Annotated in this window: 51 protein-coding genes, 1 tRNA gene and 1 pseudogene (2 of these 53 running past the window's edge); 27 read left to right on the top strand and 26 right to left on the bottom strand. The window is 66.7% G+C overall.

The features are described 5' to 3' along the window. The 3 genes from AC1DGW_RS09300 to murU all read left to right on the top strand — a co-directional run. Positions 1-241: the 3' portion of a GlsB/YeaQ/YmgE family stress response membrane protein gene (locus AC1DGW_RS09300; RefSeq protein WP_478022039.1), read on the top strand. 29 nt of this gene lie to the left of the window's left edge; only the last 241 of its 270 coding nucleotides appear in the window; its start codon lies off the left edge, out of view; the stop codon is at positions 239-241. 91 nt (positions 242-332) lie between these two features. After that, positions 333-1,346 carry an aminoglycoside phosphotransferase family protein gene (locus AC1DGW_RS09295; protein ID WP_478022037.1) on the top strand — a complete coding sequence of 338 codons (1,014 nt, stop codon included), beginning with the start codon at positions 333-335 and terminating at the stop codon, positions 1,344-1,346. Beyond that, the gene (murU, locus tag AC1DGW_RS09290) at positions 1,343-2,053 is read left to right on the top strand and encodes an N-acetylmuramate alpha-1-phosphate uridylyltransferase MurU (protein WP_478022035.1); all 711 of its coding nucleotides are present in this window, start codon (positions 1,343-1,345) and stop codon (positions 2,051-2,053) included. The genes AC1DGW_RS09295 and murU overlap by 4 nt, the downstream gene beginning before the upstream one ends. A 114-nt stretch (positions 2,054-2,167) precedes the next feature. On the opposite strand, the gene hda is transcribed toward murU, so the two are convergent. From hda to AC1DGW_RS09275, 3 genes are read right to left on the bottom strand one after another with little or no spacing between them, the layout of a single operon-like run. Beyond that, positions 2,168-2,863 carry a DnaA regulatory inactivator Hda gene (gene hda / locus AC1DGW_RS09285; protein ID WP_478022033.1) on the bottom strand — a complete coding sequence of 232 codons (696 nt, stop codon included), beginning with the start codon at positions 2,861-2,863 and terminating at the stop codon, positions 2,168-2,170. Next, a complete protein-coding gene (locus tag AC1DGW_RS09280; protein WP_478022031.1) occupies positions 2,860-4,029 on the bottom strand; it encodes an AI-2E family transporter in 1,170 nt (389 codons plus the stop codon). Before AC1DGW_RS09280 ends, hda begins: the two co-directional genes overlap by 4 nt. Next, positions 4,026-5,135, bottom strand: a complete 1,110-nt coding sequence (locus tag AC1DGW_RS09275) for a DUF2066 domain-containing protein (RefSeq protein WP_478022028.1) — start codon at positions 5,133-5,135, stop codon at positions 4,026-4,028. The genes AC1DGW_RS09280 and AC1DGW_RS09275 overlap by 4 nt, the downstream gene beginning before the upstream one ends. Before the next feature lie 130 nt (positions 5,136-5,265). Here AC1DGW_RS09275 and purM point away from each other — a divergent pair, with 130 nt between their 5' ends. The 5 genes from purM to AC1DGW_RS09250 all read left to right on the top strand — a co-directional run bounded on the left by purM (position 5,266) and on the right by AC1DGW_RS09250 (position 9,086). Continuing rightward, on the top strand, positions 5,266-6,291 hold the full coding sequence (purM, locus tag AC1DGW_RS09270) for a phosphoribosylformylglycinamidine cyclo-ligase (RefSeq protein ID WP_478022220.1): 1,026 nt from the start codon (positions 5,266-5,268) through the stop codon (positions 6,289-6,291). 11 nt (positions 6,292-6,302) lie between these two features. Next, positions 6,303-6,911 (top strand): DUF2238 domain-containing protein, encoded by a 609-nt coding sequence (locus AC1DGW_RS09265; protein WP_478022024.1) that lies wholly within the window; start codon positions 6,303-6,305, stop codon positions 6,909-6,911. After that, positions 6,908-7,567, top strand: a complete 660-nt coding sequence (gene purN, locus AC1DGW_RS09260) for a phosphoribosylglycinamide formyltransferase (RefSeq protein ID WP_478022021.1) — start codon at positions 6,908-6,910, stop codon at positions 7,565-7,567. Before AC1DGW_RS09265 ends, purN begins: the two co-directional genes overlap by 4 nt. Positions 7,568-7,653: 86 nt before the next feature. Next, positions 7,654-8,400 (top strand): DUF3108 domain-containing protein, encoded by a 747-nt coding sequence (locus tag AC1DGW_RS09255; protein ID WP_478022218.1) that lies wholly within the window; start codon positions 7,654-7,656, stop codon positions 8,398-8,400. Positions 8,401-8,402: 2 nt separating this feature from the next. Next, on the top strand, positions 8,403-9,086 hold the full coding sequence (locus tag AC1DGW_RS09250) for a DUF3108 domain-containing protein (protein ID WP_478022019.1): 684 nt from the start codon (positions 8,403-8,405) through the stop codon (positions 9,084-9,086). 142 nt (positions 9,087-9,228) lie between these two features. Here the strand turns inward: AC1DGW_RS09250 and sucD are convergent, their stop codons facing one another. Both sucD and sucC read right to left on the bottom strand, forming a co-directional pair. Beyond that, on the bottom strand, positions 9,229-10,104 hold the full coding sequence (gene sucD / locus AC1DGW_RS09245; protein WP_478022016.1) for a succinate--CoA ligase subunit alpha: 876 nt from the start codon (positions 10,102-10,104) through the stop codon (positions 9,229-9,231). A gap of 181 nt (positions 10,105-10,285) precedes the next feature. Next, the gene (sucC, locus tag AC1DGW_RS09240; RefSeq protein WP_054667218.1) at positions 10,286-11,458 is read right to left on the bottom strand and encodes an ADP-forming succinate--CoA ligase subunit beta; all 1,173 of its coding nucleotides are present in this window, start codon (positions 11,456-11,458) and stop codon (positions 10,286-10,288) included. A gap of 335 nt (positions 11,459-11,793) precedes the next feature. Here sucC and AC1DGW_RS09235 point away from each other — a divergent pair, with 335 nt between their 5' ends. Both AC1DGW_RS09235 and AC1DGW_RS09230 read left to right on the top strand, forming a co-directional pair. Further along, complete coding sequence (locus AC1DGW_RS09235; protein ID WP_478022010.1) at positions 11,794-13,407, top strand: sensor histidine kinase; 1,614 nt, start codon at positions 11,794-11,796, stop codon at positions 13,405-13,407. A 64-nt stretch (positions 13,408-13,471) separates the two neighbouring features. Continuing rightward, positions 13,472-14,839, top strand: a complete 1,368-nt coding sequence (locus tag AC1DGW_RS09230) for a sigma-54-dependent transcriptional regulator (RefSeq protein ID WP_478022006.1) — start codon at positions 13,472-13,474, stop codon at positions 14,837-14,839. Between the two features lie 295 nt (positions 14,840-15,134). Here AC1DGW_RS09230 and AC1DGW_RS09225 read toward each other — a convergent pair whose 3' ends face one another. From AC1DGW_RS09225 to pilB, 3 genes are all read right to left on the bottom strand, one after another. Then, positions 15,135-17,057, bottom strand: coding sequence for a sensor histidine kinase (locus tag AC1DGW_RS09225; RefSeq protein ID WP_478022004.1), 1,923 nt, complete (start codon positions 17,055-17,057; stop codon positions 15,135-15,137). A 2-nt stretch (positions 17,058-17,059) separates the two neighbouring features. Further along, on the bottom strand, positions 17,060-19,285 hold the full coding sequence (locus AC1DGW_RS09220) for a two-component system response regulator (protein ID WP_478022001.1): 2,226 nt from the start codon (positions 19,283-19,285) through the stop codon (positions 17,060-17,062). A gap of 253 nt (positions 19,286-19,538) precedes the next feature. Beyond that, complete coding sequence (gene pilB, locus AC1DGW_RS09215; RefSeq protein WP_478021999.1) at positions 19,539-21,269, bottom strand: type IV-A pilus assembly ATPase PilB; 1,731 nt, start codon at positions 21,267-21,269, stop codon at positions 19,539-19,541. Between the two features lie 153 nt (positions 21,270-21,422). Between pilB and AC1DGW_RS09210 the strand changes: the two genes are divergently transcribed. Continuing rightward, positions 21,423-22,121 (top strand): hypothetical protein, encoded by a 699-nt coding sequence (locus tag AC1DGW_RS09210; protein WP_478021995.1) that lies wholly within the window; start codon positions 21,423-21,425, stop codon positions 22,119-22,121. 21 nt (positions 22,122-22,142) lie between these two features. On the opposite strand, the gene galE is transcribed toward AC1DGW_RS09210, so the two are convergent. Then, positions 22,143-23,117: a UDP-glucose 4-epimerase GalE gene (gene galE / locus AC1DGW_RS09205; protein WP_478021991.1), complete on the bottom strand. Its 975-nt coding sequence runs from the start codon at positions 23,115-23,117 to the stop codon at positions 22,143-22,145. Between the two features lie 139 nt (positions 23,118-23,256). On the opposite strand from galE, the gene AC1DGW_RS09200 reads away from it, so the two are divergent. The 4 genes from AC1DGW_RS09200 to AC1DGW_RS09185 all read left to right on the top strand — a co-directional run bounded on the left by AC1DGW_RS09200 (position 23,257) and on the right by AC1DGW_RS09185 (position 27,199). After that, the gene (locus tag AC1DGW_RS09200; RefSeq protein ID WP_478021989.1) at positions 23,257-24,114 is read left to right on the top strand and encodes a glycosyltransferase family 2 protein; all 858 of its coding nucleotides are present in this window, start codon (positions 23,257-23,259) and stop codon (positions 24,112-24,114) included. Between the two features lie 178 nt (positions 24,115-24,292). Further along, complete coding sequence (locus tag AC1DGW_RS09195) at positions 24,293-25,261, top strand: glycosyltransferase (RefSeq protein WP_478021986.1); 969 nt, start codon at positions 24,293-24,295, stop codon at positions 25,259-25,261. Next, positions 25,254-26,180, top strand: coding sequence for an NAD-dependent epimerase/dehydratase family protein (locus AC1DGW_RS09190; RefSeq protein WP_478021984.1), 927 nt, complete (start codon positions 25,254-25,256; stop codon positions 26,178-26,180). The genes AC1DGW_RS09195 and AC1DGW_RS09190 overlap by 8 nt, the downstream gene beginning before the upstream one ends. Continuing rightward, complete coding sequence (locus AC1DGW_RS09185; RefSeq protein WP_478021980.1) at positions 26,150-27,199, top strand: glycosyltransferase family 2 protein; 1,050 nt, start codon at positions 26,150-26,152, stop codon at positions 27,197-27,199. Before AC1DGW_RS09190 ends, AC1DGW_RS09185 begins: the two co-directional genes overlap by 31 nt. Here the strand turns inward: AC1DGW_RS09185 and AC1DGW_RS09180 are convergent. From AC1DGW_RS09180 to AC1DGW_RS09155, 6 genes and pseudogenes are all read right to left on the bottom strand, one after another. Beyond that, positions 27,196-27,966, bottom strand: a complete 771-nt coding sequence (locus AC1DGW_RS09180) for a class I SAM-dependent methyltransferase (RefSeq protein ID WP_478021978.1) — start codon at positions 27,964-27,966, stop codon at positions 27,196-27,198. The genes AC1DGW_RS09185 and AC1DGW_RS09180 overlap by 4 nt on opposite strands. Positions 27,967-27,973: 7 nt before the next feature. Then, on the bottom strand, positions 27,974-28,909 hold the full coding sequence (locus AC1DGW_RS09175) for a hypothetical protein (RefSeq protein WP_478021976.1): 936 nt from the start codon (positions 28,907-28,909) through the stop codon (positions 27,974-27,976). After that, the gene (locus tag AC1DGW_RS09170; protein ID WP_478021973.1) at positions 28,906-29,376 is read right to left on the bottom strand and encodes a hypothetical protein; all 471 of its coding nucleotides are present in this window, start codon (positions 29,374-29,376) and stop codon (positions 28,906-28,908) included. Before AC1DGW_RS09170 ends, AC1DGW_RS09175 begins: the two co-directional genes overlap by 4 nt. A 110-nt stretch (positions 29,377-29,486) precedes the next feature. After that, positions 29,487-31,364 carry a hypothetical protein gene (locus AC1DGW_RS09165; RefSeq protein WP_478021969.1) on the bottom strand — a complete coding sequence of 626 codons (1,878 nt, stop codon included), beginning with the start codon at positions 31,362-31,364 and terminating at the stop codon, positions 29,487-29,489. Between the two features lie 109 nt (positions 31,365-31,473). Then, entirely contained in the window at positions 31,474-31,800 is a 327-nt protein-coding gene (locus tag AC1DGW_RS09160; protein ID WP_478021965.1) for a prepilin-type N-terminal cleavage/methylation domain-containing protein, read from the bottom strand. Between the two features lie 395 nt (positions 31,801-32,195). Continuing rightward, positions 32,196-32,297: pseudogene (locus AC1DGW_RS09155) on the bottom strand (prepilin-type N-terminal cleavage/methylation domain-containing protein); the annotation flags it as partial. Between the two features lie 401 nt (positions 32,298-32,698). Here AC1DGW_RS09155 and AC1DGW_RS09150 point away from each other — a divergent pair. Genes AC1DGW_RS09150 through coaE form a run of 3 tightly spaced genes read left to right on the top strand, consistent with a single transcriptional unit; the run spans position 32,699 to position 35,499 of the window. After that, positions 32,699-33,958, top strand: coding sequence for a type II secretion system F family protein (locus AC1DGW_RS09150; RefSeq protein ID WP_478021960.1), 1,260 nt, complete (start codon positions 32,699-32,701; stop codon positions 33,956-33,958). A 7-nt stretch (positions 33,959-33,965) separates the two neighbouring features. Further along, positions 33,966-34,829 (top strand): prepilin peptidase, encoded by an 864-nt coding sequence (locus AC1DGW_RS09145; protein ID WP_478021955.1) that lies wholly within the window; start codon positions 33,966-33,968, stop codon positions 34,827-34,829. A gap of 46 nt (positions 34,830-34,875) precedes the next feature. Next, the gene (coaE, locus tag AC1DGW_RS09140; RefSeq protein ID WP_478021950.1) at positions 34,876-35,499 is read left to right on the top strand and encodes a dephospho-CoA kinase; all 624 of its coding nucleotides are present in this window, start codon (positions 34,876-34,878) and stop codon (positions 35,497-35,499) included. Between the two features lie 39 nt (positions 35,500-35,538). Here coaE and AC1DGW_RS09135 read toward each other — a convergent pair whose 3' ends face one another. The 6 genes from AC1DGW_RS09135 to AC1DGW_RS09110 all read right to left on the bottom strand — a co-directional run bounded on the left by AC1DGW_RS09135 (position 35,539) and on the right by AC1DGW_RS09110 (position 41,409). Beyond that, the gene (locus tag AC1DGW_RS09135) at positions 35,539-36,876 is read right to left on the bottom strand and encodes a sensor histidine kinase (protein WP_478021946.1); all 1,338 of its coding nucleotides are present in this window, start codon (positions 36,874-36,876) and stop codon (positions 35,539-35,541) included. Continuing rightward, entirely contained in the window at positions 36,869-37,546 is a 678-nt protein-coding gene (locus AC1DGW_RS09130) for a response regulator transcription factor (RefSeq protein ID WP_054667261.1), read from the bottom strand. Before AC1DGW_RS09130 ends, AC1DGW_RS09135 begins: the two co-directional genes overlap by 8 nt. 188 nt (positions 37,547-37,734) lie before the next feature. Continuing rightward, positions 37,735-38,199, bottom strand: a complete 465-nt coding sequence (locus AC1DGW_RS09125; RefSeq protein WP_478021939.1) for a hypothetical protein — start codon at positions 38,197-38,199, stop codon at positions 37,735-37,737. Between the two features lie 210 nt (positions 38,200-38,409). Then, positions 38,410-39,285 (bottom strand): 30S ribosomal protein S6--L-glutamate ligase, encoded by an 876-nt coding sequence (gene rimK, locus AC1DGW_RS09120; RefSeq protein ID WP_478022216.1) that lies wholly within the window; start codon positions 39,283-39,285, stop codon positions 38,410-38,412. A 51-nt stretch (positions 39,286-39,336) separates the two neighbouring features. Continuing rightward, positions 39,337-39,410, bottom strand: a tRNA-Gly gene (locus tag AC1DGW_RS09115). A 160-nt stretch (positions 39,411-39,570) separates the two neighbouring features. Beyond that, complete coding sequence (locus tag AC1DGW_RS09110) at positions 39,571-41,409, bottom strand: autotransporter domain-containing protein (RefSeq protein WP_478021936.1); 1,839 nt, start codon at positions 41,407-41,409, stop codon at positions 39,571-39,573. A 137-nt stretch (positions 41,410-41,546) separates the two neighbouring features. Between AC1DGW_RS09110 and thiS the strand changes: the two genes are divergently transcribed. From thiS to AC1DGW_RS09090, 4 genes are all read left to right on the top strand, one after another. Further along, the gene (gene thiS, locus AC1DGW_RS09105; RefSeq protein WP_478021933.1) at positions 41,547-41,747 is read left to right on the top strand and encodes a sulfur carrier protein ThiS; all 201 of its coding nucleotides are present in this window, start codon (positions 41,547-41,549) and stop codon (positions 41,745-41,747) included. A gap of 131 nt (positions 41,748-41,878) precedes the next feature. Beyond that, positions 41,879-42,673, top strand: coding sequence for a thiazole synthase (locus AC1DGW_RS09100; RefSeq protein WP_478021930.1), 795 nt, complete (start codon positions 41,879-41,881; stop codon positions 42,671-42,673). Beyond that, positions 42,673-43,407 carry a tRNA (guanosine(46)-N7)-methyltransferase TrmB gene (trmB, locus tag AC1DGW_RS09095; protein ID WP_478021926.1) on the top strand — a complete coding sequence of 245 codons (735 nt, stop codon included), beginning with the start codon at positions 42,673-42,675 and terminating at the stop codon, positions 43,405-43,407. The genes AC1DGW_RS09100 and trmB overlap by 1 nt, the downstream gene beginning before the upstream one ends. A gap of 24 nt (positions 43,408-43,431) precedes the next feature. Next, entirely contained in the window at positions 43,432-45,279 is a 1,848-nt protein-coding gene (locus tag AC1DGW_RS09090) for an SLC13 family permease (RefSeq protein ID WP_478021922.1), read from the top strand. Between the two features lie 84 nt (positions 45,280-45,363). Here AC1DGW_RS09090 and AC1DGW_RS09085 read toward each other — a convergent pair whose 3' ends face one another. After that, entirely contained in the window at positions 45,364-45,714 is a 351-nt protein-coding gene (locus AC1DGW_RS09085; protein WP_478021918.1) for a Rieske (2Fe-2S) protein, read from the bottom strand. Positions 45,715-45,877: 163 nt separating this feature from the next. On the opposite strand from AC1DGW_RS09085, the gene AC1DGW_RS09080 reads away from it, so the two are divergent. The 5 genes from AC1DGW_RS09080 (at position 45,878) to AC1DGW_RS09060 (ending at position 50,971) form a co-directional block, all read left to right on the top strand. Next, positions 45,878-46,159 (top strand): hypothetical protein, encoded by a 282-nt coding sequence (locus AC1DGW_RS09080; RefSeq protein WP_478021914.1) that lies wholly within the window; start codon positions 45,878-45,880, stop codon positions 46,157-46,159. 254 nt (positions 46,160-46,413) lie between these two features. Then, positions 46,414-47,121 carry a fumarylacetoacetate hydrolase family protein gene (locus AC1DGW_RS09075; protein ID WP_478021910.1) on the top strand — a complete coding sequence of 236 codons (708 nt, stop codon included), beginning with the start codon at positions 46,414-46,416 and terminating at the stop codon, positions 47,119-47,121. A 54-nt stretch (positions 47,122-47,175) separates the two neighbouring features. Beyond that, complete coding sequence (gene mscL / locus AC1DGW_RS09070) at positions 47,176-47,589, top strand: large-conductance mechanosensitive channel protein MscL (RefSeq protein ID WP_478021905.1); 414 nt, start codon at positions 47,176-47,178, stop codon at positions 47,587-47,589. 140 nt (positions 47,590-47,729) lie between these two features. Further along, a complete protein-coding gene (locus AC1DGW_RS09065) occupies positions 47,730-49,145 on the top strand; it encodes a M28 family peptidase (protein WP_478021901.1) in 1,416 nt (471 codons plus the stop codon). 188 nt (positions 49,146-49,333) lie between these two features. Then, positions 49,334-50,971: an NAD+ synthase gene (locus AC1DGW_RS09060; protein WP_478021897.1), complete on the top strand. Its 1,638-nt coding sequence runs from the start codon at positions 49,334-49,336 to the stop codon at positions 50,969-50,971. Positions 50,972-51,065: 94 nt separating this feature from the next. Here the strand turns inward: AC1DGW_RS09060 and AC1DGW_RS09055 are convergent, their stop codons facing one another. The 4 genes from AC1DGW_RS09055 to AC1DGW_RS09040 form a co-directional block, all read right to left on the bottom strand. Further along, positions 51,066-51,896, bottom strand: coding sequence for a TrmH family RNA methyltransferase (locus AC1DGW_RS09055; RefSeq protein ID WP_478021894.1), 831 nt, complete (start codon positions 51,894-51,896; stop codon positions 51,066-51,068). Positions 51,897-51,911: 15 nt separating this feature from the next. Next, positions 51,912-53,414 carry an alanine/glycine:cation symporter family protein gene (locus tag AC1DGW_RS09050; RefSeq protein WP_478021889.1) on the bottom strand — a complete coding sequence of 501 codons (1,503 nt, stop codon included), beginning with the start codon at positions 53,412-53,414 and terminating at the stop codon, positions 51,912-51,914. A gap of 237 nt (positions 53,415-53,651) precedes the next feature. Beyond that, positions 53,652-54,188, bottom strand: coding sequence for a GNAT family N-acetyltransferase (locus AC1DGW_RS09045; RefSeq protein ID WP_478021885.1), 537 nt, complete (start codon positions 54,186-54,188; stop codon positions 53,652-53,654). Then, positions 54,181-56,834, bottom strand: the 3' portion of a protein-coding gene (locus AC1DGW_RS09040; protein ID WP_478021881.1) for an efflux RND transporter permease subunit. Its footprint extends 472 nt past the window's final position; only the last 2,654 of its 3,126 coding nucleotides appear in the window; its start codon lies beyond the right edge, outside the window; its stop codon occupies positions 54,181-54,183. Before AC1DGW_RS09040 ends, AC1DGW_RS09045 begins: the two co-directional genes overlap by 8 nt.

The raw sequence follows: 56,834 nt of genomic DNA, 5'->3' as shown, positions 1-56,834 counted from the left end.
GCTGTACATCATCCTGGTCGGCTTCGTGGTCGGCCTGCTCGGGCGCTTCTTCATGCCCGGCAACAACCGCATGGGCTGCCTGCTGACCATCGTGCTGGGCATCGCCGGCGCGGTGTTCGCCGGCTGGTTCGGGCGCGAGATGGGCTGGTATGCCGCCGGACAGCCGGCCGGCTTCGTCGGCGCCATCGTCGGCGCCATCGCCCTGCTGGCGCTGCTGCGGCTGGTCAGCGGCAAGCGCTGAACGTTCCACCCTTTTCCCCCGAACACGGGAACGCCACAGGGCGCCGACGCCTCGTGGCCGGCCCAACGGCACCTGCGAGTACGCCCCACCGATGACCCTGGACATTTCCCTCGACCCGCAGCGTGCGCGGCAGCGCCTGGCATGGGCCCGCACCCGGCTCGGCGACGACACCGCCAGCATCGAGCGCGCCTCGGTGGACGCCGGTTTCCGCAGCTACTGGCGCGTCACCGGCCATGGCGGCAGCCACATCGTCATGGATGCCCCGCCCGGCCTGGAGGATCCGCGGCCGTGGCTGCACATGCGCGAACTGCTGCTGGCGCATGGGCTGCGGGTGCCGGCCCTGCTCGCGCAGGACCTGGAAGCCGGCTTCCTGCTGCTGGAAGACCTCGGTGCGCCCACCCTGGCGCGGCTGCTGGACGACGGCAATGCCGACGCGTGGTTCGATCGCGCCATGGAGCAACTGATCCGGCTGCAGTCGATCCCGGTGCCGGACGGCTTCGGCCATTTCGGCGAAGCGCTGCTGCAGCGCGATGCAGGCCTATTCGACGAATGGTTCCTGCAGCGCCATCTCGGCCTGGCGCTGGACTGCGGCGAGATCGAAGGCCTGCAGCTGGCGCAGCGGCGGTTGATGGACAACGCGCTGGGCCAGGCGCAGTTGATGACCCACCGCGATTTCATGCCACGCAACCTGATGCCGGTGGAAGATGGCCCGGCGGTACTGGACTTCCAGGACCTGGTACGCGGCCCCATCGCCTACGACCCGGTGAGCCTGTTCAAGGACGCCTTCCTGAGCTGGCCGCTGGAACGCGTGGACGGCTGGCTGGTGCGCTACCACGAACGCGCAGGCGCCGCCGGCCTGCCGGTACCCGACCGCGCCACCTTCCTGCGCGATGCCGACTGGATGGGCGTGCAGCGGCACCTGAAGATCCTCGGGATTTTCTCCCGCCTGCACTACCGCGACGGCAAGAGCCATTACCTGGAAGACGTGCCGCGCTTCATCGCCTATCTCGACGAGGTGCTGCCGCGCCATCCGCAGCTGTCCGGCCTGCACTCGCTGCTGGAACAGCGGATCAAGCCGGCGCTGGCCGACCGGGCCACGCAATGAAGGCGCTGGTTTTCGCTGCGGGATTGGGCGAGCGCATGCGCCCGCTCACCGACCACACGCCCAAGCCGCTGCTGCAGGCCGGTGGCAAGCCGCTGATCGCGTGGCACCTGGAAAAGCTGGCCGCGCTGGGCGTGCGCGAGGTGGTGGTCAACACCTCGTGGCTGGCCACGCAGTTCCCCGAGGTACTGGGCGACGGCAGCCGCTGGAACCTGCGCCTGCACTACGCCTGCGAAGGCCCCACGCCGCTGGAAACCGGCGGCGGCATGCTCAACGCGCTGCCGCTGCTGGGCCAGGCGCCGTTCCTGGTGGTCAACGGCGACATCTGGACCGACTTCGATTTTTCCCTGCTGCCGCGCGAACCGGCCGGCGAAGCCCATCTGGTGCTGGTGGACAACCCGCCGCAGCACCCGCAGGGCGATTACCGCCTCGACACGCAGGGCGTGCTGCACCACGACCGCGACGCGCCCTGCCTGACCTATGCCGGCATCGGCATGTACCGCCCCTCGATCCTGGACGGCTGGCGTGCGGTGATCGGCGATGCGCCAGGCAGCGAACGCACGCCGCCGCGTTTCAGCGTGGTGCCGCTGCAGAAGCACTTCATGGCGCAGGGCCGCATCACCGGCCAACACCACCGCGGTCGGTGGACCGACGTCGGCACGCCGCAGCGGCTGCAGGCGCTGGAAGACGCGCTGCGCGGACGCCCGTAACGCACGCGCTGCCATACCGGTCGGGAAACCGACGCCGCAGGTACGGGGCTTGCCCCGTACAGCACACCCGGCGAAGCCCGTGCGGGGGTCAGTTCCGCACCTGCGCCACGCCGCTCAGGACGCGTCCAGCACCTTGCGCAGGAACGGCACGGTGATGCGCCGCTTGGCGGCCAGCGACTCGCGGTCGAGCCGATCCAGCAGCAACACCAGCCCGCCCAGGTCGCGGCCTGTGCGGGTGAGCAGCCAGTCGATGGCCGCCTCGTCCAGCGCCAGTCCGCGCCGGATCGCGCGCTCGCGCAGTACGGCGCCGCGCCCGTCGTCGTCCAGCGCGTCCAGCACGATCCGCCCGCACTGCGAGAGCCGCGAGCGCAGGTCGGGCAGCACCAGCCCCAGCGCGTCGGGTGCGGCCGTGGCGGTATAGAGCAGGGTCACACCGGCGGTGCGCGCGCGGTTGTGGAAATCGAACAGCGCTACTTCATCGTCGCGCTGGCCGGCGATGGCATCCAGCCCATCAAGCGCGACCACGTCGCGCCCTTCCAGTGCTTCCAGCGCGTCGCGCAGGCGCCCGGCGGCGGCCTGCAGCGGCAGATAGGCCGAGCCGCGCCCGGCCTGCTCGGCGGCAGCGCAGACGGCCAGCGCCAGATGCGTCTTGCCACTCCCCGCGGGGCCGACCAGGTAGATCCAGTCGCGGCTGCCGCCGGTGGCGGCGGCGCGCAACTGCGCCAACGCCCCGTCCGGGGCGCCGATGAAACTCTCCAATCGCTGGTCCGGCGGATAGCGCAGGGCCAGCGGCAACTGCGGCACGCTCACTTCGGTTCAACGTCCTTCGGCACGATGCCCATGCCCGGCGCGGGCTCACCGCTGGACTGCAGCACGATGGTCGTGCCATGCCCGGCATACAGCTCGCTCTGCCGGTAACGCTCGTGCGCATAGCGCAGCAGCACGTTGATCACCGCCGCCGCCGGCAGCGCCAGCAGCATGCCGAGGAAGCCGAACAGCTGGCCGCCGGCCATCACCGCGAAGATCACCGCCACCGGGTGCAGGCCGATCTTGTCGCCGACGATACGCGGAGTGAGCACGTAGCTCTCCAGCAACTGGCCGACGACGAACACCACGCCGACCAGCGCCAGCAGCTTCACGTCGAAGCCCTGAGCCTGCACCAGCGCCGCCAGCACCGCCAGCACCACGCCGGTGGTGGCGCCCAGGTAGGGGATGAAGCTGATCAGCCCGGCGACCAGGCCGATCAACAGGCCGAGGTTGAGCCCCACCACGGAGAGGCCGACCGCATACACCACGCCCAGCGCGATCATCACCGCGATCTGCCCGCGGATGAAGGCGCCGAGCACGTCGTTGGATTCGCGCGCCAGCCGCGACACGATCTCGATGTGGTTGCGCGGGATCATCGAAGCAACGCGCTCGACCAGACGGTCCCAGTCGCGCAGGAAGTAGTAGGCCAGGATCGGCAGCAGCGCCAGGTTCACCACCCAGGCCACCATCGCGAAACCCGAGCGCGACAGATAGCCGAACAGCGTGGTCGCCGCGCCGCCGGCCTGCTGCCAGTGCGCGCGCACCCACTCGAACAGGCGCTCGGGCTCCAGCCAGCCGAGGATCTCCACGCCGGTGCGCTGCTCGATCCACGGCAGCGCCGTGCCCATCAGCCACTCCTGCGCCTGCGGCAGCGCGGCCACGAGGGTGACGATCTGGCGCTGGATCATCGGCACCAGGATCAGCAGCGCCAGTGCCAGCAGCAGGATCATCAGCGCGAACACCAGGATCACCGCCGTATTGCGCGAGCGGCCCCGCGCTTCCAGCCGGTCCACCAGCGGATCGCCCAGCCAGGCCAGCATCAGCGCGACCACGAACGGCGTCAGGATCGGCGCCAGCAGCCACACCACCCACAGCGCGAAAGCGCCCAGCACCGTCCATTTCAGGCGGCGCAGGAACAGCGCGATCTCGGCATCGGCGGTACCGCTCATCGGACGCGGTACTCGGCCGGGGAGGACGCAGGCGCGCCCTCGGTGGACGGCGCCACCGGCTGCAGCGCGGCGTCGGCGCCGAGCATGCGGTTCAGGCCCTGCAGGCCGCTCATCAGCTCCAGGTCCAGCTCCAGGCGGTCGCCAGAGGCCTGCACCGGCACGATCGAACGCACCACCGCCACCGACTGCAGGGTCGCGGCCACGCGCAGGTAGTCGGCCGCAGTGCGGATGCCGCTGACGCGGATGCGATAGGTGCCGGCCGCGCCGGCCACCGGCGCCTTGGCATAGCGCTTGACCAGCGCATCGGCCGCGCCGTCGGCGCCGCCGGCCATCGCGCGGCGGGCATCGCCGTCGCGGGTGCTCCACTTGGCCAGTTCGCGGCCATCGTCGACGAACACCCAGTCGGCCATCCAGCCGCCGCCACTGGCGCGGTACAGCTTGCCGACCAGCTGCATGGGTGGCGCATAGCGCGCCGACGCGCGGGCGATGGCGGCGGTGTCCTGGCGCCAGATCGCGCCGACCAGCGCCTGTTCGGCCGCGCCGCCGCCGGGGAGGCCGAGGCGGAAGCCACGTTCGATGGCGCGGTCCAGCAACGGACGGGCCGCGTTCGACTGCTGCACGCCGACCAGGCGCGGACCGCTGCCGTCGTCGATCGCCATCCACACCACCGGCTTGGGCCGCGGCTGCGGCCATATCGGCAGGCCCAGCGCCGCGACCAGCCCATCCACGTCGTCCTGGCGGAACCGCGCCACCAGCATGGTGCGGAAACTCGGCGCGCCGGCGGCCGACGTGCTCTGGTCCTGGCGATAGTCATAGCTTTCGACCATGTCCCTGGCGCTGCGCAGCGCCTGCGCCACGCCCGGGCGGGTCATCGCGCTGCGGTCGCCGGACAGCTTGGCCAGCACCGCGCCCAGCGCGCGCGCCAGGGCGCCGTTGCGGTCGGCGTCGCTCTGGCTGTTGACCGGCACTTCGGCCTCGTAGGGGTTCTGCGCGCTGGCCACGTCACCCTCGGTGCGCACGCCAGACTGCGCAAACGCCGCCGTGACGGACAGGCAGAGCGACAGAAACAGGAAAAAAGCCAGGCTGCGACGCATTGAGGGTTCCATTGCTCGACGGTTCCGGTGGGAATTGTTGCCCGAATGCGGCCTTGGCGCCAACGTGGCCTGTTAAAATCGCCCGTTCACCCCGCCAGTGCAGCCGCCCGTGACCACTTCCCCGACCTCCGCCAACTCTCCCCTGACCTACCGTGACGCCGGCGTGGACATCGACGCGGGCAACGAACTGGTCGAGCGCATCAAGCCGCTGGTCAAGCGCAGCTTCCGTCCCGAGGTGATGGGCGGGCTGGGCGGCTTCGGCGCGCTGTTCGACCTGTCGGGCAAGTACCGCGAGCCGGTGCTGGTCTCGGGCACCGACGGCGTGGGCACCAAGCTCAAGCTGGCCCAGCAGCTCGGCCGCCACGACACCATCGGCATCGATCTGGTCGCCATGTGCGTGAACGACGTGCTGGTACAGGGCGCCGAGCCGCTGTTCTTCCTGGATTACTTCGCCACCGGCAAGCTGGACATCGATACCGCCGCGGCGGTGGTCGGCGGCATCGCCAACGGCTGCACCGAGGCTGGCTGCGCGCTGATCGGCGGCGAGACCGCCGAGATGCCGGACATGTACGCACCGGGCGAATACGACCTGGCTGGCTTCACCGTGGCCGCGGTGGAGAAGAGCGAGCTGAAGGATGGTTCCAGCGTGCGCGAAGGCGACGTGCTGATCGGCATCGCCTCCTCCGGCCCGCATTCCAATGGCTACTCGCTGGTGCGCCGCATCTACGACCGCGCCGGCCAGCCGGCAGACCTGGTGCTGGAAGACGGCGTGAAGCTGGTGGACGCGCTGATGGCGCCGACCCGTCTGTACGTCAAGCCGATCCTGTCGCTGCTGAAGGAACACGGCGCCGCCATCCACGGCATGGCCCACATCACCGGCGGCGGCCTGACCGAGAACATCATCCGCGTCGTGCCCGACGGCCTGGGCCTGGACATCGATGCCGCCAGCTGGACCCTGCCGCCGGTGTTCCAGTGGCTGCAGCGCGAGGGCAACGTCGCCGACAACGAAATGTGGCGCACCTTCAACTGCGGCATCGGCTTCGTGCTGCTGGTGCCGGCCGACCAGGTCGCCGCCATCGACGCCTCGCTCGATGCGCTGCAGCTGGCGCATTGGCAGATCGGCAAGGTCGTTGCGGCCGACGGCGGCGAGCGCGTCCGCATCGGCTGATCCTCCGCCCCATGTCCCCCGCCAAGAAGGCCGCGTTCATCGGCGTGCTCGCCGTGTTCCTGCTCACGTGGATCAAACCGCTGTGGCCGCTGGAACAGGCCCTGCACAGTTCGCTGACCGTCGCCGGACTTGCGGCACTGTGGTGGGTGGACCGGCGCTGGCCGCTGGGCGACGGCGCCTTCGCCGCGGCCTGCGGATTCATCGCCCTGCACTGCATCGGTGCGCGCTGGCTGTATTCCAACGTGCCGTACGAGGCGTGGCTGCAGGGGCTGACCGGCTGGTCGCCCGGCGCGGCCTTCGGCTGGCAGCGCAACCATTTCGACCGGCTGATCCACTTCCTCTATGGCGCCTGTTTCGCCCCGGCGCTGGCCCAGCTGGCGCGCCATGCCTGGCCGGCGCTGCGCGGCGGGCAGGCGTTCGCCCTGGCGGTGATGGCGGTCATGTGCTCCAGCCTGGTCTACGAATGGCTGGAATGGGGCATCGCCCTGGCGCTGTCGCCTGAAGCCGCCGAGGCCTACAACGGCCAGCAGGGCGATATCTGGGACGCGCATGCCGACATGCTGCTGGCCACGATCGGCAGCCTGCTGGCGTGGCCGCTGGCCAGGCGGGCCTCCCGATGAGCGCACCGGCCCGCATCGCCGTGCTCGCCTCCGGGCGTGGCAGCAACCTGCAATGCCTGCTGGACGGCATCGCCGATGGGCAACTGCATGCGCGCATCGCCGGCGTGTTCTCCGACAAGCCCGGTGCCGCGGCACTGGACAAGGTCGCCCCGGCGCAGCGCTGGGCGCGCGCCCCCCGGGACTTCGCCGACCGCGAGGCCTTCGACACCGCGCTCGGCGACGCGGTGACCGCCTGCGCGCCGGACTGGATCGTCTGCGCCGGTTACATGCGCATCCTCGGCGCCGGCTTCGTGCAGCGCTTCGCCGGCCGCCTGGTCAACATCCATCCGTCGCTGCTGCCGCTGCACAAGGGCCTGCACACCCATGCCCGCGCCCTCGAGGCCGGCGACGCGGAACATGGCGCCAGCGTCCATTTCGTCGTGCCGGAGCTGGACGCCGGTACGGTGATCGCCCAGGCGCGGGTGCCGGTGCTGGCCGGCGACAGCGCCGACACCCTGGCCGCGCGGGTACTGGCGGTCGAGCACCCGCTCCTGCTGGCGACGGTCCGCCTGCTCATCGAAGGCCGCGTAGCTGAACGGGACGGCACGGTCCTGCTCGATGGTCAGTCCCTGTTTAGTCCGCTGCGCCTAGATTCCGCCGGAACGCTGCACCCCTGATCCGCACATGCCGCTGATGCGCAGGCTGGCATGATCCACATTCCACCGGCCTTTATCCGAGCATGACGACCGCCTTCCTCAAACCGATGCTGCTGGCAGGCCTGCTGACCGCCCTGCCGGTCCTGGCCCAGGAAGCGGCGCCCGCCGGCGCAGCGGCCTTGCCGCCGGCAGAGTGGGATCCGCCGGCACTGGAGCCGTTCGTCGCCACCTACCAGGCCTTCTACAAGGGCAAGGAAGCCGGCGACGCGACCATGCGCGTGGTCCACAACGACGGCGCCCGCTGGCGCGTGGACATGGCCGTGCGTGGCCGCCGCGGCTTCGCCGGCGTGCTCGGACTGAACCTGGAGCAGAGCACGGTCTTCGACAACGAAGGCGCGGTGTATGTGCCCTTGAGCCAGAGCACGGTGAAAAAGGCGCTGTTCCTCGGCAGGAAGGTCACCGGCGTCTACAACTGGGGCGAAGGCACCGCACAGTGGCAGGGCGACCTGAAGAAGGAGCGGCAGCAGCCCATCCCGCTGCAGCGCGGTGACCAGAGCGCGCTGCTGCTCAACCTGTCGCTGATGCGCGACGCCCGCCCCGGCCAGCCGCTGCGCTACCGCTACGTGGATGTGGGCCGGGTGCGCCAGTACGAGTACCAGGCCGCCACCGCCACCGAGACCGTGCAGGTCGGCGACCTCAGCTACGACGCGCTGCGCGTCTACCGCACCAATGGCGGCAACGACGAAACCATCCTGTGGATCGCCAACGGCGTGCCCACCCCCGTGCGCATCCTGCAGCGCGAGGATGGCGAGGACGCCATCGACCTGCGCCTGACCGAATACCAAGGAGCCTGAGCATGAAATCCTTCCTGCGCCCCCTTCCGCTGGCTGCAGCGGCCTTCGCGGCCCTGGCCAGCCTGCCCGCCTTCGCCGTACAGCCCTTCACCGCCAACTACCAGGCCAGCTACATGGGCCTGCAGGCCAACGGCGTGATGACCCTGGCCGCGGAGAACGGCGGCAAGTGGCGCTATACGCTGCAGGTCAAGAACCAGTTGGCCGAATTGAGCCAGAGCACGTTGTTCGACGAGCAGAACGGCCAGCTGCGCCCGCTGAGCAGCCACGACGCCTCGGTGATTCCGTTCAAGCGCCGCGCGGTTGATGCGCGCTACGACTGGGGCAGCAACCAGGCTACCTGGAGCGGCGACGCGAAACCGGAACGGCGCGGACCGGTCGCACTGCAGAGCGGCGACATGGACGGCCTGCTGATCAACCTCGCCATCGCCCGCGACGTCGCCGCCGGCAGGCCGCTCAACTACAGGATGGTGGATGACGGCCGGGCCAAGACGCTCTCCTACCGCGTCGTCGGCAAGGAAACCATGACCGTCGACGGCAAGACCGTGGAAACGACCAAGGTCTCGCGCGTGGACGGCAACAAGGAACAGATCGCCTGGATCGCGCCCGGCATGCCGGTGCCGGTACGCCTGCTGCAGCGCGAGGGCGGCAAGGACGCGCTGGACCTGACGATCAAGTCGCTGCGCTGACCTGTAGATACGGGGCTTGCCCCGTACGGACCTTCCCCGGCAATCCCACGCGGGGCAAGCCCCGCATCAATGGTTCCTGCGAAAGCAGAAAAACGAAAAGGCCGCCCGGAGGCGGCCTTTTCGTTGCGCATCGCGGCAGGTCTTACTTGACCAGCTTGGCGATGGCGGCGCCCAGATCGCCCGGCGAACGGACGGTGACGACGCCAGCGGCCTCCATCGCGGCGAACTTGCCTTCCGCGGTGCCCTTGCCGCCCGAAGCGATCGCACCGGCGTGGCCCATGCGCTTGCCGGCCGGAGCCGAGGCGCCCGCGATGAAGCCGACGACCGGCTTCTTCACGTGGGCCTTGATGTATTCCGCACCGGCTTCCTCGGCGTCGCCGCCGATTTCGCCGACCATGATGATGCCTTCGGTCTGCGGGTCTTCGTTGAACAGCTTCAGGCAGTCGACGAAGTTCAGGCCGTTGATCGGGTCGCCGCCGATGCCGATGCAGGTGGACTGGCCCAGGCCGACTTCGGTGGTCTGCTTGACCGCTTCATAGGTCAGGGTGCCCGAACGCGACACGATGCCGATCTTGCCCGGCTTGTGGATGTGGCCCGGCATGATGCCGATCTTGCACTCGCCCGGGGTGATCACGCCGGGGCAGTTCGGCCCGATCAGCACGGTATCCGGGTGCGAGCTCTTCAGCACGTTGTCCACGCGCAGCATGTCCAGCACCGGGATGCCTTCGGTGATGCACACGATGACCTTGATGCCGGCAGCTGCGGCTTCCAGGATCGCGTCGGCCGCGAACGGCGGCGGCACGTAGATGACCGACGCGTTGGCGCCGGTGGACTGCACGGCGTCGGCCACGGTGTTGAACACCGGCAGGTCGATGTGGGTGGTGCCGCCCTTGCCCGGGGTGACACCGCCGACAACCTGGGTGCCGTACTCGATCATCTGGGTGGCGTGGAAGGTGCCCTGCTGGCCGGTGAAGCCCTGCACGATCACCTTCGTATTCTTGTTAATCAAAACGGACATTCGTTTGAGTCCTCTGAATCTCTTGCTGTTTATCGGCTTCGGAACCACGTGATGTTCCGCCAGGCGAAACATCACTCAGGCATGCCTCCATATCCCCCACATCGCCGCTTCGCGGCGATGTCGCCCCCTTGACTCAAGGGGGCTGGAGAAGCGCAGCCCGGTGCCCCGAAACAGGGAATGATCAGGCGGCGGCGTTCTTGACCGCTTCAACGACCTTCTTGGCGCCGTCGTTGATGTTGTCGGCCGGGATGATGGCCATGCCGCTGTCGCGCAGCAGCTGCTTGCCTTCTTCCACGTTGGTGCCTTCCAGGCGCACCACGACCGGAACCTTGACGCCCACTTCCTTGACCGCGGCGATGATGCCCTCGGCGATCATGTCGCAGCGGACGATGCCGCCGAAGATGTTGACGAAGATGCCTTCGACCTTGTCCGAGGACAGGATCAGCTTGAACGCCTCGATCACGCGCTGCTTGTTCGCGCCGCCGCCCACGTCCAGGAAGTTCGCCGGCTCGCCGCCGTTGAGCTTGATGACGTCCATGGTGGCCATGGCCAGGCCGGCGCCGTTCACCATGCAGCCGATGTTGCCGTCCATGGTGACGTAGTTGATGTCCAGCTCCGAAGCGGTGACTTCGGTCTCGTCTTCCTGCGACTTGTCGCGCATGGCGACCAGTTCCTTGTGGCGGAAGCTGGCGTTGTCGTCGCTGTTGAACTTGCCGTCCAGCGCGTACAGGTTGCCGTCGTCCAGGATCGCCAGCGGGTTGATTTCAACCAGCGCCAGGTCCTTTTCGTTGAAGATGCGGTACAGGTTCACCATGATGTTGGCGAACTGGCCGGCCTGCTTGGCGGTCAGGCCCATCTTGAAGCCGATGTCGCGGCCGTGGTAACCCTGCACGCCCTCGACGAAATCCACGTTCAGGGTGTGGATCTTGTCCGGGGTCTCGGCGGCGACCTGCTCGATCTCCATGCCGCCTTCCGAGGAAGCGATGAAGCTGATGGTGCGGGTGCCACGATCGACCAGCACCGACAGGTACAGTTCCTTGACGATCTCACCGGCGGTGGTCACCAGCACCAGATTGATCGGCAGCTCGACGCCGGCGGTCTGGTAGGTCGCCATCTTGGTGCCAAGCATCTTGGCCGCGGCAGCCTTCACGTCTTCGACGGTCTTGCAGAACTTGACGCCGCCGGCCTTGCCGCGGCCGCCTGCGTGGATCTGCGCCTTGACCATCCAGGGGCCCTGGCCCAGCGACTGGGCAACGGCGACCGCCTCGTCCGGGGTAGCCGCGACCTTGCCGGCCGGGACGGGGATGCCGTACTCGGCAAGCAGTTGTTTTGCCTGGTATTCGTGGAAATTCATGTGTCACCGTGGGAATGGGAACAACCGCCACGAGTCCACAGGGCCATCGGATGGCCTTCCTGCAGGGCGGGCGGGCCCACCATTGTCGCCGACCGCGGCCCGTGGCGCAAAAAAAACGCCAGGAGCGGCTTTTTGACATCGCTTGCCGATGGCCCGCAGGGTTCCCACCAGGGATGGCGGGAACAAAGAAAGGCATCCCGGGACGCATGCAGGGAGCGGAATCGGACGCCATTTCAGGCACTTGCCGGCCGCGGGCATGGCAACCGCCTTCGGCCCGCGACGCCCCCCGCCCGCACCTATACTCGGTCCTGCCGCCCGCCGCCGGAGCCCTGCGCTTGCCTTCCCGTTCCTCGCTGATCGACCGCATCGAATCGATACCACGGCGCGAGCTCTATTTCTTCGCGCTGTACCGGGTGCTGATCGCCAGCCTGATCGCGGCACTGGTGTTCAGCCCACTCAGCGCGCTGATGAGCGAGGCGCATCATCCCCTGTTGGCGCGCGCAGTCTGCGTCGGCTACCTGCCGGTCGCGCTGGGCCTGCTGGTTTGGGGCCGCAACGAGCGCTGGCTGCAGCCGCTGGTGTTCTGGGGCGCGATGACCGACATCCTCGCCGCCACCCTGCTCACCCATGCCCTGCCCGGCGCCAGCGCCGGCATCTCGATGACCCTGCTGTTCAACATCTCCGCCGCGGCCATGCTGCTGCCGCTGTCGCGCGGCATGCTGGTGGCGGTGGTGGCCAGCATCGCCACCGTGGCCGAGTTCGGCTGGCGCGAACTCGAGGGCGGCGAGAGCACCCGCACGCTGGCCGAACTGGCGATGTTCATCACCAGCTACCTCGCCCTGGCCTGGATCAGCTACCAGATCGGCAACCGCGCCCGCCGCAACCAGCAGCTCGCCGAGCGACGCGGCGCCGAGGTCGCCAACCTGTTCGAGATCAACGAGCTGATCATCCGCCGCATGCGCACCGGCGTGCTGGTGGTCGATGGCAGCGGCCGCATCGCCCTGGCCAACGAGGCCGCCGCCGCCTTGCTCGGCGAAGCCGGCGACGGGCTGGCCGGCGGCGAGGCGCGGCTGGGACAGGTCGCGCCGGAGCTGGCCCGGCGCCTGCAGCGCTGGCGCGCCGATTCGACCGGGGAGGAGTTGCCGCTGCAGCTGGCCAATGGCCAGGCCGAAGTACAACCGCGCTTCGCCCGCCTGCTGGCCGACAGCGACCAGACCCTGCTGTTCCTGGACGACACCAGCGTGGTCTCGCGCCGCGCCGAGTCGCTGACCCTGTCCACCCTCGGCCGATTCTCGGCCAGCCTCGCCCACGAGATCCGCAACCCGTTGGCGGCGATCAACTACGCCACCCAGCTGCTGGAGGAATCCAGCGACCTGGGCGATGCCGACCGGCGCCTGCTGCAGATCATCCACCAGCAGTGCCAGCGCACCAACGGCATCGTCGAGAGCGTGCTGGCGCTGGCCCGCCGCGAGCGCGCCAGCCCGGAGAACCTGGACCTGGCCAGTTTCGTGCGCCGCTTCGTGCTGGAGTACCGGCAGACCCTGTCCACCGAGACCGACGACGTGGAATCCATCATCCGCGAATCCTCGGTGCCGGCGCTGATGGACCCGCGCCACCTGCACCAGGTACTGACCGCGCTGGTGCACAACGCGCTCAAGTACGGGCGCATGGGCGACGAGCCGGCGCGGGTGCGGATCCGCGTCGCCTCGTCCGGCCGCCATGCGGTGGTCGACGTGATCGATCGTGGCCCGGGCATCCCGGAGGCGGTGGCCACGCAGCTGTTCCGGCCGTTCTACACAACCTCCGAACACGGTACCGGGCTGGGCCTGTACATCGCCCAGGAGCTGTGCCGCGCCAGCCAGGCGCAGCTGGAATACATCCCGGTACCGACCCGCGGCGCCTGCTTCCGCATCGTCATGGCCGCGCCGCACGGTGCCTTCGCCGCCTGACATCCGAGGACAGGACGAACGCCGGAGATGACGTCCAGCGTCGGACTCGGCTATCGTTTTCAACATGAACGTGACGCATAGCGCGCTCGTCGTCGACGACGAACGGGACATCCGCGAACTCCTGGTCCTCACCCTGGGCAGGATGGGACTGCGCATCAGCACCGCCGCCAACCTGGCCGAAGCGCGTGAACTGCTGGCCAGCAACAGCTTCGACCTGTGTCTGACCGACATGCGCCTGCCCGACGGCAACGGCATCGAGCTGGTCACCGAGATCGCCCGCGACCATCCGCGCACGCCGGTGGCCATGATCACCGCCTTCGGCAGCATGGACCTGGCGGTGGAGGCCCTGAAGGCCGGCGCCTTCGACTTCGTCAGCAAGCCGGTGGACATCGGTGTTCTGCGCGGCATGGTCAAGCACGCGCTGGAGCTCAACAACAGCGAGCGCGCCGCGCCGTCCGCGCCGCCGGAAAGCGCTTCGCGCCTGCTCGGCGACTCGCAGGCGATGGCCGAACTGCGCACCACCATCGCCAAGGTCGCGCGCAGCCAGGCGCCGGTGTATATCGTCGGCGAATCGGGCGTCGGCAAGGAGCTGGTCGCGCGCACCATCCACGACCAGGGCGGGCGCGCGGCCGGACCGTTCATCCCGGTCAACTGCGGCGCCATTCCCGGCGAGCTGATGGAGAGCGAGTTCTTCGGCCACAAGAAGGGCAGCTTCACTGGCGCGCATGCCGACAAGCCGGGGCTGTTCCAGGCCGCCCATGGCGGCACCCTGTTCCTGGACGAAGTGGCCGAACTGCCGCTGCAGATGCAGGTCAAGCTGCTGCGCGCGATCCAGGAAAAATCCGTGCGCCCGGTCGGCTCGGCCACCGAAGTACCGGTGGACGTGCGCATCCTCTCGGCCACGCACAAGGACCTGGCCGTACTGGTGCAGGACGGTCGTTTCCGCCACGACCTGTACTACCGCATCAACGTGATCGAACTGCGCGTGCCGCCGCTGCGCGAACGCCGCGGCGACCTGCCGCAGCTGGCCGCGGCCATCCTCAGCCGCCTGGCCCGCTCGCAGCAGCTGCCCACGCCGCTGCTCTCGCCCTCTGCGCTGGATGCCCTGGCCGGCTACGCCTTCCCCGGCAACGTGCGCGAACTGGAGAACGTGCTGGAACGCGCGCTCGCCCTGGCCGATGGCGACAGCATCGGCGCCAGCGACCTGCGCCTGCCGGCGCCGCGCACCGATGCGTCCATGGCCACCGAAGAAGCGGTGGCCGACATCGAAGCCGGCAACGCCGCCCTTCCCTCCTATATCGAACAGATGGAACGCGCGGCCATCCAGAAAGCGCTGGAAGAAAACCGCTGGAACCGGACCCGCACCGCCGCGCAGTTGGGCATCACCTTCCGGGCGCTGCGCTACAAGCTCAAGAAACTGGGGATGGACTGACCCGCCTTCTCCCTCGCGGGAGGAGACGCAGAAGGGTAGAAGGTCCCTCTACGGGGAGCCAGAGCGAGGTAGAACACGACGCCACGCGTGAGGCAGGCCGGCCCCCGGAAGACAACGCCGGGGTGTTCGCCATCCAGGGCCATGACGACGCGCTCCAAGTGGCGATGGCCCTGGATTTCCGCACGCCGTCATCCGCCCCTCCAAGGCATCCGCATCCGGCACCTTCCTGCGTCTCGCCCTTCAAGCAGGAGTGCCGCGCAACCCGGCAATCCCCCAACGAAGGGAACACTCCCGCCTATGGCGCGGAAGCCTCGGGGCGCTCGGGCGCCTCGCACGGAATGTGCAGCGTGAAACAGGTACCCACCGGGGCCTCGCCCGGATCGCCTGCGCGGCGGCTGTGCACCTCGATCCGTCCGCCCAGCACCTCGGTCACGATCTGGTGGACGATGTGCAGCCCCAGGCCGGTGCCGCCGCGGTGGCGTGCCGTGGTGTAGAACGGCTCGAAGATGCGCGCCAGATGCTCCGGCGCGATGCCGCTGCCGTCGTCGGCGACGTCTATGCGGACCTGCACCTCGCCATCGCGGTGGGCCGCCAGCCGGATGCGTCCGCCCTTCCCTTCGGGATACGCATGCAGCAGCGCGTTGTTGAGCAGGTTGGCCACCACCTGCTCCAGCGGCCCGGGATAGGTCTGCATGGCGATGCCCGGCTCCAGGTCCAGCTCGATCGCGATGCCGTCGGCCGGGCCGCCGCGGCGCAGGCGCGGGTCGGCATCGAGCAGGACTTCGGCCAGGTCGAAGTGGCGGCGCTCCAGCGATGCGCGGTCCACGGCCACCTGCTTGAACCGCTGCACCAGCGCCGATGTACGCCGCAGTTCCCCGTCGGCCAGCGCGCAGGCGCTCGTGGCCTCGGCCAGGAAGTCCTCCATTTCGGACCGGCGCAGGCCCGCCATGATCTGCGCCTGCAGGCGGGCGATGCCGCCGCGCAGTGTGCCCAGCGCCAACTGCGCACTGGCCAGGGGGGTGTTCATTTCGTGCGCGACGCCGGCCACCATCAGGCCGAGCGAGGACAGCCGTTCGGCCCGCGCCAGTTCCTGCTGCGCCGCCTGCAGATGCCCGTTCGCCAGCGCCAGCGCCTCGTTGCTGTCGCGCAGGCGCTGCATGTAGGCTAGCTCGCGCGCCAGGCCGCGCGCCTGGCCCAGCACCACCCACAGCACCAGCACGGCGCCAAGCAGTGCCAGCCCGCCGAGCACGGCCTTCCAGCGCGCGGCCGGCGGACGCGAACGGTGCACCAGCAGCCGCAGCTGCCCCAGCGTCGGATCGGCATGGGCCAGCAGATCGCCCTCGGTACCCCGCCAGGCCGCCTGCAGGGTGGAGAAACTCCAATCGTGCCAGTCGCCCGATGGCCGCCGCTGCATCGCGGCCCACAGCGCCGGATCGAAGTTCGCCACGGTGTGCCCGGCCTGACCCAGCTGCCATCCCCAGGCGTCGCCCGGGGTCGGCCCGATCAGCCAGTACCCCTGCGGGTGGACCAGGTACAGGCTGAAACCCGACTGCGCCGCCCGCTCGCGCAGGCGTTCCAGCAATACATTGCCATGCAGGTTGACCACCGCCACGCCGGCACTGCCGTCGGCCAGCACGAACGGCGAGGAAGCGCGCAGGGTCGGGCGCAGCGGCTGCTCGATGCGCCCGTTCTCGACATTGAGGTCCAGCGGCGAGAGGTGTATCTGGCCCGGCTGCAGGTGCAGCGCGTTCTCGAAGAACGGCCGGCCACGCTTGTCCTGCAGCGCCCCCCCGGGGACGCGGCGGATGCTGCCCGCGTCCTGGTCCACGCGCAGGCGCTCGCGGCCGGAAGCATCCATCCAGCGCACCTTGTGGTAATCGCGCCCGGCCATCAGGAAGCTGGTGTAGGTCTCCAGCAGCTGCGCCTGCGAACCGGTCTCCAGCAGGCGCGGAGTCAGGAAGGCAAGAAAACGGGTGTCGTCGCGCAATCGCCCCAGCCGGCGCAGCATCGACTGCGCCGCGTTCTCCACCGCATCGTGCGCGGCCTGGCGTTCGGGCAGGCGCACGGCCCGGTCCATTTCGTACCACAGCACCGGCAGCGCGGTCAGCAGGCCCAGTAGCCAAGGGGCGGCGATCAGCGTCACCCGCCAGGGATGCGCGCGCAGCGCGGCCCAGGCCTCCTGCCAGCGCAGCCGCGGCGACTGCCAGAGGCGGCGCACGCTCAGGCCTGGCCGCGCAGCCGCGCGATGAAGTCTTCCACCGGCTCGGGGCGCGCGAACAGATAGCCCTGCGCACAGGGGCATTCATGGCGGCGCAGCCATTCGACCTGGGCCGGGGTTTCCACGCCTTCGGCGACGATGTCCAGGCCGAGCCGGCGGCCCAACGCGATGATCATGTCCGCCACGTTCGCGCCGCCGCCTTCCTCGCCGACGCCCGCGGTGAACTGCCGGTCCAGCTTGAGCCGCGTCACCGGCAGCGAATGCACATAGCGCAGCGACGAATAGCCGGTCCCGAAATCGTCCACCGCGATGCCGAACCCGAGCCGCCGCAGGCGCGCCAGCAGCTCGCGGCCGTCCTGGTAATCGCTCATCACCGTGCCTTCGGTGATCTCCAGTTCCATCCGCCGCGGTTCGATGCCATGGCGCGCCACCGTGGCGGCCAGTTCCTCGATGAACTCGCGCCGATGCAGCTGCAGCGGCGACACGTTGACCGATACCGGAATATCCGGGAAGCCGGCCCGCTCCATCGCCCGCAAGGCATCGCAGGCCAGCTCGATCACGCGCCCGCCCAGCGGCACGATCAGGCCGCTGGCCTCGGCGACCGGAATGAAGCTGGCCGGCGACATCGGCCGCCCATCCTCGGTCCAGCGCGCCAGCGCCTCGGCGCCGACGATGGCGCCGCTCTCCAGGTCCACCTGCGCCTGCAGCGCGATGCCGACGCGGTCCTCGCGCAGTGCCCGGTACAGCGCGCGCGACTCCAGGAAGCGGTGCAGGTTCTCCTGCTCGCTCTCGATCTGGTACTCGGCCACGCCATGGCCGCCGCTGGCCCGTATCCGGTTCACCAGCAGCAGGCCGGCCGCCAGCGCGCCACCGGCGCCGCCGCGGTATTCGTCCAAGTCCACGCGTGCCGCATCGACGCGCAGGAAGGGCAGTTCACCGGCATCCTCGCTCTGCTCCAGCGCATCGACCGGATCGGAGGCCAGCCACCGCGACGGCCCAAGCACGGCGAACGTGCCTTCGTGCAGGCGCGCGACGCGGCAGGGCGGCGGATACATCTGCGCCAGCCGCTCGGCCATGCGCTGCAGCAGCAGGTCGCCCTGCTCCGGCCCCAGCGCGAGACTGCCATCGCTGTATTGCCCCAGGTCGACCACCAGCAGGCTCTGCCCGCAGGGCCGCGGCAGCTCCAGCACCTGCCGCAGGTCGCGGCGCAGCGCATTGCCGTTGGGAATGTCCAGCAGGCTGTCGCGGTAGGCGACGCGGTCCAGCCGCGCCGCCAGGTCGACATTGACCAGGCCAGCGTTGGCGTGGGTGACGAACACCTGCAGCAGTTCGTGTTCCTCGGCGTCGAGCGAGCGCTCCGTCGCCAGGTAGATCGCCATCGGCGGCACCGTGCCGTCGCCGTCGAGAAACAGCACCTGGCTGGAGGGCATGCCGATGCTGGAACGGCGCGAGAACGCATCCAGCAGCAGGTCGCGGACCATCGGGTCGGCGATGTCCTGCACGCGGCGGCCTTCCAATGCCTCGAAACAGCCATCGGCCGCGGTCACCATCGCCTCGTCCGGAGGCAGGTCGACCGTGCCGTCGTGCACGCATACGAGGCCGTCGAGCGGCACCTCCAACAGCGCCGCCAGTTCGCGCAGCAACTGGCGCGAGAAACCGTCCGGATCGCGCAGCCCGGCCAGGCGGCTGCCGGCCTGCACGATATGCTGCAGCCCGCGCTTGGCCCGCGCCAACGCGTGGATCTCGCTCCATGTCCGCAGCGAACCGGTGACGATGCCCTGCAGCCGCTCGCGATACAGGTCGGTCTTGAGCCAGTACTCACTGATGTCCAGCTGCTGCAGGGTCTTGCGCAGCGGCGCCATGCCGGGCTGACCGGTGATCAGCACGATGCGCACTTCGGAATTGCCCATCTGCTCGCGCACCGCGCGCACCAGCTGCAGGCCCGCGTCGTCGGTCTCCATCACCACGTCCAGCAGGATCGCGGAGATGCCGGGATTGGCCGCCATCATCTCGCGCGCCTCGCCGGACGAGGACGCCGTCAGCAGCCGCAGCGGGCTTTCGTTGAAACGGAAATCCGACAGCGCCATCCGCAGCGACTGCTGGAAGCCGGGATCGTCATCGACGCTCAGGACTGTGAAGGGGGTGCTGTCCGGCGACTGGCCGTTGTCGACCAGTTCCTGGCGGAACTCGAACATCCTGTCGTCGCCCGACCATGCGCTACCGCTCATGCCCCTTTCCCCCAGACCCGGCTGTACTGGACCGACACGTGCCACGCCAGCCTAGCGCAATCATGCCCGGCGGTCGAACAGCCTCTGCCTGCCCCATGGAGATCTATCGGCAGGTCCCCGGCCGCGCTTGAGCGCGGCGTCGGGTCCTGCCCCCGGGGTCGTGCCGGCCCGGGTCACGGCGCAGATCGGGCCTGCCCCGGCAAGGAGGAAACACCCCGCTCGCCAGCCCCCGCGGTCCGCTGGCGATCGGCCGTCAGTCCTTGGTGACGCGGTTGATCTCGGTCAGGCTGGTGATGCCCTGCGCGGCCTTGAGCAGGGCCGACTGGCGCAGATCGTTGACCCCGATCTTCTGCGCGGCCTCGGCGATGTCCAGCGCATTGCCGCCCTGCAGCACGATCGTGGCGATGTCGTCGGTCATCGGCATCACCTGGTAGATGCCGGTACGGCCCTTGTAACCCTCTGTGCATTCCTCGCAGCCGACCGGCTCGTGGAGCTGGATGCCCTTGTCGATCTGCGCCTGGGTGAAGCCTTCGGCCAGCAGCGCGTTCTCCGGCAGATGCGCGGGCTTCTTGCAGTTGGAGCACAGCCGCCGCGCCAGGCGCTGGGCAATGACCAAGGTGACCGAGGACGTGATGTTGTATGGCGCGATGCCCATGTTCATCAGGCGCGCGATGGTCTGCGGCGCATCGTTGGTATGCAGGGTGGACAGCACCATGTGGCCGGTCTGCGCCGCCTTGATCGCGATCTCGGCCGTCTCCAGGTCGCGGATTTCGCCGACCATGATCACGTCCGGATCCTGGCGCAGGAACGAGCGCAGCGCCGCGGCGAAGGTCATGCCGCGCTTGTTGTTCTGTTGTACCTGGTTCACGCCCGGCAGGCGGATTTCCACCGGGTCCTCGGCGGTGGAGATGTTGCGGGTCTCGTCGTTGAGGATGCCCAGCGCGGTATACAGCGACACCGTCTTGCCCGAACCGGTCGGGCCGGTCACCAGCACCATGCCGTAGGGCTTGTGGATGGCGTCCAGGAACAGCTGCTGCTGCACCGGCTCGTAGCCCAGCTTGTCGATGCCCAGCTTGGCCGCGCTGCCATCGAGGATGCGCAGCACGATCTTCTCGCCGAACAGCGTCGGCAGCGTGCTCACGCGGAAGTCGATCTGCTTGGTCTTGGACAAGTTGAGCTTGATGCGGCCGTCCTGCGGCACGCGCTTCTCGGCGATGTCCAGCTGCGACATCACCTTCAGGCGCGCGGCGATGCGCTCGCGCAGCTTCACCGGTGCCCTGGCCACGGTCTTGAGCAGGCCGTCGATGCGGAAGCGGACCCGGTAATCGTCCTCGTAGGGCTCGAAGTGGATATCCGAAGCACCGCGACGGATCGCGTCCACCAGCACCTTGTTGACGAATTTCACCACCGGGGTGTCGTCGCCCTTGGCATCGATGCCGGCATCGCCGGCGCCGCTCAGGTCTTCGTCACCGGCGGCGATCTCCAGGTCGCCCATGCCCTCTTCGTCGTCGCCCAGGCCACCGGACAGGCTCTCGTTGCTCGCCACCCATTGGTCCAGCGTGCGTCGGATCTGGTCCTCGTCCACCAGGATCGGCTCGACCACCAGGTTGGTGTGGAACTTGATCTCGTCCAGCGACTGGGTCGGATTGCTGGTGCCGATGAACAACTTGCCGCCGCGTTTGAAGAGCGGCAGCACGTTGTGCTTGCGCAGCAGTTCCTCGCTGACCAGCTTCATCGCGTTGTGGTTGGCGTCGAACACCGACGCGTCCAGCAGCGGCATGCCGAACTCGACCGCGTTGGCCGCCGCCAGCTGCGCGGCGTTGACCAGCTTCTTCTCGGCCAGCCACTGCGCCAGCGGCACCTTGGCCGTTGCCGCCTGCGCCATCGCATTGCGCGCTGCCGCCTCGTCCAGTGCACCGTCCTGCACCAGGCGGCGGGCGATCCCGGTGATGCCCACGAGATTGGCGGCAACGGCTGTATTCATGGTGTTCCCCGGCACGGACGACAGTCTGGCGATTGTACCCGCGCCCTCCTCTCGCGCCAGAGGTCCGTCGGTGCGTGGAACGCCCTGCTCGAGCGACTCGACGCCGGCCGGGACAGCCCGCATGCTGTGTGCCTCCAATCCACGCCCTGACCGATGAACCGCTGGAAAGCCGCCGCCCTGCACGCCCTGGCCAGCCTGCTGCTGGTCGCTACCATCGCCGCCATCGTGTTGCCGCTCTGGCATCCGTGGGGCCTGTACCGCATCTCCGGCGTGCTGCCGCTGCTCGGCCTGCTGCTGGGCGCACAGATGATCGCAGGGCCGTTGCTGACCTTCATCGTGTTCAAGCCCGGCAAGAAGAGCCTGCTCTTGGATCTGGCCGTCGTCTGCCTGCTGCAGCTGGTCTTCCTCGGTTTCGGCCTGCACATGCTGTGGCAGACCCGGCCGGTGTTCGTGGTCGCCAGCGACATGCGCATGGCCGTCGTCCTGGCCAATGAAGTGGAAGCTGCCGACCTGGCGCGGGCCAGCCGTCCCGAATGGTCGCGGCTGCCGCATGGCGCCCCGGTGCTGGTGGGCCTGCGCCCCGGAACGTCGCGCATCGACCATGCGTCAGTGCTTGCCGCCTTCCTCGACACCGGCATGGACCGGGAACTGAAGCCGGCGTGGTATGTGCCTTACGCCGGGATCACATCGCGGCTGGCCATCAATGCCACACCCAGCACCGCCGACGGCCAGCCCACCGGCACCGCGACGGGCGCACCTTTCCGCAGCCTGCCAATCGTGGCCCGGCATGGCGCCGGGCGCATGGTGCTCGAGGCCGGCAGCCTGCAGCCGGTACGGGTGGTCACTTACTGACGGATGCCCGGACGCCCCCGCTCACCAGGGCTGTGCGCGATGCCAGCGCCACGCACTTTCGATGATGGCATCCAGTTCGGTCCAGGCCGGCGACCAGCCCAGTTCTGTCTTCGCCCGCCGGCTTGAAGCGACCAGCACCGCCGGATCGCCAACACGACGCGGCGCCATCTCCCAGGGCACGGTACGACCGGTCACAGCCGACGCGGCTGCAATGACCTCGCGCACGGAAAAACCTTTCCCATTGCCCAGATTGAAAGCGTGGGCGCCCGGGTGGGAGCGCAGATAGTCCAGTGCCAGCAGGTGCGCCTGCGCCAGATCGTCGACGTGCACGTAGTCGCGGATGCAGGTGCCGTCGGGCGTGGGATAGCCCCCGCCGAAGACCTTCAGCGCGGGCCCGTTCTCCAGCACCGAACGCAACACATTCGGAATCAGGTGGGTCTCGCAGGCGTGCGACTCGCCGATGCGCGCATCGGCCGTCGCGCCGGCCGCGTTGAAATAGCGCAGCGCCACCGAATCCAGCCCGTAGGCCGCCGCCGCATCGGCCAGGATGCGCTCGACCATCAGCTTGCTGGCGCCGTACGGGTTGATCGGCTGCGTCGGATGATCCTCATCGACCAGACCGCCAGCCGGCTGGCCGAACACCGACGCGCTCGAGGAAAACACCAGCCGCCGCACGCCGTGCCGGCGCATCGCCTCGAGCAGGTTGAGGGTCCCCACGACGTTGCTGGCGTAGTAGTCGTACGGCTGCGCCATCGACTCGGCGACCAGCGACCGCGCGCAGAAATGGAACACGGCATCGAACCGCTGCCCCGCGAATACCGCTTCCAGCGACGGCGGATGCAGCACATCCGCCTCGGCCAGCCGCCCCCACTGCACCGCCTGCGCATGCCCGGTGGACAGGTCGTCCAGCACCACCACCTCGTGGCCGTACGTGGCCAGCAGGCGCGCCATATGGCTGCCGATGTAGCCGGCGCCGCCGCAGACAAGAGCTTTCACCGGGCACTCCATGTGGATAACAGCGGCAACGGCGGCAATTCTATTCGCGGAGCCCTCCGCAAGGAATGAGAACCCGCCCCATCCCATGGCGGCGGGTTCCCGCTACCATGTCCGCCGGGGAGAACGACAGGTACAGAACGTGCAGCGACTGAGCATCATATTGCCGGCCAAGAACGAGGCCGAGGGGCTGCAGCGCACCCTGCCGGCATTGCGGCAGGCTTGGCCGCAGGCGGAGATCATCGTCGTCAACGACGGTTCCACCGACGATACGGCGGCCATCGCGGCCAGCCATGGCGCCCAGGTGGTCAGCAACCCGTACTCGATGGGCAACGGCGCGGCGATCAAGCGCGGCGCCCGCACTGCCACCGGCGAGATCCTGGTCTTCATGGACGCCGACGGCCAGCACAGCGCACAGCACGTCGCCGCCTTGCTGGCCAAGCTGGAAGAGGGCTATGACATGGTGGTGGGCGCGCGCGACCGCAGCGGCCAGGCCAACCTGCATCGCGGCCTTGCCAACGGCTTCTACAACCGCCTCGCCAGCCATATGACCGGCCATCGCATCGACGATCTCACGTCCGGCTTCCGGGCCGTGAGGGCCGAGCGTTTCCGCGAATTCCTGCACCTGCTGCCCAACGGCTTCAGCTACCCCACCACCAGCACCATGGCCTTCTTCCGAAGCGCCTACCCGGTGGCCTACGTTCCGATCCCGGTCGCCAAGCGGGTAGGCACCAACAGCCACATCCGACCGATCAAGGACGGCATCCGCTTCTTGTTGATCATTTTCAAGATCGCGACGCTGTACTCGCCGCTGAAGCTGTTTGCTCCCATCGCCGCTGCCTTCTTCACAACCGGATTGGGTTACTACGGCTACACCTTCGCCACCATGCACCGCCTGACCAACATGAGTACCTTGCTGTTCAGCGCAGCGGTCATCATTTTCCTGATCGGATTGATATCGGAGCAGATCACGTCGCTGACATATCGTCGGGGGGCCTGAAGACATGCATCCATCGGAGCGAAAACGGTCATTCAAGGTACTGTTCACAAGCACGTCCTATCCACGCGACGCCTCCGATTGGCGTGGCGTGTTCATCATGCATATCAGCGCGGCACTTGCCCGTTCCGGTCAAGTCAATCTACGGCAATGGGCTCCACCTGGCGACAGAATCCCCGGCGTGGCCGACGCCTCAACGGGAGAAGAAGCCAAATGGCTGGCCGAACTGATGAATCGTGGTGGGATTTCCCATTGGCTGCGGACCAAACCCATGGCGGGGATCGGCGCGGCGATTAGTTTGTTGCGCATGCTGCATGCCGTCTATCACCGGAACAGGGACGTCGATCTCCACCACATCAACTGGCTGCAATGCGCATTGCCGTTGCCGGCAGATGGCAAGCCCGTCTTGATCACTGCGCTGGGAAACGATATGCAATTGCTGCGCATGCCAATGATGCGCCATGCACTCCGGCGCGCTCTTCGCGGCCGGCGCGCGATACTGTGCCCGAACGCGGACTGGATGGTGGAGCCGTTGCGCGAATCGTTCGGTGATCTGGCCGAAATCAGGCCGATCCCTTTTGGCGTCGATCCGCAGTGGTATGCCATCCGGCGCCAGCCCGAAGAACCACCCTGCTGGCTGGTCATCACACGTCTCACGGAGAAGAAACTCGGGCCGCTGTTCGAGTGGTCCGAGCCCCTGTTCCGTGATGGTCGACGGCAGTTGCATCTGTTCGGACCGATGCAGGAGCAGATCGCAATCCCAGATTGGGTTTCCCATCACGGGCCTGCTACATCCCGACAATTGGTCGATGAATGGTTTCCACGCGCACAGGGCCTGATTACGCTGAGCAACCATGCGGAGGGGCGGCCACAGGTGATGCTAGAGGCCATGGCCTCCGGAATGCCGATCATTGCCTCCTGCCTGCCGGCCCATGCCGATATCGTCGCGAATGGAACAACCGGCATCCTTTGCAAAAACCAGCGTGAGTATGCGGCGGCGCTGGAAAGACTTGAGGAGCAGGACGTCAATCGTGTCCAAGGAGAAGCGGCGCGAATGGCGATCTCCAGTGAGGCAGGCACGTGGGAAGACTGTGCATCCCGGTATTTGGCCGCCTATCACTACTTGCTGGAAGGAAACACTCATGGCTGAGCCGATACTGCTTATCGGTGCAGGAGGTTTCGTTGGGCGGCAACTGCTTGAGGCAATGGCGCGCAATGGCGAGGATGTCATTGCGGTAAGTCGAAGCCCCCTCATCGCCCCCGGAAACAACGTGGAAGTGCATGTCCGCGAATTGCGGGAACCCGACGACTTTGCGGCGCTCTTGGATCGCGTTCGCGCCGTGGTGCATGTCGCATCAACCACCACACCGGGAAGCTCCGCAGGCAAGCCGGTTCTCGAACTTGAAGGAAACCTGAAACCAACCTTGGCGTTGCTTGAGGCAATGCAGTCACGACCGCACCTGCCTCTCGTCTATGCGTCATCGGGTGGGGCGTTGCGTAGCCGCCTAGGTATTGGCCCACAGGACGAATCCGGGGCATTCCATTCCCAGTCATATCACGGCGCAGGCAAAATCGCCGCCGAGCAGTTCATTGAGGCATGGTGTCACCAGTGCTCGAGTAACGCCATCGTGTTTCGCCCCTCAAATCTTTACGGCCCGGGACAGAACGAGCGTCCGGGATTCGGAATCATTCCTACAGCCTTCAGCAAACTCGCGCAGGGCCATGTATTGCAGGTTTGGGGTGATGGCTCGGCGAAGAGGGACTACCTTTATATCGATGATTTTTCTTCATTGGTAATGTCTGCGCTCCGCACCCGAGGCATATCGGGATTCAATGTCTTCAATGCGTGCAGCGGGAGCAGCGTTGACTTGAACTCCTTGTTCTCCGCTATCGAGCAGGTAACCGGCTTCACATTGCATCGCCAACATGACGCAGCCCGCGCAGTGGACGCCCCAGACGCACATCTACTGCCAACCCGCGCCAGCACCATTTTCAACTGGAAGCCTGAAGTCGATTTAATGGATGGCTTGGAGCGCACATGGCGCTGGTTCACCACCTCCCGGCGTTGACTCCTGCCGCGGAGCCCTTCTGCTCCATCTGCATCGCCAACTACAACGGCGTGGGAGTGCTTGCCGACTGCATCGACTCGATACTGGCACAAGCAGGGAGCATCTCGGTCGAGATCATCATTCATGACGATGCGTCATCGGATGGCTCGGCCGAATGGATCAAGCAACGATATCCAGGCGTGGAGTTGCTGGTTTCTGACAAGAACGTCGGATTCTGCATTGCAAACAATCGCATGGCCAAGCAAGCGCGCGGAAAATTCCTGCTGCTACTGAACAACGATGCAGCGCTGCATGAAGATGCATTACAAGCCTTTCTGGGAGAAGCGCACCGCCAGTCGAGCCGGGGTATTTTCACTTTGCCACAATACGATTGGGAAAGCGGCGCTTTGGTTGATAGGGGTTGCCTGCTTGACCCTCTGAATGTACCGGTACCGAACCTTGTTCCCGAGAGAAGCGACGTTGCCTTCACCATCGGGGCATGCCTGTGGATTTCACGCGAAGATTGGCAGACGCTTGGAGGGTTCCCGGACTGGCTGGAATCCATTGGCGAGGATTTGTATCTCTGCTGCGCGGCACGCCTACGTGGGTGGCAGGTCCGGTGCCTGCCCACCAGTGGCTACCGACACCGCCAAGGCGCCAGCTTTGGCGGCAACCGCGTCGGAGATGGCGGTATCCACACACGTTACCGGCGCCGCTACCTGAGTGAACGCAATCGACTGGCCGTATTCATCGCCTGCACACCGACCATTCTCATATGGCCGTGGCTTGCTCTTCAGGTAATGGCGCTGTTGCTTGAAGGGGGTCTATTGTCGCTCGCCCTGCGCAGTACACGCCCGTGGCAGGATATCTATGTCGCCGCGCTACGTGATACTTGGCGCAGCAGTAAGACGATTTTCTCCCTGCGCCGCTCCGTGCAGGCCAATCGTGCTTGCACGCTGTTCAACTACTTGCACGTCTTTACCCCATGGCCGCGTAAACTGGCCGTTCTTCTGCGCAGTGGACTACCGCGACTGAGTTAGCCTCCCACTCGATCCATCAGGCAATCCGCCACCACTTTCTCATAAATCACATCGTAATTAATGGTCATGGATTTCTTTCGATCCAGCATGTCCAGCAGGAGAGCCAAAGCCCCACTCAGCAACTTCACCGGATAGAGCAAGGCATACACCACATACCGTGGAAGTGACTGCCGACGTATGGGAGCTAGCTCCCAAAAGGCTGCCCATAGCAGCGTCTCGACTGCGACCGCGCATCCACCATGCGGCGCAATGGACAATGCACGAAACCCGTTCCGCTCACCGAGCGCCAAAAACCCGTATTGCGTGTAACGAAAGAAGTCATGAGGCTGCTGATGCTCTCCCGCAATAAGTGGCGCGGAAACATAGGCTCGCCCACCAGGCTTGAGTATGCGATGAAATTCACGGAACGCACGGTCGGGGCTATCCAGATGCTCCATCACCTGAACACAGAGAACGGCATCAAAGCTGTTGTCTTCGACTGGAATTTCATAAGCGGACGAAACCACATCGATGCCGGCATAATTCCACTCCCCGTCACCAACGCAGAGGTCGTTGCTTGTGTAGTGACAATGGCCAAAATGGGATTTGTACTTCAGCTCTCCGGCGCCAACATCGATGATACTTTCCCCGGCACCCACTGCCCGCGCCACATCGCGCACGAATCCGAGCAATCGCCACTGGTGATATTCGGCAAAAGGGTTGAAAAAAAGATGCTTCAGGCATCTGTTTGAATAAACCACCTCAAGCAGTCGCTTGCGCAATATCACGGCTTTCTCACTTCTTCAGCACGAATCGGAACCACACGCCGCCGCCCCAGACAACGAGATCGGCGGCCAACACCACAAGCCGGTAACTACCAATGAACCAGAGGATACCACCCTGTAGCGGCCCGAACTGGCTCAATGCCTTCCCCATTGAAACCTCGAAAACCCCAATACCTTGTGGAGCAAAGAACGCAATTGCGCCAATCATCCACGACACTAGATAGCTCGCCGCGACCTGGAGTGGATTGTTCAACGTATCGACGCTTTGCCAAAGGTAGAGAGTGAACCCGGTTGCAAGACAAAACCACCCGGCGATATAGGCCAGAAGTATCTTCGGCGCGCTGACGGCTGCCACCAGATGCCGCCATCGGCGAGCTTTCCCCAACCAGACCAAGGCAAGCAGTGTCACACCCAACCAACACACAGCGATCATTGAGGCAACGCTGCGAACCACGCCATCAAACACCAGCCCGGCAAGCATGAACCCGAGAAATCCCGACCACCAGATTGCCAGCAGTTGCTCGACCCCCACCAACTGGCCGATGCTGCGAACGGGAACACCCTCATTCACCAGATCGGCACCACGGCTCACGGCATGCCAGATGCCTCCCGGAAGGTACTTGGCAGGCAGCCTGCGCAAATGAATGGCAAGAAGCATGCGATAAGGCCTTGGGTGACCAAGCGAACGAAGCAGGCTGCTCGTGGCCATGACGGCAAAGAAGTGCATGGCACTGTACGCAAGCATGCATGCCAACAATCCCGTCAGGGACACGCTGGTGAAGGCCGCACGGATGTCATTCCAATGCAGCACGCCGTAGGCAATGAAGAAGGCGACCAGCGCAAATTCCAGCCCCAGCTGAAGCGCAAGAATGACGCGTTTGAACGACGTGCTCGAGCGGAGCGTCGCCAACTGGCTTTTCAGGGCGCGCACGTAGGGCTTTATCAACGAACCTCCCGGCCAATAACATGATTGCCTTTCCGCCTGCGGCTTATCCCCTGCTGGAGAGGCTCTGCCATTGGTGCTGCAAGTGATGCCGCAAGGCTTCCGGTCAAATGCTGGTCATTGCGAAACACCATCCGCCCGTCTTGTTCCACTTGCTCTGACGTGAAGGAAGCCCGTGCACTGCCCAGCAGAAGAAAGCTAGGCGCAGTTTGCGTGATCTTCAGCAACGAGCCATAACACCACTTGGCGCATTCGCTGTATTTACGGCCCATGCGGGCATAGAACACCAGCGCCTCCATCATCGGGGTCGATTTGATCGTCACCAACACACACCAATCCGGCTTGTCCAATGCTTCCTGGAGGACCGGAAACCATTGGGTAACGGACTGTCGCCGATCAGCACAGCTGATATGCCACGCACTCTTCCTCCCGAACTCGCAGATATGCACCTCAGTTCTGTTGTAGATCATGAGGATGTGCCATCACACCGACGCGCCACCGATTTCGATCATCGACTTCGGGCGGAAGGTGGTTTCTTCGCTGATCCGGGTACCGAGACCACCGGCAAGGATGACTGCTTTCACTCCTGATGATCTCCCGATGCCTGATGCAATGCCTCGCCATTGCCTGGAACATGGACCAGTGTCTCCAGTCTGTCCGCCCAAGCAGGAAGCCCCTCTTTGCGCAACTCCTCGACAATTCCCAGCGCAAAAGCCGGGTCTCGAGTTTTTTGCACTGCATGGGCGAAATATGGGTAGGCCCTGTCTGGCTGCTGTGTATGACCGAGGATGAAGTACCCCATGGCGGCGGATTCGACGGGCTTGAGGGACCTGCGCCTGCTGACGATATCCAGCGCTTCAATGAGGCGCGCTCCATCCATCGACGCGCCATCACGCGCCTTGTTGACGATGACCCAGATCGAGGAAGCATTTTCTGGCGTCATGGTGACGTGCCGGAGTCGCTGCAGGTAGCGATCCCAGTCGGCTGAGGACAAGGTGCCCTGGATGGCCTTCATCGCAATGATGTTGGTCAGTGTTTTTATCGAATCAACGTTGACTTCTGCACCTTTCCCGCACGCAGAGATGGCCTCGTCAAGATAAGGATTGTCCGCCCTGTCGCCCCCGCCGAGATTGAAGTAGGCGACGCATAGCTGGTTCCAGGCCCGCGTGGAGCCCGGAGCAAGCTGCGTGCTTGTCTTGGCGAGATGGAGGTCACTGTCCCACCAGTCCGATCGCATGACTGTGGCACCGGAAAGCCCCCCTAACAGCAAGAGAGCGATGGAAGCAAAAAAAGCAGGACGGAAATGAAGCCGATCCGCGAGGGAAACCAACAAACTTCCGATTGCAAGCATAATGCCGAGCAATGGGAGGTGGTTGCGATGCTCAAACGCCAACTCAAGCCCAGCAACATTGCTGGTGATGCAATGCCCGGCAAAGAACAAAAAAATGCCGAACGCCAGCAGAGGGCAGCGAAGCCGGAGTTTCCAGGCAACTGCCAACAAAGCAACGATCAACAGCAGCGCAGGCAGAGTAGTCCAAGGCTGCAACAGGCTACGCGATGGCTGCAGCCAGTCATAGTAGAACGGCATGTGCGATGGCAGCGGCAGCAGGATTTCCCAGAGATACACACAGAGCACGCGACCTTGTGTCAGCAGGCGCTCATAGCTGGAGAAATTCCTGTTGTAGTAGGCATCCCAGGACCAGTAGTGGGGAACGACCACCACCAGGAATACGACGACCCCGACCAAGGCAGTGCACAGGTAGCCCCGCTGCAATCTGCGCGCAAGGACCGGACTGGCCACCCTGAAACGCAGCACGGTCAACTCCATTGCCAATGTGTACACAGGAAGCAGGATCGCGTCTTCCTTGCAGCCCAAAGCAAGCATCCACAGCAGTGCAGTCAACATCCAGCCGGTGCGGCCACTTCGACCTTCGATCTGCGCCTGGCGGGCCTTGAGATAACTCCACAATGACAACACGATGAACAGCGTCGCCAGGGTCTGCATGCGCTGCACAACGTATAGGACGGAGGATACCTGCAGCGGATGCGCGGCCCATGCGAACGACATTGCAAGTGCAATCCAGCGAGCACGGGATGGCCGCTCTCCAACTGCGACAAGCAGGTTGCGCAGGAACATGACCAGCACGAGCGTAGTGAGCGCGTGGATGGCGATGCTGGTCGACTTGAACGTGGCCGGATCCAGACCACCACCCCTGTAGTAGTCAATCGCGAATGTCAGCGTGGGAATGATCCGGGTGGCGCCCCCATATTGCACACTGAACAGCGTGTCCTTCAAAGCGGCAGGGGTCAGAGATTGCAGTTCGATGCCACTGTTACCGACGATGTTGATGTTGTCGTCGAAAACGAAATCGCCCGGTAACCCCGGAACGAACAGCAGGGCGGCGAACGCCGCGCAAACCAGTGAACACAGCAGGAATATGTACTTTGACTGCATCATGTAGCAAAGGCAACGAAGAGACCAAGGCCTCAAGTATCGCCGATTGAATGACCTTCCATATTGCCCATGCAGCATGAGATCCCGCCCGCCGATGTTCGGCGACACTCCATCAAAGCGAGCAATTCGCCGTGTGCATGTCACAGGTCGTCGGCGCGACGCCCGGTGATTTCGGCCTACCCGTGATCGGAGTATCCAGGTCGATGGCCGTATCCGCGCTGGAGCAGGCCCGCTGCGGCGGAGGCTGGACGGTCATGCTGTTATAGATCGCCGCGATGGCGAAGTCGGCATAATTTTTCATTTCCGCCTGGCACGCCCCTTCCGCCGACTTGATCCGGTAGTTGTTATAGGCAGGCAGGGCGATGGCCGCCAGGATGGCGATGATCGCAACCACGATCATCAACTCGATCAGGGTGAAGCCGTGCGTGTTGCGATTCATGGCAATCGATATCCCGAGGGACCCTCCCTCTTTCGGCATTTCCAAGCAATTGGCGTGCCATAGGCAATTTTTCGCCAGCAAAGGTGGCCAAACGACAAAAAAGCCCCTCTCATTGAGGGGCTTTTTGAAGACAACGCCAACACAAAAGATTACGGAGTGCCAGCGCCCGGCTTGCCACAGGTAGCCGTGTCATTATTGCAGATGGTGTGCTTCGTACCCGGAAGCTTCGGAGTGAAATCAGTGGTACCAGTGATGCTGGCCAGAGCAGCGGTAGGCGCAGTGCACGCCTTCGCCTTCGGAGCAGCAACCGTCATGCTCGACATCAAAGCCGCAACGGCCGAGTTCATGTAGGCCTTGGCTTCGGCCTGGCAGGCACCTTCGGCTGAGCTCACGCGATAGTTGTTGTAGGCCGGCAGCGCGATGGCAGCCAGGATGGCAATGATCGCAACCACGATCATCAGTTCGATCAGGGTGAAGCCCTTCTGCATCATCTTCATCTGTACATCCCCTAGAGGTTTGGATTGAGAGCACCGGGAGGGCCGTCGCCCACCCCGTAATGGGTTGAACAGCAGGTTGCGTGCCAATGGACCACCGCCCGCCATATTCCCCATATGCATGATGAGCAGCCTTCATCCAGAAGGGAAGTCCCGCCTGCCGATTCTGGGATGAAGACGCCATGGTGACGCACTGCGTCACATCACGACATTCCATCGCCCCGCCAGCCTCAGTGCGGATACCCCCAGGAACGAACCGCCCCCATCCTAAAGCCCCCCCCAACCCGCTCGACGGACCGTGATGGCGACCACGCTTGTCACTACCATGGATGCCGTCCCCCGGCGGACCGGCTACCATGCGGAAGTTGTCTGGCCCGGGGAGTGGCCGGACGGGGAGAAGAACGATGTCCGTTACCCGCAGCGCAGTGAGCAAAGAACCCGTCGCACGCGGCACCAGCCAGATGCAGCCGTTTGTCTGGGAAGGGACCGACAAGCGCGGCGTGAAGATGAAGGGCATGCAGGACGCCCGCAACGCCAACCTGCTGCGCGCCGAACTGCGCAAGCTGGGCATCACCCCTACCGTGGTGAAACCCAAGCCGAAGCCACTGTTCGGCGCCGCCGGCAAACCCATCAAACCCCGGGATATCGCCTTCTTCAGTCGCCAGATGGCGACGATGATGAAGTCGGGCGTGCCCATCGTGAGTGCGCTGGAGATCATCGGCAGCGGCCACAAGAACCCGCGCATGGCCAAACTGGTGGGCCAGGTCCGCGCCGACCTGGAAGGCGGCTCCTCGCTGTACGAAGCCATCAGCAAGCACCCCGTGCAGTTCGATGAACTGTATCGCAATCTGGTACGGGCCGGCGAAGGCGCTGGCGTGCTGGAAACCGTGCTTGAGACCATCGCCAACTACCAGGAAAACCTGGAATCGCTGAAAGGCAAGATCAAGAAGGCACTGTTCTACCCAGCCATGGTCATCGCCGTGGCCCTCTTGGTCAGCTCTGTACTGCTGCTCTGGGTCGTCCCGCAGTTCGAGGATATCTTCAAGAGCTTCGGCACCGAACTGCCCGTATTCACACAAATGATCGTGGCGGCATCCCGCTTCATGGTCAGTTGGTGGTGGCTGATCTTGCTGGTGGTGGTCGTGGGTGTCGGCGGCTGCATCTTCGCCTACAAGCGCACCCCCAAGATGCAGTACGCGATGGACCGCCTTATCCTGAAGGTACCAGTGATCGGCCAGATCATGCACAACAGTTCCATTGCCCGTTTCGCCCGGACCACGGCCGTGACCTTCAAGGCTGGCGTCCCGCTGGTCGAGGCACTGGGCATCGTGGCCGGTGCAACCGGCAACAAAACCTACGAAGACGCCGTCTTCCGCATGCGGGACGACGTTGCAGTGGGCTATCCCGTAAACATGGCCATGAAGCAGGTGAACCTGTTCCCGCACATGGTGGTGCAGATGACCGCCATCGGCGAAGAGGCCGGTGCGCTGGACACCATGCTGTTCAAGGTGGCCGAGTATTTCGAGCAGGAAGTGAACAACGCCGTGGACGCCTTGAGCAGCCTGATCGAACCGATGATCATGGTGTTCATCGGCGTGGTCGTCGGCGGCATGGTCATCGGCATGTACCTGCCCATCTTCAAGCTCGCCTCCGTTGTTGGATGATTGACCCATGGCATTTCTCGACCAGCATCCCGGCATCGGCTATCCCGCCGCTGCCGGACTGGGGTTGCTGATCGGCAGCTTCCTTAACGTGGTGATCCTGCGCCTGCCCAGGCGCATGGAATGGCAATGGAAACGGGATGCGCGCGAGATCCTCGACGAGCCCGACATTTATGAGCCGCCGCCGCCCGGCATTGTGGTGGAGCCCTCGCACTGCCCGCACTGCAGGCACAAGCTGAGCTGGTACGAGAACATCCCGCTGTTCAGCTGGATCATCCAAGGCGGCAAGTGCCGCCATTGCCAGGCACCGATCTCCATCCAGTACCCGCTGGTGGAGCTGCTGACCGCGATACTGGTGCTGGCCAGTGTGTGGCAGTTCGGCTTCGGCTGGCAGGGTTTCGGCGCGATCGTGCTGACCTGCTTCCTGATCGCGCTGTCGGGCATCGACCTGCGCACCCAGCTGCTGCCCGACCAGCTGACCCTGCCCCTGATGTGGCTGGGCCTGATCGGCAGCATGGACAACCTCTACATGCCCGCCAAGCCGGCACTGATAGGCGCGGCGGTGGGCTATCTGTCGCTGTGGACGGTGTGGTGGCTGTTCAAGCAGATCACCGGCAAGGAAGGCATGGGCCACGGCGATTTCAAGCTGCTGGCGGCGCTTGGCGCCTGGTGTGGGTTGAAGGGCATCCTGCCGATCATCCTGCTGTCCTCGCTGGTAGGCGCCATCATCGGGTCGATCTGGCTGTATGCGCGCGGTCGTGACCGCGCCACGCCCATCCCGTTCGGTCCCTACCTGGCCATCGCCGGCTGGCTGGTCTTCATGTGGGGTGACCCCATGATCTCGGCCTACCGCCATTGGGCCGGCCTGGCCTGACGGTGGCCGGCGCGCCCGGCCACTCCATGGACACAGGCCCTTGCCCATGAGCAGGTTCATCGTCGGGCTTACCGGCGGCATCGCCTCGGGCAAGAGTGCGGTCACCCGGCGCTTCGAGGAACTGGGCATCGTCGTGGCCGACGCGGATGTCGCCGCGCGTGAAGTGGTGGCGCCGGGCAGCCCCGTACTGGACCAGATCAGCCGGCGCTTCGGCGGCGCGATGCTGCTGGCCGATGGCTCGCTCGATCGCGCACGGCTGCGGGAGCATGTCTTCGGCAACGACGGGGAGCGCAGGGCGCTGGAAGCCATCACCCACCCGGCGATCCGCGCGCGGGTGCGGGACATCTGCGAAACCGCCAACAGCCCCTATGCCATCGCGGCAATCCCGCTGCTGGCCGAAGCCGGCGGGCGGGCGACCTACCCCTGGCTGGAGCGGATCGTGGTGGTCGATGCACCGGAAGCGGTGCGCCATGCCCGCCTGCTCCTGCGCGACAATATCGACACCGCACTGGCGACACGCATGATCCAGGCACAGGCCAGCGGCGAGCAGCGGCTGGCGCTGGCTGATGATGTGATCGTCAATGATGGACAGCCGGAGCACCTGCAGCCGCAGGTGGAAGCACTGGATCGACTCTATCGGCAGTTGGCGGCCGGAAAACCGCGCTCCTGACACCGGACTTCATGCAGGGGCAAGCCCCGCATCTACACGTCAGCTGGCAGGCGCGAAGGTCAACATGCCGACCACGCCACGCTCGTCGCCCGGCCGGATGCTGACCTGCCAGCCATACAGCGCGCACAATCGACTGACGATGGAAAGGCCGATGCCGCCGCCCTGCGAATGGCCGGCGTGGGTACCCCGGTAACCGCGCTGGAACAGGCTGGCCGCATCCTTCTCGCTCAGCCCCGGGCCGGTGTCGATCACCTCGACGGCATCGTCCAGCACCCGCACCCGCACCTGGCCTTCCTGCGTGTACTTCACCGCGTTGCCGATCAGGTTGCCCAGCGCCACCGACAATGCCGCCTCCGGTGCATCGATGACCAGGTCGCGCCCGCCTTCGAGCAGCAGTTCCAACGGCTTGCCACCGAGCTGGGCACGATGCGCATCGAGCAGCTGCTCGGCGACCTTGGCGACATTGCTGCTGCCCTGGCCGCGTTCGTTGCGCGACAGCAGCAGCAGCGAGCCGATCAGGTCGCTGCACTGCTGCTCGGCGCGCTGGATGCGCTGCAGCCGTTGCAGCATCTTTTCGTCGAGGCCCGGCCGGGCGAGCAGCAGCTCCGTCGCGCCGCGGATCACCGCCAGCGGCGTACGCAGTTCATGGCTCACGTCCGCGTTGAACTCGCGGTCGCGCTGCACCACCTCGGTCAGGCGCGTCGAGTAATCGTCCAGCGCCTCGGCCAACTGCCCGACCTCGTCGTCGGTGAAACGTGGCGCGAGCCGATCTGGATGACTGCTACCTCCACGATAGGCTTGCAGGCGCGCGGCCAGATCCGACACGGGGCGCATCACTCGAGAAGCAGACCACCAGCCCAAAACAAGGCTCAACAAAGTGAAGAGCACGACAGTAACAATCAGCCACCGCAGCAGCTGTTCCGTGGCTTTCGCCGCGTCTGTCACGTCATAGCGGATCAGACTTGTAAACGGGGTTCCCTTGGGGTCGATACCTTTTCGGATCGCCACTTTGTAAACATGCCAACTCCCATCGGGAGCCTGCTGCCGGATATCATGCAAACCTTCGTCAAGATCACGGTAGAGCGGATCTACTTTATATGCATTAGCAGGACTCCAGGTCCTGGCATCGAACATCAGGAAATAAGGTGACTCGCTTGGGTTCGACTCGACCTGTGCAACCAGATTATTGACTTCACGCTGCAGCGTCCGCTCGATCAGCTGATTCTCCACCCGTCCCCTCAGGTTCCAGGCTGCAGCGGCGAACAATGCCGTCAGGCAGAAGCCCAGCAGCACGAACGAGACGATGATGCGGCTGCGCAGGCGGCGGCGATAGCGCCCCTGCTTGCGAACGACCGCAGGCGGTACGCTTTCAGGCATCGGGTGCGGCGATCCGGTATCCAATGCCGTGGCGGGTCTGGATCATCGGCGCGTTGAATGGCTTGTCCACCACCGCGCGCAGGCCATGGATATGCACGCGCAGGGAGTCGGAATCTGGCAGCTCCTCGCCCCACACGCGGGTTTCCAGCTCCTGCCGGGTGACCACCGCCGGCGAGGCCTCCATCAGCGCCTGCAGGATCTTCAGCGCGGTCGGGTTGAGCTGCAGCAGCTTGCCCTGGCGGCGCACTTCCAGCGTATCCAGGTTGTATTCCAGGTCGCCGGTTTCCAGCACGCGGGTATGACCACCCTTGCCGCGGCGCGACAGCGCGTTGAGCCGCACCTCGACTTCCTGCAGCGCGAACGGCTTGATCAGGTAGTCGTCGGCGCCGGAGTCGAAACCTGCGAGCTTGTTGTCCAGCGAGTCGCGCGCGGTGAGCATCAGCACCGGGGTCTGCTTGCGCGCGTCGTTGCGCAGCTTGCGGCAGACTTCGATGCCGTCCATGCCTGGCAGGTTGAGATCGAGCACGATTGCGTCGAAATCGTGCACCACTGCCAGATGCAGGCCGGTCACGCCATCGGCGGCGAAATCCACCGTATGCCCACGGTCTTCAAGGTAGTCCCCAAGATTGGCCGCGATGTCGCTGTTGTCTTCGATCACGAGAATGCGCACTGGGACCTCTATCTTTTTACCGAGAGATGCAGCATATCCCGCTCGTGAATTCTGCGCATCACAAACCCCTGCCATCGGGAAAGCCATCGCACACGTCAGCATGGCGATGGTGGATTCCGGCCGTTGCCTTCAAGTCAAAAGCCCGCGGGAAGCATCTCCATTGTGCAAAAGGACATCCTTCGCCGCTTCTATTGTTCCTTCACCTGCGAAACCTTGAGGTTCCGCAATGCATCCGCCCCATTGTCGCGCGCCTCTCGACGGGCAGCGACCGTGATGCAGATGTTCTGCGGCCGATTGCTGCCCACGGGGCGCTCACGACGGCAGATGAGGCGACTGTCTTCACGTGCCTGGGTCAGGAGGGTATTGACCAGATCCTGATCATTGAAAACCGCGATCTTGTCCTTGTCGGGAAGGTTGGTGTGCCCGTCATCCCCCAGCAGCCTGTCGATGCGCCCCAGCGCGTCGACCACGCGCCCCCGGTTCTCCGCGCTTATCTCGCTGTAGACCTCGCCTCCCTGCAGGTCGCTCATGATGCGCTGCCGCTGCTCGGCATACGGCTTTCCTTCCGTCAGCGGCTTTTCCGTTGCAGGCGCCGCGATCGCGGACATCACCGGGAAAACGATCAAGGCAGCAAACAACAACTTGCGATTCATGGCTAAACCTCCTGTCTGGTCATCCGCTCGACTGTAGCGCGCACCCTCCAAGTCAACAAGCGAAAAAACAAGGCCCTGGCGCAAGAACGCCAGGGCCTGAAGATTCCCGATCACCGGACCCGCTGAGGAGGGCTGGCCGCAGTGGAGCAAGCCTATGACCCCCGGAATTAAAGGTCCGTTAAAACCGTGCAAGCAATTCGGAATGCCCGCTCAGCGCTTCAGATTCGCCACGTAGTCGATCATCCGCCCGGCGACGTCGCCACCGGATACGCTTTCGATTCCTTCCAGCCCGGGGGTGGAGTTCACCTCCAGCACCAGCGGTCCGCGCCGGGACCGGATCATGTCCACGCCGGCGATGCCCAGCCCCAGGGCCTTGGCCGAGCGCACCGCCACCTGCTGTTCAGTCCTGCTGCAGACCACCGGCTCGGCACTGCCACCGGCATGCAGGTTGGAGCGGAACTCGCCCTCCTGGGCCTGGCGGCGCATGGTCGCGACCACCTGGTCGCCCACGACCAGGCAGCGCAGGTCGGCGCCCTGGGCCTCGGCGATGAACTCCTGGACCAGGAAATTGGCATACAGGCCGCGCAGCGCCTCCACCGTCCCCCGGGAAGCACTCAGCTTCTCGGTGAGGATCACGCCCCGGCCCTGCGTGCCCTCGCTGAGCTTCACCACGTGCGGCGGCGCGCCCAGCATCGACAGCAGGTCGTCGGTGTCGTCCGGGTTGTCGCCGAACACCGTCACCGGCATGTCGATGCCCTTGGCGGCGAGCACCTGGTGCGCGCGCAGCTTGTCGCGCGCGCGCAGGATCGCATCGGACGGGTTGGGCGTGCGTGCGCCCATCATCTCGAACTGGCGCAGCACAGCGGTGCCGTAGCGCGTGATGGAGGCGCCGATGCGCGGGATCACCGCGTCGATGCCGGTCAGCGGCCGGCCCTTGTAGTGCATGCTGAAATCGCCCGCGGTGATGCGCATGTAGCAGCGCAGCGGGTCGAGGATGCGGACGGTATGGCCGCGCGCGCGCGCGGCCTCGACCAAGCGGCGGGTCGAGTAGAGCTTGCTGTTGCGGGAGAGGATGGCGAGCTTCATCGCAGGCGTGCCGGGCAGGAAGCGCGGCAGCATACGCACGGCTTGCGTATCTGGAGCGGGCGATGGGAATCGAACCCACGTCAGTAGCTTGGGAAGCTACAGCTCTACCATTGAGCTACGCCCGCGCGGCGCGGGGTGAAGTCTATGCGGGCGGAGGCCTGTCGCGCAATGGCAATCCGCGGTATGGGCGATGGCATTTCCATCGCGTGCGACACCCGGGGCGCACTTCCGCCGGAAAGGGGGGGCGCCGGCATGCGGCGCCCCCTCCAATCACTCACAACGGGCTCAGAATCCGCCGCTGAACGTGGCGAACAGCGTGGCGTCGCGGGCCGACTTCTGCATGGTGGTGGTGCTCAGGCCGACATTGCTCTGCAGCCCCCACAGGTTCATCCGCGCGCCCAGCACGGCGGTGGCGTAGTTGCGGTCGAACTGCAGGCCCGGGACCTTGTAGGCGCCGACATCGGCCATGGTCTGCAGCCAGGCGCTGGCCTGCTTGCCGTCCTCGAACTCGTGGTCGTAGGTGACCTGCACGTAAGGGTGGATGCTGCCGCCATCGAAGCGCGCCTGCCAGCCGATGCGGCCGACGGTGGAATCCACGTTCTGGTTGCCATAGCCCAGCGCGGTGGCGCTGGCATTGCTTTCGAGGTAGCCGTCGAGCTTGACCTTCTGCCAGACCACGCCCGCGACCGGACCGTGGCGGAAGCCGCCTTCCTGCCCGAATTCGTAACCGGCGTTGAGTGCGGCGGTCAGGTTGCTGCCGTCGGGCGAGCCCTTGTGCACGCGGGTGGCCGGGCCGAGCTGCACCTTGCGGGTCACGTCGTAGCCCAGCCAGCTGTAGCTGGCCTGCCCGTTGACCCAGATGCGGTCGCCGTACCAGCCGGCGAACAGGCCCAGCGTGGTGTCGGACTGGGTGAAGTCACCCTTGCTGCTGCCGAAATCCGCATCCATGCGGCCGTAGCCGGCAAAGCCTCCGACCACCATGCCATCGCGCGCCCAGTCGATGCCGAACAGGCCGGCCGGCGCCATGCCGTCGTACAGGTTGGCATGGTCGTAGCGCTGCATGTCGCCGCGCACATTGCCCCACCAGCTCATGCCGTCGGCCGGACGCCCACCAAGGTGACCGCTGACCTGATCGGCACGGGCACGGCCGGTGGTCTGCGCCGAATGCGTCAGCACCTGCTGCAGGCGCGGCGCCTCGAGCACCGAGATCGCGTACTGGCCCAGGATCTGGTGCGCAGCCGTGGTCGGATGCACGCCGTCGGCGAACACATAGGTATCGGCGGCGTTGGGGGTGACGTAGTTCAGCGGCGTGCAGGTCAACGACTGGGCGGTGACCTGCGGCTGGCAGGCGGTACCGGATACGTTGGTGAACCCGTACGTGCCCGGGTTGGCGACGATCTCCTGCAGGATGCTGAAGGTATCGACCGGGATGACCTGCAGGCCGGCCTGCTTCAGCCCGCCGAACAACGCATCGTTGTAGGCCTTGGCCAGGGCGGTGCCCTGCGCCATCGCCATCGGGCCGCCGGCGCGCGAGGACGGGGTCAGGCCGATGTCGGGCAGGTTCGGCACCATCACATACTGCGCGCCAGCCGCCTTCAGGGTGGCGACCATCCCTACCTCGCTGGCGACTGCCGCGCCGATGGTGGCCGCCGGCGGCGCGCCGCCGGCCACCGCGAACAGGTCGTTGGCGCCGCCCCACACGGTGTAGAGGGCATTGGCATCGGCCTTGCCGCCATTGGCGGCGAGATAATTGCTGAGCTGGGTCTTGAGCGAGGGCGTTGCCGGCAGCAGCGGGTTCAGCGGGTTGGTCACATCCACTCCCACCCGGGCGCCACCGGCGGCGTAGTTGTCGCCACTCTGGCCATTGCCGTTGGGCAGGGCATTGGTGCCGTAGTAATCGGCCAGGTAGTCGGACCAGACCCAGCCCGGATTGGTGGTGAAGCGGCCGGCAGCCGAAGCGCTGGGATTGGCCTGCACCATGATGGGACGGTAATAGCCGGTATCGGTCAGGCTGTCGCCGAAGAACACCGTCTTCGAGAACGGGGACTGCGCCATAGCCGGAATCGCGGCGGCAGCCAGCGCCAAGGCAAGGGCCGAGCGCAGTGGACGGGAGGAAACACGCATGGGGAGACTCCTGACGGAATAGGGAAGCGACAGCGTACGCCGCCGCACGGTGTTAGTTTTTCATTGGCCCACGCCGGGCTCACGCTGCACTGCCGCATGGGCTGGGATTTTCCACCTGCGCTGGCGAGAATGGCCGCATGGACATCCAGCTCAATGGCGAAACCCGCCAGCTTCCGCCCTCTCTGACCCTGGCCGGACTATTGGCCGCCGAAGGCCTGGCCGAACGCCGCGTGGCGGTGGAGGTCAACGGCGAGATCATTCCCCGCGGCCGGCACGGCGAGTGGCGATTGAACGAAGGCGACGTGGTCGAGATCGTGCACGCGCTGGGTGGCGGGTGACCCTCGCGGGAGCGCACTTCAGTACGCAACGGGGCATTCCCGGCAAGCCCATCGCGCACTGAAGTGCGCTCCTGCGGGTCACATGGCAGACGGAAGGCGCAGCGCCTGACGCGATGCGCGATAATCGCCCCATGAACGCACACGTCCCCACCGATCCGCTGGTCATCGCCGGCAAACGCTATGCGTCCCGGCTTCTGACCGGGACCGGCAAGTTCAAGGATCTGGAAGAAACCCGCCTGGCCACCGAGGCCGCCGGCGCCCAGATCGTCACCGTCGCCATCCGCCGCACCAATATCGGCCAGAATCCGGGCGAGCCCAACCTGCTCGACGTGCTGCCGCCGGACCGCTACGCCATCCTGCCCAACACCGCCGGCTGTTACACCGCCGACGATGCGGTACGCACCTGCCGCCTGGCACGCGAGCTGCTCGACGGCCACAACCTGACCAAGCTTGAAGTGCTGGGCGACCAGAAGACCCTGTACCCGGATGTGGTGCAGACCCTCAAGGCGGCCGAACAACTGGTCAAGGACGGCTTCGACGTGATGGTCTACACCTCCGACGACCCGATCCTGTGCAAGCGGCTGGAGGAGATCGGCTGCGCCGCGGTGATGCCGCTGGCCGCACCCATTGGTTCCGGGCTGGGCATCCAGAACCGGTACAACCTGATCGAGATCATCGAGAACGCCAAGGTGCCGATCATCGTCGACGCCGGCGTCGGCACCGCGTCCGACGCCGCCATCGCCATGGAGCTGGGCTGCGACGGCGTGCTGATGAACACCGCCATCGCCGGTGCGCGCAACCCGGTGCTGATGGCCGGGGCGATGCGCAAGGCGGTCGAGGCCGGCCGCGAGGCCTTCCTCGCCGGGCGCATCCCGCGCAAGCGCTACGCCAGCGCATCTTCGCCGGTGGAAGGGTTGATCGGCTGATGACCAATCCCTTCGACAGCGCCGGCGCCAAGGCGCCGCCCAAACCCTTCACCGTCACCGAAGGCCGCCGCGAGATCCGCAGCTTCGTGCTGCGCCAGGGCCGTTTCACCCCCGCCCAGCAACGCGCGTTCGACGAACGCTGGCCGCGCTTCGGCATCGACTTCAACGGGCAGCCGCGCGACCTGGACGCCACCTTCGGCCGCGACGCACCCAAGGTGCTGGAGATCGGCTTCGGCAACGGCGCCGCGCTGCGCCATGCCGCACGGTTCGACACGTCCAAGGACTACATCGGCATCGAAGTGCATGCGCCCGGTGTCGGCCGCCTGCTCAACGCGCTGGCCGACGACGACGCCGGCAACGTCAAGCTCTACCACCACGACGCGGTCGAAGTGCTGGAGAAGGAAATCGCCGACGGCGCGCTCGACGAGATCCGCATCTACTTTCCGGATCCGTGGCACAAGAAACGCCACAACAAGCGCCGCCTGGTGCAGCCGGCCTTCGCCGCGCTGCTGGTGCGCAAGCTGCGCCCGGGCGGGCGCCTGCACTGCGCCACCGACTGGGAGAACTACGCCGAGCAGATGTGGGACGTGCTCGACGCCACCGAAGGCCTGGCCAACCGTGCCGGTCCGCGCGGCAGCGTGCCGCGCCCGGACTGGCGCCCGCAGACGCACTTCGAGACCCGCGGCCAGAAGCTCGGCCACGGCGTCTGGGACCTGCTCTACGACCGCACCTGACCGGGACTGAAGGAGCCGCCCCGCATGGACACCGCGCTGACGCTGACCACCGACATGAAGCTCGTGCTCGGGCTGGTCGGCTTCACGATGGCGATGTTCCTGTTCGAGCGCATCCGCGCCGACGTGGTGGCACTGGTGGTGATGGTCGTGCTGGGCGTCACCGGCCTGATCGCGCCGGAGGAAATCTTCGGCGGCTTCTCCGGCAACGCGGTGATGAGCATCATCGCCACCACCATCCTCGGCGCCGGCCTGGACCGCACCGGCGCGCTGAACCGGCTGGCCGGCTGGCTGCTGCGGCGCTCGCACGGGCTGGAGCAGCGCCTGCTGCTGCTGACCAGCGCCACCGCCGGCCTCAACTCATCGTTCATGCAGAACCCGTCGGTGATGGCGCTGTACCTGCCGGTGGCCTCGCGGCTGGCCTCGCACACCGGGCTCACCCTCAAGCGGCTGCTGCTGCCGATCACCGCCGCCATCGTGATGGGCGGCGGCCTGACCATGGTCGGCAACTCGCCGCTGATCCTGCTCAACGACCTGCTGATCTCGGCCAACAACAACCTGCCCTCGGGCACCGCCACCATCGAGCCGCTGCGCATGTTCGCGCCGTTGCCGATCGGCGTGGCGCTGCTGTCGGCCTCGCTGCTGTATTTCCGCTTCTTCGGCGACCGCAAGCTGTCCCGCGATGGCGGGCAGGACAGCGAGGGCCAGACCCCGGCGCGCACCGAGAGCTACTTCGCCAAGGCCTACGGCATCGAGGGCGAAGTGTTCGAACTGGCGGTGACGGCCGAGAGCCCGCTGGTCGGCATGACCGTCGGCGAGGTCGAGAGCCTGTTCGACGCGCCGTTGCTGCTGGCGTTGAAGACCGGCAACGACACCCGCCTGGCGCCGCCGGCGGACATGCGCATCTGGGTCGGCAGCGTGATCGGCGCGATGGGGCCGCGCCAGCAGGTATCCGACTTCGCGCAGAACCAGTTCCTGCGCATGTCCTCGCGCCTGCGCAACCTCGGCGACCTGTTCAACCCCAGCCGCGCCGGCATCTCCGAAGCGGTGATCCCGCCGACCTCGAAACTGATCGGCAAGACCGCCGGCCAGCTGCGCCTGCGCAAGGAGCGCGGCATCAGCCTGCTGGCGATCAATCGCGACAAGCAGGTGATCCGCGAGGACGTGCGCAACGTGGCACTGCGCGCCGGCGACATGCTGGTGTTCCACAGCATCTGGCAGGACCTGGCCGCGGCCGCCGAAAGCCGCGATTTCGTGGTGGTCACTGACTACCCCAAGGGCGAACAGCGCCCGCACAAGTTCAAGATCGCCATGGCGATCTTCGCCATCACCATCATCATCGCGCTGACCTCGCACCTGCCGGTGGCGCTGACCCTGCTCACCGGCGTGGCCGGCATGCTGCTCACCGGCGTGCTGCGCATGGACGAGGCCTATGCCTCGATCAACTGGAAGACCATCTTCATGATGGCCGGGCTGATCCCGCTGGGCTGGGCGATGGATTCCAGCGGCGCGGCGGCCTGGGTCGCCGGCCACACCATCGACAAGCTGCCGGCCGGCATCCCGATCTGGGCGCTGGAACTGGCGCTGGCGGTGCTGACCACCGCGTTCTCGCTGGTGATCAGCCATGTCGGCGCCACCATCGTCACCGTGCCGATCGCGGTCAACCTGGCGCTGGCGGCCGGCGGCAACCCCACCGCGTTCGCCTTGATCGTGGCGCTGTCGGCCTCCAACAACCTGATGACCGCCTCCAACCCGGTGATCTCGATGGTGATGGGACCGGCCAAATACACCCCGCGCGAGATGTGGCGCGTCGGCGGGCCGCTGTCGCTGATCTACACACTGGTCGTGGTGGTGATGGTCAACATCATGTTCTGACCTGCTCTTGCAGGAGCGCACCTTGGTGCGCGATGGGGCTCTGCCGGGAAAGCTTCATCGCGCACCAAGGTGCGCTCCTACCCATCAATCAGCGAGCAGCACCTTGCCGCCTTCCACGCGCACCGGCACCGCACGCAGCGCATCGCCCTTGCACGGTCCGGACACGCAGGTGCCGCCCTGCAGTTCGAATGCGGCGCCGTGCACCGCGCAGACCAGATGGCCCTCGCGGCTCTTGAGGAACTGCCCCGGCGCCCAGTCGAGATTGCGGCCGGCATGCGGGCAGACATTGAGCCAGGCCCGCACCTGCCCGCCATCGCGGTAGAGGATCAGCGGCTCGGCATCGCCCTCGATCACCGCCTCCACCGAGTGGAATCCCTGGTCGGGCAAGGCGTCGAGCGGAACCAGCTCTACCGGCGATGACGTGGATGCGGACATGATGGCGTGGAGATGAATGCGGAAACACGCGCATTGTCGCATGGCCCCAGGTATTGCCCCGTCGTCGCCATGGATGAATACGCGGCCACATTTAACGACAAATTCACTCATCGGCCCGCATCGCCGCCGATACTGCCGCCAGCCAAACCGTCATACCACCGACATGCAGATCCGTTATTTCCAGTTCGCCAACCTCCGCAACCTGTTCGCGCCGCGCAAGCCGCGCAACCCGTTGCTGCGGATCGCGCTGGGCCTGCTGGGCCTGGCGATCCTCGCGGTGCTGGTCGTGGCCGGGGTGTTCGTTGGAGCGGCGATGATCCTGGTCGGCCTGACCTGGAAGCTGATCGCCACGCGCAAGGCGCGCGCCGCAGGCAAGGCCGCCGGCAACGTGATGGACGCCGAGTACCGCGTGGTGCGCAAGCCGGCACTGCCGCACGTCCACTGAGGCCGGGCTCCCGGCAACGATCTACCGCACGGTGCCCGGCCATTGGCCGGGCGTGCTGCATATGGCCGGCTGGAAAGTACCGGCCTGCGGTCGAAGCGCCCCGATCGCTTTCGCGCGGCACCCCGTGCTTCTGCCCTGCGGACCGCCGCCTTGCCCGGTGTTCCCTGCTCCGCTGCCGCTTCGCGCCACGGCACTACCGGCCCGGCGGCGGCGTCCGGCATCATGACGTCTGCCCTTCGTTTTCCGGACGAACCATGACCGACTTGATTCCCACCCCGCCCATTCCGCGCATCCCGGTGGCGGGCGGCGGCACCTTCCCGGTGCGCCGCATCTACTGCGTGGGCCGCAATTTCGCCGACCACGCACGCGAGATGGGCGCCAATGCGCCGGCCTCGGCAGCCGAGCGCGGTCAGCCGATGTTCTTCATGAAGCCCGCCGACGCCATCGTCATCGGCGACGCGCCCGTTCCGTATCCGCCCGCCACCTCCGACCTGCACCATGAGGTCGAGCTGGTGGTCGCGCTCGGCCAGGACGCGCCGGCCGGCGTGCTGCCCGTCGAACAGGCGCTGCCGCTGGTGCTGGCCTACGGCGTCGGCCTGGACCTGACCCGCCGCGACCTGCAGGCCGCGGCCAAGGCCAAGGGCGGCCCGTGGGACATCGCCAAGGGCTTCGACCATTCCGCGCCGGTCAGCGGGCTGGTCCCGGCCGCACAGGTGGGCGAGCTGGCGCCGCTGGAACTGTCGCTGGAGATCAACGGGCAGGTGCGCCAGCGCTCCACGCTGGACAACATGATCTGGAACGTGCCGGAAATCCTGCACGAACTGTCAAAGCTCTACGCACTGCGCGCCGGCGACCTGGTGTTCATGGGCACGCCGGCCGGCGTGGCCGCGCTGCAGCCCGGCGACCGTTTCAGCGCGCGGCTGGGCGACATCGCGCGCCGCGACGGCGTGATCGCCGGATGACGGGCACCGGCGTACTCTGTGCCGGCCTCCCCTTCACGCATACAGGAGAAACACATGGGAATGATCAGTGAGTTCAAGGAATTCGCGATGCGCGGCAACGTCATCGACCTGGCGGTCGGTGTCGTGATCGGCGGCGCGTTCGGCAAGATCGTCACCTCGCTGGTGGACAAGGTGATCATGCCGCCGATCGGCATGCTGATCGGCAAGGTGGATTTTTCCAGCCTCGCCGTGGAACTCGCCCCGGCCAGCGTGGGTGCCGATGGCAAGGAGATCCCGGCGGTGATGCTGGGCTATGGCGATTTCATCAATACGCTGATCCAGTTCGTCATCGTCGCCTTCGCCATCTTCATGCTGGTCAAGGTGATCAACCGCCTGTCGCGCAAGAAGGAAGAAGCCCCCGCCGCGCCGGCCGCGCCGAGCGAGGAAGTGCTGCTGCTGCGCGAAATCCGCGACAACCTGAAGAAGTGATGTTCCTGCCGGAGCGATGACCTCCAGCACGGTCCGGCCAGAAGCCGCGGGCGTATGCTCGCGGCTTCATTCGTCTGCGGATCCCCCGCAGCAGCGCCGCACCTCCCCGTGCGGAAATCCAACCCGACCTGGAGCCCGCCATGCGCCGTCTCGCCTTCGCCATCGCCGCCGTGCTCGCCTGCAGCAGCGTGCAGGCCGCCCCTACCCGCATCCCCGAGCAGGCATTGGCCCAGGCCGCGCAGTTGCGCGAGCAGGCGCTGGCCGATGACACCGGCTGGAAGGTGGTCGAGTCGCTGACCACCGAAGTCGGCCCGCGCCTGGCCGGCAGCGAGGCCGACGCGCGCGCGGTGGAATGGGCCAAGGCCAAGTTCAAGGCGCTGGGTTTCGACAAGGTGTGGACCGAGCCGGTCACCTTCCCCAAGTGGGAACGCCGCAGCGAACAGGCGCAGGTGCTGGGCGCGCATGCGCAGCCGCTGACGATCACCGCGCTGGGCGGCAGCCCCGCCGGTACCGCCGAGGGCGAGGTGGTGCGCTTCGACAGCCTCGAAGCGCTCAAGGCCGCGCCGGCAGGCTCGCTGGCCGGCAAGATCGCCTTCATCGACTACCAGATGACGCGCAGCCGCAGCGGCGAGGATTACGGCATCGGCGGCACGGTCCGCAGCCGCGGCCCGTCCGAGGCGATCCGCAAGGGCGCGGTCGGCTACATCATGCGTTCGGCCGGCACCGACTCGCACCGCGTGCCGCATACCGGCATCACCCGCTTCGACGAAGGCCTGACCCCGGTACCGTCGGCGGCCCTGTCGGTGCCGGACGCCGACCAGCTCGCGCGGCTGGTCGCGCGCGGCCCGACCCGCATCCGTATGGCGCTGGACTGCGGCTGGGACGGCAGCTACACCTCGCAGAATGTCATCGGCGAGATCACCGGCCGCAGCCTGCCGAAGGAAGTGGTGGTGATCGGCGGTCACCTCGATTCCTGGGACCTGGGCACCGGCGCGATCGACGATGGCGCCGGCGTCGGCATCACCATGGCCGCCGGCCACCTGATCGGCCAGCTCAAGCAGGCGCCCCGGCGCACCATCCGCGTGATCGCCTTCGCCAACGAGGAGCAGGGCCTGCACGGCGGGTTCGCCTACGCCGCTGCGCGCGTCAAGGCCAGGGAGATCCCGCTGCAGCACATCGCTGCCGAGAGCGACTTCGGTGCCGGCCGCATCTATGCGTTCAACACCGGCTCGGGCAATCCCGCCGATTCGCGCGAGGCCACTGCACAGATCGCCCGGGTGCTGGCACCGCTGGGCATCGAATACCGCCCGGACCAGGGCGGCCCGGGCCCGGACGTTGGCCCGCTGGCGGCCAAGGGCGGCGCCTGGGCGTGGCTGGCGCAGGACGGGACCGACTACTTCGACCTGCACCACACCGCCGACGACACGCTGGACAAGATCGACCCGAAGGCGCTGGCGCAGAACGTGGCCGCCTGGACCGTGTTCGCCTATCTGGCCGCCGAGGCCGATGGCAGCTTCGGCAGCGAAGCCAAGGACGTGGTGCCGCCGAAGGAATGATCCGGCGGCATCGCCGCTCCACCCGGCGATGCGATGGCGATGCATGAACGCCCCCGGCGACGGGGGCGTTTCCATGCCCGGCATCGACGGGCGTCAGCCGGCGTCTACGACGCATCTGGAATAATGGGGTCATCGCCCCTCCTCCGGCGTCCGCGATGGACGCCTGCAACGACAAGGCAGCCGACATCATGTCCCGATCCCTCCGCATCGCCCTGGCGCAGTACGACTTCCCGGTCGGCGACGTGGCCGGCAACAGCGCGCGCATCATCGAACTGACCCAGATCGCGCGCGACGAATACGGCGCCGACGTGGTGCTGTTCCCCGAACTGGCGGTCAGCGGCTACCCGCCGGAAGACCTGCTGCTGCGCCCGGCCTTCCTGCACGAATGCGAGCAGGCGGTCGCTCACATCGCCGCGCAGGTGCAGGGCATCGTCGCCGTGGTCGGCTGGCCGCAGAGCGCCGGCGCGGTCGTGTACAACGCCGCCAGCGTGCTGCGCGACGGCGCCGTCGCCTCCACCTACCGCAAGCGCGAACTGCCCAACTACGCGGTGTTCGACGAACGCCGCTATTTCGACCTTGATCCGGACGGCGGCAACTGCGTGTTCGAGGTCGGTGGCGTGAAGCTCGGCGTGCTGGTCTGCGAGGACCTGTGGTTCGCCGAACCGCTGGCCGCGACCGTGGCCGAAGGCGCCGAGTTGGTGCTGGTGCCCAACGCCTCGCCCTACGAGCGCGGCAAGCACGCCCAGCGCGATGCGCTGATGGCCGAGCGCAGCCGCGACAGCGGCGCCGCCATCGCCTACGTCAACCTCGTCGGCGGGCAGGACGCGCTGGTGTTCGATGGCGCATCGGTCGTGGCCGACGGCGACGGCACCGTACATCCGGCGGCGCTGGCCTTCGCCGAGGAGATGCTGGTGGTCGAATACGACGCCGACGCACGCGCGTTCACGCCACTGCGCTGGATCGACGACGGCGACGAGAGCATGGACGCGCTGGCCTGGCGCGCGGTCACCCGCGGCATCCAGGACTACTGCCGCAAGAACGGCTTCGGCAAGGTATGGCTGGGCCTGTCCGGCGGCATCGACTCGGCGCTGGTGCTGGCGCTGGCGGTGGATGCGCTGGGCGCGGACAACGTCACCGCGGTGGCGCTGCCCTCGCGTTACACCGCCGATCTCTCCAACGACCTCGCCGCCGAGCAGTGCCGCGCCCTCGGCGTGAAGCTGGAAACGGTGCCGATCGAGCCGGCCTTCCAGGGCCTGATGCAGTCGCTGTCAGCGATGTTCGAGGGCCAGGCCGCCGACGTGACCGAGGAGAACCTGCAGTCGCGCAGCCGCGGCGTGATCATGATGGCGCTGTCCAACAAGTTCGGCGGACTGCTGCTGACCACCGGCAACAAGAGCGAGTACGCGGTCGGCTACGCCACCATCTATGGCGACATGTGCGGCGGCTATGCGCCGCTGAAGGACCTGTACAAGACCGAGGTCTACGGCCTGGCCAAGTGGCGCAACACCGTCGGCGGCGCGCCGGTGATCCCGCCGGCGGTGATCGCGCGCGCGCCCTCGGCCGAACTGCGCGAGAACCAGACCGACCAGGACTCGCTGCCGGCCTACGACGTGCTCGACGGCATCCTTTACCGCTACATCGACCAGGAACAGTCGCGCGAGGACATTGTTGCCGCCGGCTACGCGCCGGAGGTGGTGGAACGGGTGCTGCGGCTGGTGCGCATCAGCGAATGGAAGCGGCACCAGGCCGCACCGGGGCCGAAGGTCTCGCGCCGCGCGTTCGGCCGCGAGCGGCGCTACCCCATCAGCAACGGTTATCGCGACTGAAAGAGCCGCACCCCGGTCATTCCGGCTGTGCCGGCCACTGGCCGGTAACGGCGCGGGTGCGGATGGATGCGAAGCTGCCGGTCGACGGCCGGCATTACCTCTTTGCGCGCCAGCCCGACAGGAACACTGCGGTGGCGGCGGCCACGTTCAGGCTCTCCACCGCGCCGGTGCCGGGGATCGACAGGCGCAGGTCACAGTTCTGCGCGAAGCCGCGGTCCATGCCCTCGCCCTCGGCGCCCATGACGTAGACCATGCGCGACGGCAGCGGCGTGGCGAACAGGTCCTGGCCGCCGTCCACCAGCGTCGCGGCCAGCGCGAAGCCGGCGTCGCGCAGTTGCGACAGCGCCTGCGGCAGCGCCGGCAGCCGCACCAGCGGCACCGCTTCGGCGCCGCCCTCGGCCACGCGCGCGGCGGCGCCGGACAGGCTCAGCGGCGATTCGGCCGGCAGCAGGATGCCTGCCGCGCCGAAGTGCGCGGCCGAGCGCAGGATCGCGCCGAAGTTGTGCGGGTTGCCCACACCGTCCAGCCACAGTGCCAGCGCCGGCCCGTCCCCGAGCGCCGCCAGCCAGGCGGCCAGCGGCTGCGGTTCGTCGCGCAGCACGTCGGCCACCACGCCTTCGTGGTGGGTAGTGGCGGCGAGTTTGTTGAGGTCGCCCTCGCCTACCACCCGGTAGCCAACGCGGTTGGCCACGCACCATTTCAGCAGCGGCTGCAACCGCGGGATCAGCGCCTCGGCCAGGTACAGCTTGCGCAGCGCCTGCGGGCGTCGCGCGTGCATCGCCAGCACCGCGTTGACGCCGTACAGGCGCAGTTCGTCATTGCCGCGGATGGGGCCGGCACCCTCGCCACGCCCGCCGGCGGGCGCCAGCGGCGTGGCACGCGGCGGGCGTGCGGAAGGACGGCGGTTGTTCCAGGGGCTGTTCACTGCGGTCGCGCTCGCTTACTTGTTGCCGCGCCAGAAATCGGCGTTCTTGATGCCCAGTGCATCGGGGTTGAAGACCGGGTCCAGGCCCTGCTTCTTCTGCCGCTCGTAGTCGGTCAGCGCCAGCATCGCCGGCTTCTGCAGGATCAGGATCGCCACGACGTTGAGCCAGGCCATCAGGCCGACGCCGATGTCGCCCAGCGCCCACGCCATCTTGGCGTTGTGGAAGGCGCCGAACACCACCATGCCCATGATGCCCAGGCGCAGCAGCAGCGTCGCCGCCGGATGCGTGCGGTTGCTGCCTGCCAGGTAGGTCAGGTTGGTTTCGGCCATGTAGTAGTAGGCCATGATCGTGGTGAAGGCGAAGAAGAACAGCGCCAGCGCCACGAAGCCCGCGCCCCAGCCCGGCAGCACCGATTCCACCGCGGCCTGGGTGAACAGCGCGCCCTCCGAGGGCTGCACGCCGGGCACGCCGGTAATGATGGCCTCCAGCTTGGTCACGCCCCCTTCGGTCACTTCGCGGAACACGTTGTACATGCCGGTGGACAGCACCAGGAATGCGGTCGAGGTGCACACCAGCATGGTGTCGAAGTAGATGGCGAAAGCCTGCACGTAGCCCTGCTTGGCCGGATGCGAGACCTCGGCCGCGGCGGCGGCGTGCGGGCCGGTGCCCTGGCCGGCCTCGTTGGCGTAGATGCCGCGCTTCACGCCCCAGGCGACGGCCTGGCCGATGATGCCGCCGAACGCCGCATGCGCGCCGAAGGCGCTGGAGAAGATGTCGGCGAACATCGTCGGCACCTTGCTGGCGTTGAGCATCATCACCACGATGGCCATCAGGATGAAGCCCAGCGCCATGAACGGCACGATCACTTCGGCGAAGCTGGCGATGCGCTTGACGCCGCCGAAGATGATCACGCCCAGCAGCACTGCGACCGCGATGCCGATCCACAGCTTCAGGCTGCCGATACCGCCCATCGAGGCGCAGGCGTCGGCGCCGGTGCACAGTACGTTGACCGCGCTGTCGGCGATGGCGTTGGCCTGCACGCCGGGCAGCAGGAAGCCGGCGGCGATGACCGTGGCCACGGCGAAGGTCGCCGCGTACCACTTCAGGCCCATCGCCTTCTCGATGTAGTAGGCCGGGCCGCCGCGGTAGCGGCCTTCGGCGTCCTTGGTCTTGTAGATCTGCGCCAGCGTCGATTCGACATAGGAGGTGGAGGCACCGAGGAAACCCATCACCCACATCCAGAAGATCGCACCCGGGCCGCCGTAGGCGATGGCGGTGGCCACGCCGGCGATGTTGCCGATGCCCATGCGCCCGGCCATCGACATGGCCAGCGCCTGGAACGAGGAGACACCCGCATCGGACTTCTGCCCGCGCACGGTGAGCCGGCACATCTCCGCGAAACCGCGGATCTGCATGAAGCGGGTGCGCAGGGTGAACCACAGGCCCGCGCCCAGGCACATGAAGATCAGCGCATTGCTCCAGATGATGCCATTTACGAATTCGACGATGGATTCCACGCGGACTCCCGGGTAGCTGAAGGGAAAGCAGGCAAGCTGCCGATTCTTCCATGATTCCGCAGCGATAGGCAGATGTCGCATCCCCTGCCTTCCAGGCCGGGGATAACGAGGACGTCAGAGGGTATAGCCGCCGGTTGTGGACCGGGGCGGCGTTCCCCATCCGACGAACCGGAGGCGGCGGGGGTGCAACCCGACCCGTGGAGTCGATGGCGAGCGGGCGGCGCCTGCGCAGGCCCCTCATCCATGCGCCGGCAACGCCCGCAGGCGGGCGAAGCAGCGCAGGTCGTGCAGCATGCCGTCCTTGAACACGGCCTGGCGCTCCAGGCCTTCCTCGGTGAAACCCGTGTTGAGCAGCACCCGCGCCGAAGCCGGGTTGCTGGTCATGACCTGCGCTGCCAGCCGGTACAGGCCCAGTTCGTCCATCACCCAGGGCGCGAAGGCGGTCACGACCGCGGTCATGATGCCCTGCCCCCAGTGGCGCCGCCCCAGCCAGTAGCCCAGCATCGCACCGTGGCGGCGCTCGCCACTGCCCTGCTGCACGCCGATGCCGCCGCAGGCCTCACCGTCGATCTCCAGCGCGAACACCGCCCCGGACAGGTCCACGACCTGCCCGGACAGGAACGCCTCGCCATCGGCGCGGGTGTAGGGATGCGGGAAGCGCGTGCTCAGCCCGCGCGAGACGTCCGCGTCGTCGGCGTGCCGCAGCAGCGACTCCAGGTCGTCCGGCCGCCAGCGCCGCAACCGCACCGCGCCGGCGCAGGGCGGCTCACGCATGCCCGCCCACCGACGGCGTCTCGCTCTCCTGCTTCGCCAGTTCGTTGGCCACCGTTTCCGGCGACTGCGTATACGGCGCCAGCAGCGCATAGAACGCCGGCACCACGAACAGCGACAGGAAGGTGGACACGGCGACACCGAAGATCACCACGATGCCGATGGTGCCGCGGCTGGCCGAACCCGGACCGCCGGCCAGCACCAGCGGTACCGCGCCGACCACGGTGGCGATGGACGTCATCAGGATCGGGCGAAGGCGCACCGTCGAGGCCTCGACGATGGCCTGGTGCACATTGCGGCCCTCGTCGCGCAGCTGGTTGGCGAACTCCACGATCAGGATGCCGTTCTTGGCCGCCAGGCCGACCAGCATGACGATGCCGATCTGGCTGAACAGGTTGAGCGTGCCGCCGCTGATGTACAGGCCGACGAAGGCGCCGAGCACGCCCAGCGGCACGGTGAGCATGATCACCAGCGGGTGGATGAAACTCTCGAACTGCGCGGCCAGCACCAGGTAGACCACCAGCAGGGCCATGGCGAAGGTCAGCAGCACCGCGCTGCCGGCGCTCTGGTATTCCCGCGACTCGCCCTTCCAGTCGATCTGCGCGTATTCGGGCAGCTCTTCGCGCGCCACCCGCTGCACCCACGCGATGGTCTCGCCCAGCGTGTGGCCGGGGGCGACGTTGGCGCTGATGGTGATCGAGCGCAGCCGGTTGAAGCGGTTCAGGGTGCCGGCCTCGGCCACTTCGCTGAGGCTGACCAGGTTGGACAGCGGCACCAGTTCGCCCGAGCGCGCGCGCACCTGGATCGCCGCCAGGTCGGCCGGCGACGTGCGGCCCTCGCGGCCGGCCTGCACCAGCACGTCGTACTCCTCGCCGTTGTCGACGAAGGTGGTGACGCGGCGCGAGCCCATCATCGTTTCCAGCGCGCGGCCGATGTCGGTCACGCTCACGCCCAGGTCGGCGGCGCGCTGGCGGTCGATATTCACCCGCATCTGCGGCCGGGTTTCCTTGTAGTCCGAATCGGCGCCGGCCAGGCCTGGATAGTCGGCCATGCGCGCCAGCAGGCGATCGCGCCACTGCGCGATCTCGGCGTATTCCGGTCCGCCCAGCACCACCTGGAACGGCTGGCCGAAGCTGCGCACCAGGCCGCCACCGACCTGGGTGCGCACGCGCACGCCGCTCAGGCCGTCGAGCTCCTTCTGCAGTTTGTTGGCGACATCGGTGGTGGCCTCGTGGCGCTGCCGCCACGGCTGCAGGAACACGCTGATGCGGCCGGTGTGCATTTCCTCGTTGTTGCCCCAGCCACCGGGCACGCGCGGATTGGCGCGCACGATCGGTTCGTCCGGGCCGACGAAGCGGCCGACGATGCGCTCGACCTGCTGCACCTGGCCGACGGTGTAGTCGAAGCCGGCGCCTTCCGGGCCGTCGATCATGATCTGGAACGAACCGCGGTCCTCGGCCGGCGCCAGCTCCGAAGGCAGCAGCCGGAACAGGCCCCAGCTGGCGCCCAGCGCGGCCAGCATCACCAGGCCGAACACCCAGCTGCGCTGCACGTGGCGGTCCAGCACGCGGCCATAGGCCGCCGCCACGCGCGCCAGCTGGCGGTCGATGAAGCCGTTGATACGGTTGGTCTTCTGCTCGCTGTGCGGCTTGAGCAGCTTGGAGGCCATCATCGGTGTCAGGGTCAGCGCGACGAAGGCCGACAGCGCCACCGCCGCGGCCAGCGCCACCGCCAGTTCGCGGAACAGGCGGCCGGTATTGCCCTCGAGGAAACCGACCGGCAGGAACACCGCCACCAGCACCGCGGTGGTGGCGATCACCGCGAACGCCACCTGTGCGGTGCCGCGCCGCGCGGCGACCAGCGGCGGTTCGCCCAGGTCGATGCGGCGCTGCACGTTCTCCACCACCACGATGGCGTCGTCCACCACCAGGCCGATGCACAACACCAGCGCCAGCAGGGTGAACAGGTTGATCGAGAAGCCGAAGGCGAACAGCGCGATGAACGCCGCCACCAGGCACACCGGCACCGTCACCGCCGGGATCAGCGCCGCGCGCAGGCTGCCGAGGAACAGCCAGATCACCACCAGCACCAGCAGCATCGCCTCCACCAGCGTGGCATAGACACGTTCCACCGCCGCCTCGATGAAGGTGGTGTTGTCGAAGGCGACGAAGATGTGGGTGCCGGCCGGCAATGTCTTGGCGATGCGCTCGGCCTCGGCGCGGGTGGCGCGGGCCACGTCCAGTGCGTTGGCGGTGGAGGTCTTGACGATGCCCATGCCAATGCCGGGTTCGCCGTTGCTGCGGTAATAGGCGCGGCGCTCGGCCGAGGCCAGTTCCACCTTGGCCACATCGCCCAGCCGCACCACGTAGCCGTCGTTGCCCTTGCCCAGCGGGATGCTGGCGAAATCGGCCGGCGCCACGTAGCTGCGCTCCACGCGCAGGGTGAAGTCGCGGTCGGCCGATTCGATGCGCCCGGCCGGCAGCTCCACGTTCTCGTTGCGCAGCGCGGTCTCCACCTCGCCCACGGTCAGGCCGCGCGCGGCCAGCTGGTCGCGGTCCAGCCAGATGCGCATGGCATAGCGCTGGCGGCCACCGATCATCACCCGCGCCACGCCATCGATGCTGGAGAAGCGGTCGACCACGTAGCGTT

The sequence above is a fragment of the Stenotrophomonas sp. 05N423 genome (genome assembly GCF_056397145.1).
Note: the sequence above shows the minus strand (reverse complement) of the source record. Positions and strands in the feature narration are given on the sequence as shown.

Excerpts from the sequence above, each read along its gene's own strand:
- AC1DGW_RS09295 (WP_478022037.1), top strand. The coding sequence starts at position 333 with ATGACCCTGGACATTTCCCTCGACCCGCAGCGTGCGCGGCAGCGCCTG.
- murU (WP_478022035.1), top strand. The coding sequence starts at position 1,343 with ATGAAGGCGCTGGTTTTCGCTGCGGGATTGGGCGAGCGCATGCGCCCG.
- AC1DGW_RS09280 (WP_478022031.1), bottom strand. The coding sequence starts at position 4,029 with ATGAGCGGTACCGCCGATGCCGAGATCGCGCTGTTCCTGCGCCGCCTG.
- AC1DGW_RS09275 (WP_478022028.1), bottom strand. The coding sequence starts at position 5,135 with ATGGAACCCTCAATGCGTCGCAGCCTGGCTTTTTTCCTGTTTCTGTCG.
- AC1DGW_RS09265 (WP_478022024.1), top strand. The coding sequence starts at position 6,303 with ATGTCCCCCGCCAAGAAGGCCGCGTTCATCGGCGTGCTCGCCGTGTTC.
- purN (WP_478022021.1), top strand. The coding sequence starts at position 6,908 with ATGAGCGCACCGGCCCGCATCGCCGTGCTCGCCTCCGGGCGTGGCAGC.
- AC1DGW_RS09255 (WP_478022218.1), top strand. The coding sequence starts at position 7,654 with ATGCTGCTGGCAGGCCTGCTGACCGCCCTGCCGGTCCTGGCCCAGGAA.
- AC1DGW_RS09250 (WP_478022019.1), top strand. The coding sequence starts at position 8,403 with ATGAAATCCTTCCTGCGCCCCCTTCCGCTGGCTGCAGCGGCCTTCGCG.
- sucD (WP_478022016.1), bottom strand. The coding sequence starts at position 10,104 with ATGTCCGTTTTGATTAACAAGAATACGAAGGTGATCGTGCAGGGCTTC.
- sucC (WP_054667218.1), bottom strand. The coding sequence starts at position 11,458 with ATGAATTTCCACGAATACCAGGCAAAACAACTGCTTGCCGAGTACGGC.
- AC1DGW_RS09230 (WP_478022006.1), top strand. The coding sequence starts at position 13,472 with ATGAACGTGACGCATAGCGCGCTCGTCGTCGACGACGAACGGGACATC.
- AC1DGW_RS09220 (WP_478022001.1), bottom strand. The coding sequence starts at position 19,285 with ATGAGCGGTAGCGCATGGTCGGGCGACGACAGGATGTTCGAGTTCCGC.
- pilB (WP_478021999.1), bottom strand. The coding sequence starts at position 21,269 with ATGAATACAGCCGTTGCCGCCAATCTCGTGGGCATCACCGGGATCGCC.
- AC1DGW_RS09210 (WP_478021995.1), top strand. The coding sequence starts at position 21,423 with ATGAACCGCTGGAAAGCCGCCGCCCTGCACGCCCTGGCCAGCCTGCTG.
- AC1DGW_RS09190 (WP_478021984.1), top strand. The coding sequence starts at position 25,254 with ATGGCTGAGCCGATACTGCTTATCGGTGCAGGAGGTTTCGTTGGGCGG.
- AC1DGW_RS09185 (WP_478021980.1), top strand. The coding sequence starts at position 26,150 with ATGGCGCTGGTTCACCACCTCCCGGCGTTGACTCCTGCCGCGGAGCCC.
- AC1DGW_RS09170 (WP_478021973.1), bottom strand. The coding sequence starts at position 29,376 with ATGATCTACAACAGAACTGAGGTGCATATCTGCGAGTTCGGGAGGAAG.
- AC1DGW_RS09165 (WP_478021969.1), bottom strand. The coding sequence starts at position 31,364 with ATGATGCAGTCAAAGTACATATTCCTGCTGTGTTCACTGGTTTGCGCG.
- AC1DGW_RS09160 (WP_478021965.1), bottom strand. The coding sequence starts at position 31,800 with ATGAATCGCAACACGCACGGCTTCACCCTGATCGAGTTGATGATCGTG.
- AC1DGW_RS09150 (WP_478021960.1), top strand. The coding sequence starts at position 32,699 with ATGTCCGTTACCCGCAGCGCAGTGAGCAAAGAACCCGTCGCACGCGGC.
- AC1DGW_RS09145 (WP_478021955.1), top strand. The coding sequence starts at position 33,966 with ATGGCATTTCTCGACCAGCATCCCGGCATCGGCTATCCCGCCGCTGCC.
- coaE (WP_478021950.1), top strand. The coding sequence starts at position 34,876 with ATGAGCAGGTTCATCGTCGGGCTTACCGGCGGCATCGCCTCGGGCAAG.
- AC1DGW_RS09135 (WP_478021946.1), bottom strand. The coding sequence starts at position 36,876 with ATGCCTGAAAGCGTACCGCCTGCGGTCGTTCGCAAGCAGGGGCGCTAT.
- AC1DGW_RS09125 (WP_478021939.1), bottom strand. The coding sequence starts at position 38,199 with ATGAATCGCAAGTTGTTGTTTGCTGCCTTGATCGTTTTCCCGGTGATG.
- rimK (WP_478022216.1), bottom strand. The coding sequence starts at position 39,285 with ATGAAGCTCGCCATCCTCTCCCGCAACAGCAAGCTCTACTCGACCCGC.
- AC1DGW_RS09110 (WP_478021936.1), bottom strand. The coding sequence starts at position 41,409 with ATGCGTGTTTCCTCCCGTCCACTGCGCTCGGCCCTTGCCTTGGCGCTG.
- thiS (WP_478021933.1), top strand. The coding sequence starts at position 41,547 with ATGGACATCCAGCTCAATGGCGAAACCCGCCAGCTTCCGCCCTCTCTG.
- AC1DGW_RS09100 (WP_478021930.1), top strand. The coding sequence starts at position 41,879 with ATGAACGCACACGTCCCCACCGATCCGCTGGTCATCGCCGGCAAACGC.
- trmB (WP_478021926.1), top strand. The coding sequence starts at position 42,673 with ATGACCAATCCCTTCGACAGCGCCGGCGCCAAGGCGCCGCCCAAACCC.
- AC1DGW_RS09090 (WP_478021922.1), top strand. The coding sequence starts at position 43,432 with ATGGACACCGCGCTGACGCTGACCACCGACATGAAGCTCGTGCTCGGG.
- AC1DGW_RS09085 (WP_478021918.1), bottom strand. The coding sequence starts at position 45,714 with ATGTCCGCATCCACGTCATCGCCGGTAGAGCTGGTTCCGCTCGACGCC.
- AC1DGW_RS09080 (WP_478021914.1), top strand. The coding sequence starts at position 45,878 with ATGCAGATCCGTTATTTCCAGTTCGCCAACCTCCGCAACCTGTTCGCG.
- AC1DGW_RS09075 (WP_478021910.1), top strand. The coding sequence starts at position 46,414 with ATGACCGACTTGATTCCCACCCCGCCCATTCCGCGCATCCCGGTGGCG.
- mscL (WP_478021905.1), top strand. The coding sequence starts at position 47,176 with ATGGGAATGATCAGTGAGTTCAAGGAATTCGCGATGCGCGGCAACGTC.
- AC1DGW_RS09065 (WP_478021901.1), top strand. The coding sequence starts at position 47,730 with ATGCGCCGTCTCGCCTTCGCCATCGCCGCCGTGCTCGCCTGCAGCAGC.
- AC1DGW_RS09060 (WP_478021897.1), top strand. The coding sequence starts at position 49,334 with ATGTCCCGATCCCTCCGCATCGCCCTGGCGCAGTACGACTTCCCGGTC.
- AC1DGW_RS09045 (WP_478021885.1), bottom strand. The coding sequence starts at position 54,188 with ATGCGTGAGCCGCCCTGCGCCGGCGCGGTGCGGTTGCGGCGCTGGCGG.